The sequence below is a fragment of the Thermopolyspora flexuosa genome (genome assembly GCF_006716785.1).
Taxonomy (GTDB): domain Bacteria; phylum Actinomycetota; class Actinomycetes; order Streptosporangiales; family Streptosporangiaceae; genus Thermopolyspora; species Thermopolyspora flexuosa.
Genome location: NZ_VFPQ01000001.1, coordinates 1,836,401 through 1,894,071 on the forward strand (window position 1 = coordinate 1,836,401; position 57,671 = coordinate 1,894,071).

48 protein-coding genes and 1 pseudogene (2 of these 49 running past the window's edge) are annotated in these 57,671 nt (G+C 72.0%); 26 read left to right on the plus strand and 23 right to left on the minus strand.

Annotated elements, in window-relative coordinates; all coding sequences use genetic code 11:
* The 5 genes from FHX40_RS07860 to FHX40_RS07880 all read right to left on the minus strand — a co-directional run.
* Nucleotides 1–879, minus strand: the 5' portion of a protein-coding gene (locus tag FHX40_RS07860; RefSeq protein WP_142258999.1) for a helix-turn-helix domain-containing protein. The gene continues 414 nt to the left of window position 1, outside the view; the window shows 879 of its 1,293 coding nt (coding positions 1–879); it begins with the start codon at nucleotides 877–879; its stop codon lies beyond the left edge, outside the window.
* Nucleotides 880–981: 102 nt separating this feature from the next.
* The gene (locus FHX40_RS07865) at nucleotides 982–2,274 is read right to left on the minus strand and encodes a helix-turn-helix domain-containing protein (protein WP_142259000.1); all 1,293 of its coding nucleotides are present in this window, start codon (nucleotides 2,272–2,274) and stop codon (nucleotides 982–984) included.
* Nucleotides 2,275–2,903: 629 nt separating this feature from the next.
* Nucleotides 2,904–3,734, minus strand: coding sequence for an ATP-binding protein (locus FHX40_RS07870; protein WP_142259001.1), 831 nt, complete (start codon nucleotides 3,732–3,734; stop codon nucleotides 2,904–2,906).
* A gap of 501 nt (nucleotides 3,735–4,235) precedes the next feature.
* The gene (locus tag FHX40_RS07875) at nucleotides 4,236–4,898 is read right to left on the minus strand and encodes a potassium channel family protein (RefSeq protein WP_189136211.1); all 663 of its coding nucleotides are present in this window, start codon (nucleotides 4,896–4,898) and stop codon (nucleotides 4,236–4,238) included.
* On the minus strand, nucleotides 4,891–6,246 hold the full coding sequence (locus tag FHX40_RS07880; RefSeq protein WP_142259002.1) for a TrkH family potassium uptake protein: 1,356 nt from the start codon (nucleotides 6,244–6,246) through the stop codon (nucleotides 4,891–4,893). Before FHX40_RS07880 ends, FHX40_RS07875 begins: the two co-directional genes overlap by 8 nt.
* A gap of 514 nt (nucleotides 6,247–6,760) precedes the next feature.
* On the opposite strand from FHX40_RS07880, the gene FHX40_RS07885 reads away from it, so the two are divergent.
* A complete protein-coding gene (locus FHX40_RS07885) occupies nucleotides 6,761–7,657 on the plus strand; it encodes a helix-turn-helix domain-containing protein (protein WP_229788706.1) in 897 nt (298 codons plus the stop codon).
* 47 nt (nucleotides 7,658–7,704) lie between these two features.
* Here FHX40_RS07885 and fahA read toward each other — a convergent pair whose 3' ends face one another.
* Nucleotides 7,705–8,892 carry a fumarylacetoacetase gene (gene fahA / locus FHX40_RS07890; RefSeq protein ID WP_306465701.1) on the minus strand — a complete coding sequence of 396 codons (1,188 nt, stop codon included), beginning with the start codon at nucleotides 8,890–8,892 and terminating at the stop codon, nucleotides 7,705–7,707.
* 134 nt (nucleotides 8,893–9,026) lie between these two features.
* A complete protein-coding gene (locus tag FHX40_RS07895) occupies nucleotides 9,027–10,229 on the minus strand; it encodes a homogentisate 1,2-dioxygenase (RefSeq protein WP_142259003.1) in 1,203 nt (400 codons plus the stop codon).
* Between the two features lie 704 nt (nucleotides 10,230–10,933).
* On the opposite strand from FHX40_RS07895, the gene FHX40_RS07900 reads away from it, so the two are divergent.
* Nucleotides 10,934–12,097 (plus strand): glycosyltransferase, encoded by a 1,164-nt coding sequence (locus FHX40_RS07900; protein WP_170198756.1) that lies wholly within the window; start codon nucleotides 10,934–10,936, stop codon nucleotides 12,095–12,097.
* A 293-nt stretch (nucleotides 12,098–12,390) separates the two neighbouring features.
* Here FHX40_RS07900 and FHX40_RS07905 read toward each other — a convergent pair whose 3' ends face one another.
* Nucleotides 12,391–13,287 (minus strand): hypothetical protein, encoded by an 897-nt coding sequence (locus FHX40_RS07905; protein ID WP_170198757.1) that lies wholly within the window; start codon nucleotides 13,285–13,287, stop codon nucleotides 12,391–12,393.
* Between the two features lie 468 nt (nucleotides 13,288–13,755).
* On the opposite strand from FHX40_RS07905, the gene FHX40_RS07910 reads away from it, so the two are divergent.
* The 5 genes from FHX40_RS07910 to FHX40_RS07930 all read left to right on the plus strand — a co-directional run bounded on the left by FHX40_RS07910 (nucleotide 13,756) and on the right by FHX40_RS07930 (nucleotide 19,742).
* Nucleotides 13,756–14,973 carry a glycosyltransferase family 4 protein gene (locus FHX40_RS07910; protein ID WP_142259006.1) on the plus strand — a complete coding sequence of 406 codons (1,218 nt, stop codon included), beginning with the start codon at nucleotides 13,756–13,758 and terminating at the stop codon, nucleotides 14,971–14,973.
* Nucleotides 14,970–15,911, plus strand: coding sequence for an NAD-dependent epimerase/dehydratase family protein (locus tag FHX40_RS07915; protein ID WP_142259007.1), 942 nt, complete (start codon nucleotides 14,970–14,972; stop codon nucleotides 15,909–15,911). The genes FHX40_RS07910 and FHX40_RS07915 overlap by 4 nt, the downstream gene beginning before the upstream one ends.
* Nucleotides 15,912–16,738: 827 nt before the next feature.
* Nucleotides 16,739–17,608, plus strand: coding sequence for an alpha/beta fold hydrolase (locus tag FHX40_RS07920; RefSeq protein WP_142259008.1), 870 nt, complete (start codon nucleotides 16,739–16,741; stop codon nucleotides 17,606–17,608).
* Between the two features lie 31 nt (nucleotides 17,609–17,639).
* Nucleotides 17,640–18,806: an acyl-CoA dehydrogenase family protein gene (locus FHX40_RS07925; RefSeq protein WP_142259009.1), complete on the plus strand. Its 1,167-nt coding sequence runs from the start codon at nucleotides 17,640–17,642 to the stop codon at nucleotides 18,804–18,806.
* A gap of 33 nt (nucleotides 18,807–18,839) precedes the next feature.
* On the plus strand, nucleotides 18,840–19,742 hold the full coding sequence (locus tag FHX40_RS07930) for a VOC family protein (RefSeq protein WP_142259010.1): 903 nt from the start codon (nucleotides 18,840–18,842) through the stop codon (nucleotides 19,740–19,742).
* Nucleotides 19,743–19,845: 103 nt separating this feature from the next.
* Here the strand turns inward: FHX40_RS07930 and FHX40_RS07935 are convergent, their stop codons facing one another.
* Nucleotides 19,846–21,072 carry a flavin reductase gene (locus FHX40_RS07935; protein WP_170198758.1) on the minus strand — a complete coding sequence of 409 codons (1,227 nt, stop codon included), beginning with the start codon at nucleotides 21,070–21,072 and terminating at the stop codon, nucleotides 19,846–19,848.
* 303 nt (nucleotides 21,073–21,375) lie between these two features.
* Here FHX40_RS07935 and FHX40_RS07940 point away from each other — a divergent pair, with 303 nt between their 5' ends.
* The 3 genes from FHX40_RS07940 to FHX40_RS07950 all read left to right on the plus strand — a co-directional run bounded on the left by FHX40_RS07940 (nucleotide 21,376) and on the right by FHX40_RS07950 (nucleotide 24,146).
* Nucleotides 21,376–22,017, plus strand: a complete 642-nt coding sequence (locus FHX40_RS07940; protein ID WP_142259012.1) for a TetR/AcrR family transcriptional regulator — start codon at nucleotides 21,376–21,378, stop codon at nucleotides 22,015–22,017.
* 28 nt (nucleotides 22,018–22,045) lie between these two features.
* Nucleotides 22,046–22,687, plus strand: coding sequence for a TetR/AcrR family transcriptional regulator (locus FHX40_RS07945; protein ID WP_142259013.1), 642 nt, complete (start codon nucleotides 22,046–22,048; stop codon nucleotides 22,685–22,687).
* 208 nt (nucleotides 22,688–22,895) lie between these two features.
* Nucleotides 22,896–24,146 (plus strand): MFS transporter, encoded by a 1,251-nt coding sequence (locus tag FHX40_RS07950; RefSeq protein ID WP_170198759.1) that lies wholly within the window; start codon nucleotides 22,896–22,898, stop codon nucleotides 24,144–24,146.
* Here the strand turns inward: FHX40_RS07950 and FHX40_RS07955 are convergent.
* Nucleotides 24,100–25,602 (minus strand): MFS transporter, encoded by a 1,503-nt coding sequence (locus FHX40_RS07955; RefSeq protein WP_142259015.1) that lies wholly within the window; start codon nucleotides 25,600–25,602, stop codon nucleotides 24,100–24,102. The genes FHX40_RS07950 and FHX40_RS07955 overlap by 47 nt on opposite strands.
* Before the next feature lie 104 nt (nucleotides 25,603–25,706).
* On the opposite strand from FHX40_RS07955, the gene FHX40_RS07960 reads away from it, so the two are divergent.
* Nucleotides 25,707–26,618 carry a LysR family transcriptional regulator gene (locus FHX40_RS07960; protein WP_170198760.1) on the plus strand — a complete coding sequence of 304 codons (912 nt, stop codon included), beginning with the start codon at nucleotides 25,707–25,709 and terminating at the stop codon, nucleotides 26,616–26,618.
* A 202-nt stretch (nucleotides 26,619–26,820) separates the two neighbouring features.
* On the opposite strand, the gene FHX40_RS07965 is transcribed toward FHX40_RS07960, so the two are convergent.
* Both FHX40_RS07965 and FHX40_RS07970 read right to left on the minus strand, forming a co-directional pair.
* Entirely contained in the window at nucleotides 26,821–29,328 is a 2,508-nt protein-coding gene (locus FHX40_RS07965; RefSeq protein WP_170198761.1) for a GmrSD restriction endonuclease domain-containing protein, read from the minus strand.
* 125 nt (nucleotides 29,329–29,453) lie between these two features.
* Nucleotides 29,454–30,008 (minus strand): ATP-binding protein, encoded by a 555-nt coding sequence (locus FHX40_RS07970; RefSeq protein ID WP_142259017.1) that lies wholly within the window; start codon nucleotides 30,006–30,008, stop codon nucleotides 29,454–29,456.
* Nucleotides 30,009–30,154: 146 nt separating this feature from the next.
* On the opposite strand from FHX40_RS07970, the pseudogene FHX40_RS26235 reads away from it, so the two are divergent.
* The 10 genes and pseudogenes from FHX40_RS26235 to FHX40_RS08015 form a co-directional block, all read left to right on the plus strand.
* Nucleotides 30,155–30,325 (plus strand): annotated as a pseudogene (locus tag FHX40_RS26235) (helix-turn-helix domain-containing protein); the annotation flags it as partial.
* A gap of 81 nt (nucleotides 30,326–30,406) precedes the next feature.
* Nucleotides 30,407–31,408 carry a hypothetical protein gene (locus FHX40_RS07975; protein WP_229788709.1) on the plus strand — a complete coding sequence of 334 codons (1,002 nt, stop codon included), beginning with the start codon at nucleotides 30,407–30,409 and terminating at the stop codon, nucleotides 31,406–31,408.
* A 411-nt stretch (nucleotides 31,409–31,819) separates the two neighbouring features.
* Complete coding sequence (locus FHX40_RS07980; RefSeq protein ID WP_142259019.1) at nucleotides 31,820–33,139, plus strand: helix-turn-helix domain-containing protein; 1,320 nt, start codon at nucleotides 31,820–31,822, stop codon at nucleotides 33,137–33,139.
* 293 nt (nucleotides 33,140–33,432) lie between these two features.
* Nucleotides 33,433–34,308, plus strand: a complete 876-nt coding sequence (locus tag FHX40_RS07985; protein WP_142259020.1) for an FAD binding domain-containing protein — start codon at nucleotides 33,433–33,435, stop codon at nucleotides 34,306–34,308.
* A 1-nt stretch (nucleotide 34,309) separates the two neighbouring features.
* Nucleotides 34,310–34,825, plus strand: a complete 516-nt coding sequence (locus tag FHX40_RS07990) for a (2Fe-2S)-binding protein (protein WP_142259021.1) — start codon at nucleotides 34,310–34,312, stop codon at nucleotides 34,823–34,825.
* On the plus strand, nucleotides 34,822–37,212 hold the full coding sequence (locus FHX40_RS07995) for an aerobic carbon-monoxide dehydrogenase large subunit (protein WP_142259022.1): 2,391 nt from the start codon (nucleotides 34,822–34,824) through the stop codon (nucleotides 37,210–37,212). The genes FHX40_RS07990 and FHX40_RS07995 overlap by 4 nt, the downstream gene beginning before the upstream one ends.
* A gap of 18 nt (nucleotides 37,213–37,230) precedes the next feature.
* Nucleotides 37,231–38,292, plus strand: a complete 1,062-nt coding sequence (locus FHX40_RS08000; RefSeq protein ID WP_229788712.1) for an XdhC family protein — start codon at nucleotides 37,231–37,233, stop codon at nucleotides 38,290–38,292.
* Nucleotides 38,293–38,361: 69 nt separating this feature from the next.
* Nucleotides 38,362–39,249, plus strand: a complete 888-nt coding sequence (locus FHX40_RS08005) for an AAA family ATPase (RefSeq protein WP_229788714.1) — start codon at nucleotides 38,362–38,364, stop codon at nucleotides 39,247–39,249.
* Nucleotides 39,250–39,406: 157 nt separating this feature from the next.
* Nucleotides 39,407–40,225 carry an SRPBCC family protein gene (locus FHX40_RS08010; RefSeq protein WP_142259024.1) on the plus strand — a complete coding sequence of 273 codons (819 nt, stop codon included), beginning with the start codon at nucleotides 39,407–39,409 and terminating at the stop codon, nucleotides 40,223–40,225.
* Nucleotides 40,226–40,286: 61 nt separating this feature from the next.
* Nucleotides 40,287–41,468, plus strand: coding sequence for a vWA domain-containing protein (locus FHX40_RS08015; RefSeq protein ID WP_211350200.1), 1,182 nt, complete (start codon nucleotides 40,287–40,289; stop codon nucleotides 41,466–41,468).
* 7 nt (nucleotides 41,469–41,475) lie between these two features.
* Here the strand turns inward: FHX40_RS08015 and FHX40_RS08020 are convergent, their stop codons facing one another.
* The 8 genes from FHX40_RS08020 to FHX40_RS08055 form a co-directional block, all read right to left on the minus strand.
* Nucleotides 41,476–42,441, minus strand: coding sequence for a LysR family transcriptional regulator (locus tag FHX40_RS08020; protein ID WP_142259025.1), 966 nt, complete (start codon nucleotides 42,439–42,441; stop codon nucleotides 41,476–41,478).
* Nucleotides 42,442–42,655: 214 nt separating this feature from the next.
* On the minus strand, nucleotides 42,656–44,062 hold the full coding sequence (gene ligM / locus FHX40_RS08025) for a vanillate/3-O-methylgallate O-demethylase (protein ID WP_142259026.1): 1,407 nt from the start codon (nucleotides 44,060–44,062) through the stop codon (nucleotides 42,656–42,658).
* 272 nt (nucleotides 44,063–44,334) lie between these two features.
* Nucleotides 44,335–45,207: a class III extradiol dioxygenase subunit beta gene (locus FHX40_RS08030; RefSeq protein WP_142259027.1), complete on the minus strand. Its 873-nt coding sequence runs from the start codon at nucleotides 45,205–45,207 to the stop codon at nucleotides 44,335–44,337.
* Nucleotides 45,200–45,544 (minus strand): protocatechuate 3,4-dioxygenase, encoded by a 345-nt coding sequence (locus FHX40_RS08035; protein WP_142259028.1) that lies wholly within the window; start codon nucleotides 45,542–45,544, stop codon nucleotides 45,200–45,202. The genes FHX40_RS08030 and FHX40_RS08035 overlap by 8 nt, the downstream gene beginning before the upstream one ends.
* A gap of 12 nt (nucleotides 45,545–45,556) precedes the next feature.
* Nucleotides 45,557–46,432 (minus strand): bifunctional 5,10-methylenetetrahydrofolate dehydrogenase/5,10-methenyltetrahydrofolate cyclohydrolase, encoded by an 876-nt coding sequence (locus FHX40_RS08040; RefSeq protein ID WP_142259029.1) that lies wholly within the window; start codon nucleotides 46,430–46,432, stop codon nucleotides 45,557–45,559.
* Nucleotides 46,433–46,445: 13 nt separating this feature from the next.
* Entirely contained in the window at nucleotides 46,446–47,315 is an 870-nt protein-coding gene (gene purU, locus FHX40_RS08045; RefSeq protein ID WP_142259030.1) for a formyltetrahydrofolate deformylase, read from the minus strand.
* A complete protein-coding gene (locus FHX40_RS08050) occupies nucleotides 47,315–48,196 on the minus strand; it encodes a methylenetetrahydrofolate reductase (protein WP_142259031.1) in 882 nt (293 codons plus the stop codon). Before FHX40_RS08050 ends, purU begins: the two co-directional genes overlap by 1 nt.
* Nucleotides 48,197–49,294: 1,098 nt before the next feature.
* Complete coding sequence (locus tag FHX40_RS08055) at nucleotides 49,295–49,480, minus strand: PspC domain-containing protein (RefSeq protein WP_142259032.1); 186 nt, start codon at nucleotides 49,478–49,480, stop codon at nucleotides 49,295–49,297.
* 331 nt (nucleotides 49,481–49,811) lie between these two features.
* Between FHX40_RS08055 and FHX40_RS08060 the strand changes: the two genes are divergently transcribed.
* From FHX40_RS08060 to FHX40_RS08070, 3 genes are read left to right on the plus strand one after another with little or no spacing between them, the layout of a single operon-like run.
* Complete coding sequence (locus FHX40_RS08060) at nucleotides 49,812–50,639, plus strand: carotenoid biosynthesis protein (RefSeq protein WP_229788715.1); 828 nt, start codon at nucleotides 49,812–49,814, stop codon at nucleotides 50,637–50,639.
* Nucleotides 50,627–52,093 (plus strand): phytoene desaturase family protein, encoded by a 1,467-nt coding sequence (locus tag FHX40_RS08065; RefSeq protein ID WP_170198762.1) that lies wholly within the window; start codon nucleotides 50,627–50,629, stop codon nucleotides 52,091–52,093. The genes FHX40_RS08060 and FHX40_RS08065 overlap by 13 nt, the downstream gene beginning before the upstream one ends.
* A complete protein-coding gene (locus tag FHX40_RS08070) occupies nucleotides 52,090–53,250 on the plus strand; it encodes a glycosyltransferase family 2 protein (protein WP_142259034.1) in 1,161 nt (386 codons plus the stop codon). Before FHX40_RS08065 ends, FHX40_RS08070 begins: the two co-directional genes overlap by 4 nt.
* Here FHX40_RS08070 and FHX40_RS08075 read toward each other — a convergent pair.
* Nucleotides 53,168–53,788 (minus strand): glycerol-3-phosphate acyltransferase, encoded by a 621-nt coding sequence (locus FHX40_RS08075; RefSeq protein ID WP_142259035.1) that lies wholly within the window; start codon nucleotides 53,786–53,788, stop codon nucleotides 53,168–53,170. The two genes, FHX40_RS08070 and FHX40_RS08075, sit on opposite strands and share 83 nt — an antisense overlap.
* Here FHX40_RS08075 and FHX40_RS08080 point away from each other — a divergent pair.
* Nucleotides 53,763–54,479 (plus strand): spheroidene monooxygenase, encoded by a 717-nt coding sequence (locus tag FHX40_RS08080; protein ID WP_229788716.1) that lies wholly within the window; start codon nucleotides 53,763–53,765, stop codon nucleotides 54,477–54,479. The two genes, FHX40_RS08075 and FHX40_RS08080, sit on opposite strands and share 26 nt — an antisense overlap.
* 17 nt (nucleotides 54,480–54,496) lie before the next feature.
* Here the strand turns inward: FHX40_RS08080 and FHX40_RS08085 are convergent, their stop codons facing one another.
* Together FHX40_RS08085 and FHX40_RS08090 are read right to left on the minus strand one after the other, a co-directional pair.
* Complete coding sequence (locus FHX40_RS08085; protein WP_229788719.1) at nucleotides 54,497–55,435, minus strand: phosphate acyltransferase; 939 nt, start codon at nucleotides 55,433–55,435, stop codon at nucleotides 54,497–54,499.
* Nucleotides 55,432–56,331: a phytoene/squalene synthase family protein gene (locus tag FHX40_RS08090; RefSeq protein WP_211350201.1), complete on the minus strand. Its 900-nt coding sequence runs from the start codon at nucleotides 56,329–56,331 to the stop codon at nucleotides 55,432–55,434. Before FHX40_RS08090 ends, FHX40_RS08085 begins: the two co-directional genes overlap by 4 nt.
* A 664-nt stretch (nucleotides 56,332–56,995) precedes the next feature.
* Here FHX40_RS08090 and FHX40_RS08095 point away from each other — a divergent pair.
* Nucleotides 56,996–57,671: the start of an alpha/beta hydrolase gene (locus tag FHX40_RS08095; protein ID WP_211350202.1), read on the plus strand. It continues 1,424 nt past the right edge of the window; 676 of the gene's 2,100 nt are visible here — the first part of the coding sequence; its start codon is at nucleotides 56,996–56,998; its stop codon lies beyond the right edge, outside the window.

Genomic DNA, 57,671 nt, shown 5'->3' on the forward strand with positions numbered 1-57,671 from the left:
CTCTTCGGGACGGAGGCGGAGCCGTATGTGTAAATATTCGGAGTGAAGTCGAGCGCGGTTGCGGGCATCACCGCTTACCGACTGGATTGTCCAGGCGCGTTCGATGCGCTTCAGCGCTTCCTCGCGCTTTCCCATCATGTCGGCAACGACCGCGGCGTTCCAATTGACGGCGACGATGGCACGGGGCGTCCCGAGCTCCTCTGCCGCGGCGAGCAGTTGGGCTGCGTATTGTTCGGCCCTTAACAGGTCACCCCGCTCGTAGAAGACGGACATCAAAGTCGCGCCCAACTCGATGAGATGATCGGTCCAGCCCTTCCCGATCATCGCGGCGATCTCGTCCTCCGCGGTCTGAGCGGCGAGCTCGAAGTCGCCGCGGTCGCGGTAGCAGCGAGTCAGCGCCAATGCGGTTCCGATACGGAGCTCATCGCTCAGCGAATTACGATGATTCGCGCGGAGATCGGAAAGAATGCGAACCGCCTCTTTGAGGTTGCCGCAGGCCTCAAGGGTCAGCGCCAATCCATATTTTGCAGGAAACAGGAGCTCCGGCAGACGGGAGATGTTGGGCTCGGAGGTTAGTCGCTGATAAAGAAACAGGGCCTCGTCCTTGTTTCCGGATTCCAGTTCCGTGCGCGCTGACTGTAGATCGTCTTTTAGTCTCCTGATCTCTCCGGCTTCGATGCCATGAACAAGATAGTCAACCGAACTATTGAGCTTCCGCGCGATGGTCTCCAGGACCGTTGGAGAAGGTGTTCGGTTTCCGCTCTCGATCAGTGAGATGTAACTTTCGGAGAATTCGGGGCGTGCGAGCTGTGCCTGTGTAAGTCCCAGCCGCAGGCGGAGCTCCTTGATCCGCCTGTTCACCTCGCTCTGGCCGGACACTTAACCCTCGAAAAACCGCTTTTGCCTGACAGTAGACGACATCTGTGACTACAGACCGTCGGATCAGGGCGGGTTCTGGTTCGCCATGGGCGAGACCCGCGACTAGAGCCCGCCGCACTCCATGGCCCGTTGATAGGCAAGAATACTTCTTTCCGGCTCGGCCAGCTCCTCCAGCAGGGCGGCTGCGGCCATCCAGTTCTCTGCCGTTATCCGCGACGACGGCAGGCGGTTGAGCAGTTTCTCGGCCTCATTGATCTCTGTCAGGGCCTCGGTCCTCCTCTGAAGAAGCAGATAGGCATGTCCGCGCATGAGATGGACGTCAGCGCGGAGGTCGGGAGTGGTGTCGTCGAGAAGACTGAGTGCTCGCGTCGCGTAATCAACGGCCTCCTCGGCGCGGCCGAGTGTTATCTCAGCATGGGCCAAGTGGAGGAGGCAGTCCGCCAGGTCCACCGTGCTGGCGGCAGACTCCCCGAGTTCGCGTTCGGCGCGTAGGAGGATCTCGCGACAGACGGCTGCCTCATGAGGACGGGTGCGGAGGCGGATGAACGCATAGTCGACGCGCAGGCGAGCGAGATTCCGTGGTTCGCCCGTCTCGGACTGAACCGCCAGTGCCCTTTCGGCGAGCGGTACCGCTTCTTCACCTCTTCCAGACAGATCGGCGGCGGTTGCGGCGTTCCAGCTGGCCGCGACGATTGCGCGTGGGCTGCCGAGCTTCTCGGCGGCTTCCATCAATTGACTGGAAAAGTGATGGGCTCGCAACAGGTCCCCGCGCTCGAGGTATGCGCTGAGCAATGTTGCGCCGAGTTCGACGAGATCATCGGTCCATCCCTGCTCGCTCATAGCGCTCATCGTCTCTTCGGCGACGTCCACCGCCATGGTGAGATCGCCGCGCTGGCGATAGCAGCGACACAAGGCGATGGCGATTGCAATGCGGCGCTCTCGGGTCAGGCTGTCGCCGGCCGTGTCCTGGATGCGCCTGAGAATGGCTATGGCCTCATCGAGATCGCCACAAGCCTCCGTGGCGAGAGCCATACCATACTCGGCCTCTTGCCGATGAGTGGGAAGTTGAGAGATGTTCGGGTTGTCGAGCAGCTCGGCGTATCGCCGTCTGGCTTCCATGACCTCGCCGTTGTCCAGAGCCAGGCGAGCATAGCGGAGATTGAGCTCCAGATCCTCCAGCTCTTCCGCTGTTACACCGTGGAGGAGATAGCTCACTGAGCAACCGAGTTTGCTGGCCAGGAGTTCCAGTACGGCGGGAGTGGGCTTCCTGCTGCCGCTCTCGATCAGCGAGATGTAACTGTCCGACAGTTCTGGATGCGCGAGCTGAGCCTGAGAGAGGCCCCGCTGCAGGCGCATTTCCTTGATCCTTTTGCTAATCGGGTCCTGACTACTCACGTGCACCCCTAAAATGCTTGGCTAAGAAACGACTGTTACAGGAGTAAACCGATGCGCCGAATCTTGACGCTGGCTCTCATAGCCGTCCTGCTCCCACTCGCGGTGGTGGCGGTCGTGAATCTTACGAGCGACAACGGGGAGCCGGAGGCTGCTTTGACGCGCTATCGCTACTGCTGCTAGGCCTCGTTCAAGCCGTCGACCGATCGCACAATGCAACAACCGGCCCGGCTCGTCGACCACGCCGCCGTAGACAATGCACAGGGGTCCTGCGGGTTTGAGAGATAGGGTCGAGCCATATCCCCTGGTCATCGGACAGGCCAACCCAGAGGACGTGTGACGATCTTCGTCGTCACACGTCCTCTTTGTAGCCGTCAGTCGCACGTGGGCCGCCACGATCGCTTCTATCGGCTCGCTCCTCTACCACGGGTATGGCCGAGTGTGGACAGTAGCGCGGCAATCAGCCACCTTATACCGGCGCTCCAAAGGTGTTAAGGGTGTCGGCAGACAGAAATCGTTGAAGGTATCCGGCGTCGAGTCCGCACCGCAAGCAATGTGGCCAAGTGATGTTATAAAGCCATTCACGTTCTGCGGTGCAATGCCTCTCCGGGCACAGGCGTTCAGAATGCGGTTCAGTAGTTGCCCGGAAGGTGTGGCGAGGACGCCGGGATGGCGACGCTGAGAGATTCCTCGTGGAGGCGGACGAGCTGCTCGGCTGCTTCGGTGAGGTCGGCGAAGGCGTAGTGGGTGGGCGTGCCGTTCGTCGTCCAGGTGAAGGTGTTGTCGTGGCAGCGGACGGTGAGGGTGGAGGCGATGGAGAGGGTGGAGTGGTCCCAGGCGGGGCGGAGGGTGGTGGGGATGCCGCGGGCGGCGAGTCTGGAGCGGAGGGCGCGGGCCGCCTGGAGTGGGGTGTAGGTGGGCGGTGGGTGGGGCGTGGGGTGGGGGAGCGGCATGGCGAACCAGACGGCTTTGCCGGGGACGGACCAGCGGCCGCCGAAGCGGGAGCGGGTGAGGTGGCAGCCCCAGGCGGCGGTGAGGGATTCGACGATGGTGAGGCCGCGGCCGTGTTCCGGGAGGTCGTGGAGCGGGTTCGTCCGGGCGGGAACGCGTACGGGGGGTTCGCGTACCGGGTCGAAGATCTTGCAGACGAACTGGCTGTGTTCGTTCTGGCCGCGTCGGTAGAGCCATAGTTCGGGGGAGGCGGGCCGGGGAGCGGGTACGGCGGAGGGGCGAGGGCGGTTGAGGACGTGCCGATAGACGTTCGCGGCGAGTTCGTTGACGGCCACGGTCGCGTCGTAGATCTGCTCGTCGGGCAGGCCCATGCGTTCCAGGGCCTGCCGTAGGAGTCTTCGCGCGACGCCGGCACAGGTGTGGTCCTGGGGGAGCGCCCATAACGCGCACTCCCGGGCTAAGTCGACTCCCGCGTCCGCCATCGGCTTCGCCTCCGCCAGGTTGCTTCTCATCACTCCGCCGCCTCGTGATGTCCTCGTACACCTGTGCAGACAGGTGTGGCTGGTGGCAACCCCTATCTCCACGTGAACCGGCACGGCATGGACGTGCGGCCGCACCGTTTCCGGTTCAGCGCGTCACCTGGACGAAGACCTCGCCCACTCCCTCACCTGCGGGCGTTCCTTCCCCACCATCACCCCGCGGCGCACCGGCCCCGGAGCGAACACCCGCCGTCGTGATTCTCAGCCTTCGCTTTATGCAACTGTGGAACGCAGATTATTGAATCGAGGGTGGGCTGACAACAGGTTGCGCAAAGGATCCAGAATGTCCCGTTTCACGAGGTAGAGCGGCCAAGCCCTGCTTCTGCCGGCCGCACGGGATTCGGTCCACCCGTCGGCGTCGATTGCGCCGCGCGAAAAACGCCGCCGCCCGGCGCCGACCGCGGCTGCGGCGCAACGGTACGGCACGCTCGACCGCGCCCAACGCACTTTCGGGGGCAGGCCGCCAGGCGACGGTCAGGGGAGGTCGGCGAAGCGTTCGACGTCCTCGGGCTTGCCCGCGACGATGATCACATCGTCGTAGGTGAGCTCGGTGTCCGCGGTGGCGTAGGTGAACTCCTCCTCCGGGCTCTTGACCGCCACGACCGTCACGCCGTACTTGCGGCGCAGGTTCGTCTCGCCGAGCGGCCTGCCGACGAAGTCCTTGGGCGGGCGGGTCTTGACCAGCGCGAAGTTCTCGTCGACCTCCATGTAGTCGAGCAGCCGCCCGCTCACCAGGTGGGCGACGCGCTCGCCCATGTCGTGCTCGGGGGTGACGACGTGGTGGACGCCGATACGGCTCAGGATGCGGCCGTGCTGGCGGCTCACCGCCTTCGCCCAGATGTCCTCGATCCCCAGCTCGACGAGGATCGACGCGGTGAGGATGCTCGACTCCAGGTCGTTGCCGATGCCGACCACCGCCCGGTAGAAGTCGGGCACGCCGAGCTGGCGCAGCGCCTCGGCGTCGGTGGCGTCGGCGGTGGCGATGTGGGTGATCTGGCCGGCCAGGGCCTGGACCACCTTGGGCCGCCGGTCGATGGCGAGCACCTCGGTGCCCCGCCGGGTCAGCTCCAGGGCGAGGGAGGAGCCGAAGCGGCCGAGCCCGATCACCACCACCGGGTCCCTTCTCTTCTCAGCCAACGATCACTCGCTCCTCGGGTAGTTCGTACAGCCGGGCGCGCTCGCGCAGCGCGAGCGCGGAGCCGAGGGTGAGCGGCCCGGTGCGGCCCACGAACATCAGCAGCGCGAGCAGCACCTGCCCGGCCGCGGGGATGTCCGCGGTGATGCCGGTGGACAGCCCCACGGTGGCGGCGGCCGAGACGACCTCGAACAGCACCTGATCCAGACTATGCGGGGTCAGCACGAGCAGAAGGTACGTCGAGACCGCGATCAGCGTCGCGAGCGTCATCACGAGCGCGACCGCCTGGCGCTGCGCCGGCTCCGGCAGCCGCCGGTTGCCGATGTTCACCCGGGGCTCGCCGCGCATCTCGGCCCAGATGATGAACACGAGCATGCCCAGCGTGGTGACCTTGATCCCGCCGGCCGTGCTCGCGCTGCCGCCGCCGATGAACATCAGCGCGTCGATCGCCAGCCAGCTCGACGGGTTCATCTCCGCCACGTCGATCGCGGCGAACCCGGCCGAGCGCGGCATCACCGCCATGAAGAAACCCGCGAGGATCTTCCCCGGATCGTCGAGCGCCCCCAGCGTCCGCGGGTTCGCCCACTCGGTCACCGTGAGCACGAACATGCCCAGCGCCAGCAGCACCGCCGACACCCACAGCGTGAGCCGGGTGACCAGCGACCAGCGCCGCGGGTGCCGCCAGGATCGCAGCAGCTCGAACACGACCGGGAAGCCGAGCCCGCCGACGATCGAGGCGAACGCGATCGGCAGGCACACCCACGCGTCGGTGACGAACCGCGCCAGATTGTCCGGCCACAGCACGAACCCGGCGTTGTTGAACGCGGACACGCCGTGGAAGGCGCCGTGGTAGACGGCCCGGAGGAACGGCTCGCCGTACCCGGTCATGAACCGCACGGTGAGCACGGCCCCCACCGCCGCCTCGACGACGAGGCTGAACAGGGCGACGTTGCGCACCACGCGGCGCACGTCGCCGGCGCTGAGCGCCTTGGTCTCGGCGGCGGCGAACAACCGCGCGCGCAGCCCGATCCGGCCGGACACGAGCACGGTGAACAGCGTGGCGAGCGTCATGATGCCGAGGCCGCCGATCTGCATCAGCATCATGATCACCAGCTCGCCGAACAGCGACCAGTGCCGCTCGGTGTCGACGACGGTGAGCCCGGTCAGGCTCACCGCCGAGGTCGCGGTGAACAGGGCGGTGAGCCAGTAGGCCGGCTCACCCGACGTGGTCGCGATCGGCAGCGCGAGCAGCACGGTGCCGAGCAGCGCGGCCGCGCCGAAGCCGGTGGCGATGACCTGGGTGGGGTTCTGGAACCGGTCCAGCAGGCCGGCCCACCGGGCCTGCCGCATCACTCAGCCGCCCGGGACGCGGCGACCTGCCATGGTCGTCCGGGCGTCACGGGTACGGCGGGCGCACCGACGGCGATGTCGAGCATGAGACCAGAGAATAGCCCGCCGCCCCTGGCAGGTCGCGGCCTGCCGGGCCGGGGCCGTACGCGCCCGCCGGGCCGCCGTGCGCCGGGCCCGCGGTCACGGAAGCGGGGCCACGCGGCCGGTCGCGGACCGCGCCGGATCGGCCGCCGGGTGACGCGTGCCTGCTCCGGCCGCCCGGCCCGAGACGGGTGTTCGTCGTCCGCGCTGCGGGGAAGAGCACACTCTGTGCACAATGCGGTGGCATGCGCGTTCGGTTGTTCAACGTCAGGATTTGACAGTTTGTCGCGGTGTCCTTCGACATTTTCTGATCGAATCCACCTTCTGCTGAGGCGGCCCCTGTGCGACACTGTGCCGGCGGCGAACCGGCCGCTGCTCCGCTGGAGCCCGCATGCCCTCCGCCGACTCCGAAGACGACCTACGGGATGGTTCCGTGGACGAACGATCAGCGGGTCCCATGATGGCGCGCCGGATACTCGGCGCGCGGCTGCGTGCACTGAGGGAACAGGCCGGCCTCGACCGGGCGGCGGCGGGCCGGGCGATCCGGGCCTCCGAGGCGAAGATCCGCAGGCTGGAGAAGGGCGCGTCGGCGTTCAAGCGCCGTGACGTCGAGGACCTGCTCACCCTGTACGACGTGACCGACCCGGCCGACCGGGCCGTGCTGCTCGACCTGGTCGACCAGGCGAACGCGCCGGGCTGGTGGCGCGAGTACGCCGACCTGGTGCCGCCGTGGCTGGAGACGTACCTCGGGCTGGAGCAGAGCGCGAGCGTCATCCGCACCTGGGAGGTGCAGTTCGTGCCCGGCCTGCTGCAGACCCCCGACTACGCCCGGGCCGTGATCACCCATGGCGACTCGATCTTGCGCAGCGACGAGATCGACCGCTGGGTCGCGCTGCGCATGCGCCGCCAGCGCATCCTCTTCCCGCCCAACGAGGTCCGGCTGTGGGCGATCGTCGACGAGGGGGCGCTGCTGCGCCGGATCGGCGGCCCGGCGGTGATGCGCGGGCAGCTCACCCACCTGCTCGACATGGCCGAGCTGCCGAACGTCACGATCCAGGTGCTGCGGCTCGACGGCCCGCAGAACCCGCGCGCCCTCCGCCCGGTGACGATGCTGCGCGCCGCGGCCGACATCCTGCCCGACGTCGCCTACTGCGAGAACCTCTGCGGCGCCCGGTTCTTCGACAATCCCGCCGACACCGTCCGCTTCCTCGACCTGCTCAACTGGCTGAGCGTGCACGCGGCCTCGCCCCGGGAGACCCCCGGGATCCTGCGCGCCATCATCGCGCGCCTCGACGCCGAGCAGCCCGCCGCGTCCCAGCGCCGCGGCTGACACGGCGGCCGTACCTCCCGGCCGCGGTCGCGGCGGCCGGGCCGCCCTCAGCGCTCCGGCCGGGAAACCGCGGGCAGCACCGTGCCGGTGAGCTCGCCGAAGCCGATCCGGCCGCCGGAGGCCGACGGGGCGCTCGCGCGGATGGTGACCACGTCCCCGTCCTCCAGGAAGGCGCGGGACGACCCGTCGCGGAGCCGCAGCGGCCGGGTGCCGCCCCAGGTGAGCTCGATCAGCGAGCCGGCCTCGCCGGGGTTCGGGCCGCTCACCGTGCCCGAGGCGTACAGGTCGCCGGTGCGCAGCGTGGCGCCGTTCGCGGTGAGGTGCGCGAGCAGCTGCGCGGGCGACCAGTACATCTGCGCGAACGGCGGGCGGGACACGACCTCCCCGTTCAGCTCGAGCTCGAAGGTGATGTCGAGCGACCAGTGCGGCTCCTCACGCAGGTAGCCGATCGGCTCGGGCGACTGCGGCGGGCCGGGCACGCGGGCGGCGCCGAGCGCGGCCATCGGCACCACCCACGGCGAGATCGAGGTGGCGAACGACTTGCCGAGGAACGGGCCGAGCGGCACGTACTCCCACGCCTGCAGGTCGCGGGCGGACCAGTCGTTGAGCAGCACCACGCCGAACACGTGCCGGTCGAACCGGCGGGTCGGCACGCTCTCCCCGGGCGCGGTGGGCACCCCCACCACGAAGCCGAGCTCCACCTCGACGTCGAGCCGCCGGGACGGCCCGTCGACCGGCCCGGGCGCGCCGTGCTCCATGCGCTGCCCGCACGGGCGGATCACCGGGGTGCCGGACACCACCACCGTGCCCGCCCGGCCGTGGTACCCGAGCGGCAGGTGCCGCCAGTTCGGCGGCAGCGGGTCCTGGCCGGGGCGCAGCATGCGGCCCAGGTTCGCCGCGTGGTGCTCGCTGGCGTAGAAGTCGACGTAGTCGGCGACCTCGAACGGCAGGTGCAGGGTGACCCGGTCGAGCGGGACCAGGTACGGCTCGACCAGGGGGCGGCGGCGCTCGTCGGTGAGCAGCTCGACGAGGCGCGCCCGCACCTGCGCCCACCGCTCCGGCCCGCGGGACAGGTGGGCGTTGAGCGAGGGGGTGCGGAAGTCCGGGTCGTCGAGGACCGCGCCGAGGTCGAGCACCCAGCGGCCGATCGCCACGCCCACGCGCCGCCCCGTACCGGGGGTGGAGAACACCCCGTAGGGGAGGTTGTCGATCGGGAAGTCCGAGTCCTCGCTCACCGGGATCCAGCTCTCCGCCGCGCCCGCCCGCGGCCCCGCCCCGGGGCGTGCCGCCGGGGCCGGGCGCGGCCCGCCGGCGTCCGGCGTGCCCGCCCGCGCCGGACGCGGTCCCGGTGGGGTCGTCCGTGGCCCGCTCACCGGGTCCGGCGCCCCGACCAGGTCCAGGCGTAGCCGGGATCCTCGCAGGCGAGCGCGCCCTCGCCGAGCTCGAGCGGGCGGAAGGTGTCGACCATGACGGCGAGCTCGTCGAAGAACTCCCGGCCGATGCCGCCCTCGTACGCGCCGGGCTGCGGGCCGTGCGCGATGCCGCCCGGGTGCAGCGAGATCGAGCCCTGCCCGATGCCGGAGCCCCTGCGCGCCTCGTAGTCGCCGCCGCAGTAGAACATCACCTCGTCGGAGTCGACGTTCGAGTGGTAGTAGGGCACCGGGATCGCGAGCGGGTGGTAGTCCACCTTGCGCGGGACGAAGTTGCAGATGACGAAGTTGTCGCCCTCGAACACCTGGTGGACCGGCGGCGGCTGGTGCACCCGGCCGGTGATCGGCTCGAAGTCGGCGATGTTGAAGGTGCACGGGTAGAGGCAGCCGTCCCAGCCGACCACGTCGAACGGGTGCCGGGCGTACCGGTAGCGGGTGCCCGCCACCCCGCCGGGGCCGTCGCCGCGGTGCTTCACCAGCACCTCCACGTCCTCGCCCTCGGCGAGCAGCGGCTCGGCCGGGGCGTGCAGGTCGCGCTCGCAGTACGGCGCGTGCTCGAGGAACTGGCCGTACCGGGACAGGTAGCGCCGGGGCGGGCGGATGTGGCCGTTCGCCTCGATGATGTAGGTGCGCAGCGGGAGCTCGCCGGTCGGGATCCAGCGGTGCGTGGTGGCCCGCGGGATGATCACGTAGTCGCCCTGCCGGGCGTTCAGCGCCCCGAACACGGTCTCCACCACGGCCGTGCCGGCCTCCACGTAGACGCACTCGTCGCCGATCGCGTTGCGGTACAGCGGCGAGGTGGCGCCCGAGACCGCGTACGCGATGCGCACGTCGGCGTTGCCGAGCAGCACCCGGCGGCCGGTCACCGGGTCGGCGTCCGCCCACTGCTTGCCGGGGAACAGCTCGTGCGTCCGCAGGTGGCGGGGGAGCAGGGGACGGTTCGGGGTGAGCGTGGCGTCCGGCGGCTCCCACGGGGCGGCGTCGACGATCGCCGAGGGGATGTGGCGGTGGTAGAGCAGCGAGGAGTCCGACGAGAACCCCTCCTCGCCCATGAGCTCCTCGTAGTACAGCCCGCCCTCGGGCGTCCGGAACTGGGTGTGGCGCTTGGGCGGAACCTCCCCGACCCGCCGGTAGTACGGCATCTCGCCTCCTTGCGCCGCCGGGGCGTCGGCCGTTGCCTCCCGGCGGGCGGGTCACGCCCTGCCGCGGGCCTCGCCGCCCCGTTGCGGCCTTAGTCCGTCCCGCACTCTTTCTCGGTCCTTCCCGCCGTCGTCTCCTCCGGAACCCGGGTCGTCGGGGTCCGGGAACGCGGCAGGCGGCCGTATCGTACGGCGATTTGCCTGATTTGCGAATACTTGCGTTGCGCGGCCCGCGTGCCGGCCGCCCGGAAACGCCGCCCGGCCGGTGCGCGGCGCCGTACCGGGGCGGCGGCATGGGTGCGGCCATCGCCCGCTTTTTGCGGGAGAGGCGGCCGGAGGGACGAGTCCGCAAACCGGCCCGTTCCGCACCGTCAACGCAGCGAAGATCGATTCGCGCGTGGTGTGCCGGCGGGTAAATACCTCGCCGTGATTGGCCGGATTTGCGGGGCAGGCCGCGGCCGTGCGCCGTACGCCCGTGGTGCGATACGGCGTGACCACCCGTGCCGGACGGCCGCCGACCGGCCCGGCTCCGGCGCGGGACGCACAGGCAGATGGACCGACCGCCGGACGGCGCCCCGGTTCCGCGCCCGCGGCAAGTGTCGCCTCGGGCGCGCCGCGGCCGGGCACCGGCGCCGGAGCCGCGCGCCGGGGCACGCCCGGGCCGAGCACTCCCCCCGGTGAGTCGCCGCGATCCCGGAGGAACCACTGTGACGACAACCCAGGGGCCCATCGACGTCGTCCTCGTCGGCTCGAGCCCGTGGTCCGCGGAGCTCTCCGACGACGACCTCAACCTGCGTACGGCACACGCGCTCGCCGAGCGGCTCGGCGGGCGGTTCGACGTGATCGTGCCCGCCGGGCCGGCAATGCCCGGCCGCATCGACCGCGACCCGGTGCGCGTGCACCGGGTGGAGGCGCGCAGCCGCCCCGGCTTCCTGCTCGCCGCCCAGCGTGCGCTGCGGGAGCTGCGCGAGCCGTGGGAGACCCCGCGGCGTCCGCCGGCGCTGGTGTCCGCCGACCCGCTCGCCGCGCTCGCCGTGGAGACGTCCCGGATCCGCCGCGGCCATCCGCACGTCGTGCAGATTCAGGGCGAGGTGCTCGAACCCGGCCCCGGGTACGGCGGGCCGGTGAGGCGCCGCATGCTCGCCACGGCGACCCGGTTCGCGGTGCGCCGCGCCGACGCGGTGCGGGCGGGGAGCCGGAGCCTGCAGCACGCGGCCGCCCGGCTCACCCACCGGCCGGTGGAGTTCATCGGGAACCGGGTGGACACCCGCGTGTTCCGCCCGGCCGATGGCCCGGTGGCGGGCCCGGACGCCTCCGACGCGATCATGATCGGCGGCCTGCACACGGCGAGGAACCACCGCACGGTCGTGCACGCGTGGGCGAGGGTGGTGCGCAGCCACCCGGACGCGGTGCTCACGATCATCGGGGACGGGCCGCGCCGCCCCGCGCTGGAGGCGCTCGTCAGCTGCCTCGGGCTCACCGCCAACGTGCGCCTGCTCGGGCGGATGCCGCAGGCGGGCGTGCTCCCGCTGCTGCGCGCGTCGCGCTGCCTGGTGCACGCCTCGGTGGCCGACGGGCAGCCGCGGGCCGTGCTGGAGGGCATGGCGTGCGGCCTGCCCGTGGTGTGCAGCGACCTCCCCGGGCATCGGGAGATCGTCGCGCCCGGGGCCGGGCTGCTCGTCCCGGCCGAGGACATCGCCGCCTGGACCGGGGCGCTCACCACGGTGCTCGGCGACCCGCAGCGGGCCGCCGCGATGGGCCGCGCCGGCCGGGCGTACGTGGTCGAGCACCACGACTTCGAGACGAACGCCGACCGCATGGCCGAGCTGATCCGGCGCGTCGCGGCCGTCGTGCCGCAGCCGGTGTCCTGAAGCCGGCCCCGCCTGGGTTCGGCGGCGCGGCGTCGCATCCGGAGCGGCCGGGCCCCGGGCGGGCCCGCGCCTCGGGTACGGCGCACCGTGGCGGCGGCCCCGCGCCCGCCCGTGCGACCGCCAACGGCCGGATCGGCCATGGACTGCGGTGCCGTGCCGTACGCGGAACCGCACGTGGAAACGAAACGGCCGCGCGGCCGCGACCGGTCCGCCTCATCGTGCGTCCCGGTCGCCCGCGCGGCCGTCGCCTCGCGTGCCCGCGCCCGCCGGCAACGGGCACGCAAGGCAGGTGATCAGGCGGGGCAGCGTGCCACGCTGCCCGCGGGCGCGCAGTCGTCGGTCCTGTTGGCGGTGACGGTGGTGCCCGCCAGCCGGACCGCGCCGTTGACGAAGTCGTTGTAGACGCCGCCGCCGCTGTCGCCGGCCTTGTTGCGGCTGACCGTCGTGCTCAGCATGCGCGAGTACCCGCCGGGCGCGTTGTAGAGGCCGCCGCCGCGGGCCTTGGCGACGTTGCCGCTGATGGTGGTGTTGCGGAAGGTCGCCCTCCCGCCCTGCTCGTTGTAGACGCCGCCGCCGACGCCGGCCTGGTTGCCGCCGATGTGGCTGCGCAGCGCGTGCAGCTCGCCGCGGTTGAGGATGCCGCCGCCGGCCCCGGCGGCGGGCGCCGCCGCGCGGCGGGCGCCGAAGCTGGAGCCGCGGGTCACGCCACTCGTGCGCACCTCGGTGATCGTGGTGGAGGCGCCGCGGGCCCGGTTGCCGGACACGTTGGTGTCGACCAGGGTGACGCTGCCGCCGAGGTTGGCGACCGCGCCGCCGGTGGCGGAGGCGTTGTCCTCGACGGTGCTCGTGCGCAGGGCGAGCCGGCCCTGGACGAGGATGCCGCCGCCGGGGTAGCGGCCGGAGTCCCCGCCGGCGACCGTCACGCTGGTGAGCTTGAGGCTCCCCGACTCGCCCACCTCGATGAGGCGGAACCGGGGGGCGTCCTCGGCCCGGCGGATCGTGGTGCCCGAGCCGAGGATGGTGACGTCGCCGATGATGATCGGCAGCCCGTTCGGCCCGTACTCGCCGGTCGAGGAGGGCCGGGTCAGGACGTACTCACACAGTGGCGTCAGCCTCAGGATGCCCCGGCCGATGGCGTTCACCGTGGCGATCGCATCGAGCAGTGCGGGGACATCGCACGGAATGGTCACCTCCCTGGCCTGCGCGTGGACGGGGGCTGTCGGCCAGAGGATCTGCGCGGTCATGGCCGCGCACGCGATCCGCCCGGCTTTTCGAAGAAATGCGTTCATCGGAGATCCTCGTCGAGTTTCGAAGTATTCGCGACGCGTCGTCCGGATGCGGGATACCTGGTGCCGAGCATGCGGACGGCGGCCACACGTGCCGGTCATACGCGGCCTGATTATTGCTGGTCGGCGATGGTGTGCTTCGCTCTGTTCCGGCGTCTTGATGACGGCTTTTCAGCAATTTCTTCCTTGCTTTGTTCAGACGATAAACACGGCTATCCGGACGCCGCACCGACATTTGTCGGGACATTTCGCTGCATAGTCCTCGGATGTCCCGGAAATCCGCCGCACATGGCCTCTTGCGCGGAGAGTCAGAGATCGCTACGGTCCGTATCCATGGGGGAGCGGTGGAGGGCAGGGCGCGCATCGGCACCGATGCGCGCGGCGGGAGAGTACGGCCCGCGGCTGCGGGTGATGCGCATCCTCACCGGCGCGGACGGCGAGGGCCCGGCCCGGCAGGCCGCCGAGATCACCAGAGGGCTGCCGCCCGAGCTGTTCGACCAGCGCGTCTACGGCCCGCGCCTCGCGCTTCCGGACCTCGCGGCCCGTCGCCTGCCCGGGCTCGGCCGTACGGCAGGACCCGGCGGCGCCGCCTGCGCCCTCGCCGCGCTCGTCGCCGAGATGCTCCGCTTCCGCCCGCACATCGTGCACACCCACACCGCCCGGGCCGGGATCCTCGGCCGGATCGCCGCGGCCCTCACCGGGGTGCCCGCGCGGGTGCACTCCTTCCCCGACCACCTGCCGCTCCATCACCTGCGGCCCGGCGGCGCCCGCGCCGCGCTGCTCGCCGAGCGCGCGCTGGCGCGGGTGAGCGACCGGCTCGTCACCTCCGCCGCCCGGATCCGCGACGACCTGCTCGCCGCCGGGATCGGCCGGCCCGGCCAGTACGCGGTGGTGCCGCCGGGCGTCCGGCCGCGCCCGCTGCCCGCCCGCGACCGGGCCCGCCACCTGCTCGGCCTGCCGGAGCGGCCGCCCGTGGTCGCGTACGTGGGCGGGCTCACCGGCGCCGAACGCCCCGACCGGCTCGTCGAGGTGATCCGCGGGATCCACCGCGCGCTGCCCGAGGTGCACTTCGCCGTGTGCGGCGAGGGTGAGCTGCTCGGCGAGGTGCTCGCCGCCGTGCCCGGGCTCGGCGGCACGCTGCACCCGCTGGGCCGGCGCGACGACGTCGAGACCGTGTACGCCGCCGCCGACCTGGTGCTGCTCACCTCCGACGCCGCGGGCGTGCCGATCGCGCTCGTCGAGGCCGGCCTGGCCGGGCTGCCCGTGGTCGCGCCGCGGGTCGGCGGCGTGCCCGAGGTGGTGCGGCACGAGGAGACCGGGCTGCTCGCCCGGCCGTGGGCGCGCGAGCTCGCCGCGCACGCGATCCGCCTGCTGCGCGACGAGCCCGCCCGGCTCCGCATGGGCCGCGCCGCCCGGGCCTGGACCGGCGAGCGCTTCGCCGCGGACCGGCTCGCCGCCGACGTCCGCCGCCTGTACACCGCGATCGCCGTGGAACGCGGCTGGTGGCCGCCGTCGGCGCTCGCCGCCGAGGCCGCCGCCAAGGACGGCACCGTGATCGCCGGCCCGGTGGGCGGGGGTGACCGCGGGTGAGGGTGGTCGTCACCGGCGGGGCCGGGTTCATCGGCGCCCACCTGTGCCGGGAGCTCGCCGCCCGGCCCGGCATCCGCGAGGTCGTCGCCTTCGACGACCTCAGCACCGGCTCGGCCGCCAACCTCGCCGGGGCCGGCGGCGCGGTACGGCTGGTGCTCGGCAGCGTGCTCGACCGCGAGCACCTGGAGGAGGTGGTCGCGGGCGCGGACGCGGTCGTCCACCTCGCCGCCCGCCCGTCGGTGTCGCGCGCGCTGCAGGACCCGGTGGCGAGCCACCAGGTCAACGTCACCGGCACCGTGTTCGTGCTCGAGGCGTGCCGGCGCAGGCGGCTGCACCTGATCGTGGCGTCGTCCTCCCAGGTGTACGGCACGGCCGGACGCGGGCGCCGGCCGCCCCGGCCGCTCAACCCGTACGGCGCGGGCAAGCTCGCCGCCGAGGCGTACGCGCTCGCCTACGGCACCGCGTTCGGACTGCCCACGCTGGCGCTGCGGCTGTTCAACGTGTACGGCCCGCTGCAGCAGGCCGGGCACGCCCACGCCGCGGTCATCCCGGCGTTCGTCGCCGCCGCGCTGCGCGGCGAGCCGGTGCGGGTGCACGGCGACGGCCGCCAGCGGCGCGACTTCACCTACGTCGGCAGCGTGGTGCGCGTGCTCGCCGACGCGGTCGCCCGCCGGGTCACCTGCCCCGCCCCGGTCGACGTCGCCTTCGGCACCCCGGTGTCCCTCCTCGAGCTCGCCCGGCTCGTCTCCGAGGTCACCGGCACCCCGCTCGAGCTGCGCCACGAGCCGCCGCGGCCCGGGGACTCCCGCGCGCCCCGGATCGGCGGGGTGCCGCTGCGGCTGCTGTTCCCCGACGTCACCCCGGTGCCGCTGCGCATCGGCCTGGAGCGCACCGTCGCCTGGTTCCGCGACCTGCTCGCCCGCGAGCCCGCGGCCTGACCGGCCGGCGGTGTGGCGGCCGCGGCGCACACCGGCGCACCGATCCGCGCGGCGGTTTCCGTGGCACCGCCCCCGGACATGCGCGGCCGGGCGCCGCCCGGGCGGGCGTGGTACCCGCGTGCCGAAGAGCGGGACGTGCCCCTTGTCGGGTGCCGCCGGACGTGCGAGGGTCCACCTCACGAGACCGCGGCGGCCACGGTCGGCGCGACCGTGGCGGCGGGGTGGAGGTGCGCCATGACGTACGTGCGGAGAACGCCCGACACGCCTCCCGGCACGCGCACGACGCGCCCGCCCCGTGCCTCCGGACTCGCCGGACCGGTCCTTCCGCCCCGGAGGCGGTGGCCGGTCCCGGGCCCGCCGCGTCCCGCCGCCGATCCGGCGGAAAACGGCGGCCCACATTATTCGTGACCGCGGCGTCGCCGCGTTTCCAGTCGTGTTTTCGCATGCCCTAAGACATGGGATAACCATGCTCGAATTCCTGTGGTTACTGTAGTGATCGCTACAGTAGTCATACATGGTGCGACGCCTCTTTCCCGGTCGTTCCGACCACGGTTGCGCGCGGCTTGCCGGCCTTTGTCGCGGGCCTGCCTCCGGTGTTCCCGCCGCCCCCGGAAACCCCGTCTGACCTGCGTTTCCTTCCCTGCCTGCGCCGGTACGGCCAGGCCTGGGCGCCTGCGCCCTCGCCGGGAACCGTATCGCCGGGTCACGAAAAACAGGCGGAACGGTTCGTGGCCTCACTCTTGTGGCCAGGTCGATTTATATGCCATTCTCCCTGTAGCGAGCACTACAGAGTTCGTGAGTGCGTTTCTGTCTGACACGGTGGTCTCATGACGAATCCTCAGAATCCGATCACGGCCGAGGGCACGAGCCGGTTCGTGCGCACCAAGGAGTGGAATCTCCACTACAACGAGGTGGGCGCCGACTCCGGCGGGCCGGCGGTGATCATGCTGCACGGCAGCGGTCCGGGCGCGACCGGGTGGAGCAACTTCAAGTCGAACCTGCCGGCGCTCGGCGAGCGCTTCCATGTGTTCGCGGTCGACATGCCGGGGTGGGGCCGGTCCGACCCGGCCCCGCTCGGCCGCCGCGACCACGTCGACGCGGCGATCCAGTTCATGGACGCCCTGGGCATCGAGAAGGCCGCCTTCATCGGCAACTCGATGGGCGGCATCACCACCCTGAGCGTCGCGATCGAGCACCCCGACCGGGTGAGCCACGTCATCACCATGGGCCCCGGCTCCGGCCCGCAGCCGCGGCTGTTCAGCCCGGGCGGCGGCCTGTCCGAGGGCATGAAGGTGCTCGTCGAGGCGTACCGCAACCCCTCGGCGGAGACGATGAAGCGGCTCGTCGAGGTGATGACCTACGACTCGGCCCGGTTCGGCACCGACGAGCTCGCCCAGGAGCGCGCCGACGCGGCGCTGGCGAACCCGGAGCACATCCGCAACTACCTCGAGTCGTTCGCCGCCGGCCGGATCATCGAGAGGTGGTTCAGGCTGGAGGACCTCACCAGGATCCGGCAGCCCACGCTCCTCATCCACGGCCGCGACGACCGCGTCGTGCACTACGAGCACTCGCTCGTCCTGCTCGCCCACATCCCGAACTCGCGGCTGGTCCTGCTCAACCGGTGCGGCCACTGGGCCCAGCTCGAGCACGCCGAGGAGTTCAACCGGCTCGTCACCGAGTTCATCACCAACAACTGATCGCCCCCCGACGCGCAAAGGACGAACCGACATGATCGAGGTGCGGGACAGGATCCAGGCGGCGCTGCCGGTGATCCGGGAAGAGGCCGTGCCGAGCGACAGGATCGGCAAGCTCACCGACCGGTGCGCCGAGGCCCTGCGCGGCACCGGGGTGGTCCGGCTGCTCCAGCCGAAGGAGTACGACGGCTACGAGGCCCACCCCTGCGAGTTCCTCGACGCGGTGATGACGATCGGCGCCGCCTCCCCGTCCGCCGGCTGGGTCGCCGGGGTCGTCGGCGTGCACCCGTGGGAGATCGCCATGATGGACCCGCGGGTCCAGGAGGAGATCTGGGGCGAGGACCCGGACACCTGGACCGCCTCGCCGTACGCGCCGTTCGGCCGGGCCAAGCGGGTGGACGGCGGCTACCTGTTCACCGGCCGCTGGCCGTACTCGACCGGCACCCACCACTCCGACTGGGTGATCCTCGGCGGCATGGTCGTCGACGACGACGGCAACCCCGGCGATCCGCCGGAGATCCGCCACTTCGTCATCCCCCGCAAGGACTACGAGATCGTCGAGGACAGCTGGTACGTGCTCGGCCTCAAGGGCACCGGGTCCAAGGACGTCCAGATGACCGACGTCTTCATCCCCGAGTACCGGACCGTGGAGCAGGCGAGGATGCACGCGGGCGGGTACGAGGACCGCCAGCCCGGCAAGCCGCTCTACCGGCTGAAGTTCCCGGTGTTCTTCTCCTCCGCGATCAACGCCGCCACGATCGGCATCGCGATCGGCGCGCTCCAGGTCTACCGCGAGTACATGGACAAGCGTGTCTCGGCGAGCGGCACCGTGGCCAAGCTCGACCCGATCCAGCTCGCCGTGTACGGCGAGGCGGCGGCGGACGTCGCCGCGGCGCGGGCCACGCTGCTCAACGAGATCAAGGAGCTCTACGAGTACGTCGAGGGCGGCGGCGAGGTCACCATGACCCACCGGCTCACCGCGCGCCGCAACTGCGTCCGCGCGGTACGGCGGGCGGTCGACGCCGTCGACAGGCTCTACAAGATCGCCGGAAGCCAGGGCATCCACGAGAACCTGCCCAACGAGCGGTACTGGCGCGACCTGCAGGCCGGGTTCAGCCACATCTGCAACACCGCCGAGCCCATCTACGTCGGCTGGGCCACCAACGACTTCGGCGGCGAGCCGCCGCAGCTCTTCGTCTGACACCCCCCACCCGAGAACGAGGAGAACGACGACGTGATCACCTCACTGGCCTACCTCGGCATCCGATCCCCCAAGGTGGACGAGTGGCCCGACCTGGTGACCAAGGTCTGGGGCGCGCAGCTCGCCGAGCCGGGCCCGGACGGCGCGGTCCGCGTCAAGTTCGACGACGCCCTGTGGCGGCTGCAGATCCACCCGGGTGAGAAGGACGAGACCGCCTACATCGGCTGGTCGGTCGACCGCGAGGAGGACCTGCAGGCCGTCCTCAAGACCCTCGCCGACCTCGGCGTCACCGGCGAGGTCGGCTCCGCCGAGCTCGCCGCCGAGCGCGCGGTCAACCGCATCGTCGTGTTCACCGACCCGTGGGGCTTCCGCCACGAGGTCACCTGGGGCCAGAGCAGCGTCCCGTGCAGCTTCCGGCCGAGCCGGCCGCTGTCCGGCTTCGTCACCGGGCCGCAGGGCCTCGGCCACGTGCTGCTGCTCCTCCCCGACATCGAGCAGGGGCACGAGTTCTTCAGCAGGCTCGGCTTCCGGCTCTCCGACAAGATCATCATCCCCGGGCGGCTCAACGCCCGCTTCTACCACTGCAACGCCCGCCACCACACCCTCGCCCTGGGCCAGTGCGAGCCGGGCGTGGCCGGGCTCAACCACCTGATGATCCAGGTGGGGTCGATCGACGACGTCGGCCTTGCGTACGAACTCGCCGAGGAGCACGGCGTGCCGATCACCCTCACCCTGGGCCGGCACACCAACGACAGGCAGTTCAGCTTCTACCACTCCACGCCGAGCTCGTTCCACGTCGAGTACGGCTACGGCGGGCTCGAGGTCGACGAGGAGACCTGGGTGCCGCGCGTCTACGACCGCACCCAGATCTGGGGCCACCGGCCGCACCCGAGCGGCAAGGGGCGGCCGTTCGGCATCATGCACCCCGTGCCCTGACGGGTTCCCGGTGGCATCCCTGATCGCCGTGAGCAGGGCGCCCCGCCACGGTCGGCGGGGCGCCCTCGCACATCCGCGGGCCGCGGCGGGCCGGCCGTACCGGTCACAGCGGGAACTCGGAGCGGCACCAGCTCAGGTACTCCTCCAGGCCGTCGCGGTGCTGGTCGCGCAGCGCGCGCTCGGTCTTCGCCGCGGCGTCCTGGAGCGCCGCGACCCAGCCGCGCACCCGCTCGGCGGACGCCCCGGCGGGCAGCTGCAGCAGCCGCAGCAGCATGGACACGCCGCCCTCCGGGTTGCGCACCGGCACCACCAGGCTGCCGACGTCGTAGGTCTCGGCGTCGTCGAGGTCGACGACCTCGTAGAGGTGGGCCGCCTCGGCGATGGTCGCGCGCACCGCGCGCTCCCGCGCCGGGGTGAGCGGGCCGGTGGCGTACTCCTGCAGCGCGGCGGTGAACTCCGCGTACCCGACCTCGCCCGAGCTGTTGCGGCGGGTCATCGACCAGCCCTGCCTGCGCACCGCGTCGAGCCGGGCACGGTAGCGGGCGAGGACCCGCTCGTCCCGGGTGGCCGCCCGGGACAGCCAGCGCTCGGCCGCCTCCTCGCCGTTGAAGGCGACGTACGCCTCGCCGACCGGCGGCATGAGCGGGATGCGCTCGCCGATGCGCTCGCTGACCTCCACGTCCCCGCCGTACGCCGCGGACACCGTCATCAGCTCGTCGTCGCCGACGTGCACCAGCACCCCGGCCTCGCAGCCCAGCTCCCGGGCGAGGCGCTCGATGTACGGCCGCGCCACCTCGCCGAGCTGCACCGCCGCGACCAGGTCGCCGCCGGTCATCGCGGTCATCGACCGGGTGGTGAAGCCGCCGTACCCGCCCTGGAAGAACAGCAGCGGGGTGACCGGGCGGTTCACCTCCATCGCGGTGACCTCGCACAGCTCGATGTAGTGGTCGCCCGCCTCGATCGTCCGGTACGGCCGGCAGTGCACGTACGCGACCACGTCGTCGAGCATGGGCGCGCCGTACCGCGACATCGACCAGCCGACCCCGGCGAGCTTGTCCTCGCGCGAGGTCGCCAGGGCGCGGCACAGCTCGATCTGGTCGTGGGCGAGCACGTTGATGCAGTAGCTCTTCGCGGTGCGCAGCCGGGCGAACGTGCCCGAGCCGATCATCGGCATGAAGGAGACGAGCGGGGGATCGAGGGAGACGGCCGAGAACGTGCCGACGACCATGGCCACCGGCCGGCCGTCGTCGGCGACGCCGGTCACGGCGGTGACCCCGGTCGGGTAGTGGGCCATCACCTCGCGGTAGGTGGCGGGCTCGATCGCCGTCATGTGCGACTCCTGGTGTTTCGCGGGCGAACGGATCGAGTACCTCGCCGACCGTGCGCGCAAACGGGCGCGGGGTCCGGCGGTGGCCCGCATCCGCGCCCGCGACCACAGGTCTGTAGTGATCGTTACAAAAGAGGGTAATCCCCAGTGCGTTCGCCCTTCAAGATCCGGTCCGTGGCCTCGCAGCGCGGCGGCGGTCCGGCGTCCGGCCGCCCGGGGCCGCGGGGCGTTTCTGTAGCGGGTCGTACAGGCGGGAGGGAGATCGCGGTGACGTGGGAGGCGGGCTCCTATGGTAGAACAGGTTCCGTGGAACGGAAGTCCGAACGGCCGAACCGGCAGGGAGACGCCTCCCGGGAGGCCATCCTCGAGGCGGCGCTGGAGATCGCCGCGGAGCGCGGCTACGACGGCACGACTGTAGCGGCCGTCACGGAGCGTTCCGGACTTCCGGCCAGCTCCATCTACTGGCACTTCGGGAGCAAGGACGCGTTGCTCACCGCCGCCATGGAGTACAGCTACCGGGAGTGGCGGCGCAACGCGCCCATGTGGCGGCCGCGGCGGCAGGAGCCCGACGACCCCACCGAGCGTATCGAGACCTGGTTCCAGCGCGCGGTCAAGCACCTGACCCGCAACCCCCACTTCTGGCGCATGGGCCTCATCCTCACGCTCGAGCGGCGGGTGAAGGAGCCGGAGGCCCGCAGGCTCTTCTTCCGGCTGCGGCAGGAGAGCGAGGACGCGATGGTCGAGTGGTGGCGCGACGTGCTCGCGGGCACCGGCCTCGACCGGTCGGAGGAGGAGCTCCGCCGGATCGCGCGCTTCCACTTCATGCTGATGGACGGGATGTACATCCAGTACCGGGCCAACGCGGCGCGCATCCCGACCCGGCAGGTCTCGCTGATCGCACGGGCCCTCGCGGCCCGGGTCCTGAAACAGGCGTCGCCCTGTGGCTGACCGGACCACGCGTACCTCCGGAGGGGCGATGACGGAGAACGGGGAGAACGGGCGCAGGGAACGCCCGCGGCGGTCGAGCGACCGCATCCTGGCCGCGGCGGCGGAGCTCGCGCGGGAACGCGGCATCCACGGCACCACGATCGCCGCGGTGTCGAAGCGCTCCGGCCTGCCGGCGAGCTCGATCTACTGGCACTTCGCCGACAAGGACGAGCTGTTCGCCGAGGTGATCCGCACCGACTTCGCGCGCTGGCTCACCACCGTGCCGCAGTGGAACACCCCCGAGGGCACCTCGCTGCGGGACGGCCTCGCCGCGATCCTGCACACCGCGATGCCGAAGACGCTGCGCGAGGTGCCGGACTTCATCCGCATCGGCATGCAGGTGGTGCTCGACCAGCGGGAGAACTACACCGCGGCCCGCAACGCGTTCCTCGCCGCCCGCGCGCAGACCTTCGAGATGATCCGGGCCTGGCTCGACCGCAACCTGCCCCCGGAGACCGACCCGGACGACATCGAGTCGATGGCCCGCTTCATCCTCTCCTTCAGCGACGGCGCGCTCGTCGCCTACCAGGCGGACCCCGACCTCGACATCGGCGCGTACGTCGAGCTCTTCCTCGACGTCTTCATGGAGGCCACCGAGCTCGACCGGCACGAGGCGGCGGTCGAGCGGTAGACCCGGCGGTCTCGCTCCCCGGTACGGCGAAGCCGGAGGCGCGGGCGGCGCGCGGCCCAGGGACGGGCGGTACCGCCGGGCGGAAATGCCGGTGACCGGCCCGCGTGCCTTCCGTTAGACTCGGGCGGGTTTTCGCGCTCCAGGTCAGTCCGTTTCGCCTGCCCGGCACGGCCGCCCGGCGGTCCGTGCCGACCGAGGGGAGTTGCACGTGTCGTCGCCTGGGCGTGAACAGGCCGCGCCGCCGCGCCACCGGTGGGCGCCGGTCGCCGTCTCCTACCTCACCTTCATCCTCATCGGCGTGAGCACCGGCGTGACCGGGGTGCTGCTGCCCGCGCAGATGCGCGACTACGGCGTGGCCGAGGCCACGATCGGCATCACCTTCTTCACCTTCTCCGCCGGGTTCCTGCTGGCCGGGGCCACCGCGGGCGCGCTGATCCACCGCCTCGACATCCGGGCCTCCCTCGCCATCGGCGGCGGCGCGTTCGTGCTCGCCGGCCTGCTCACCGCGCTGCGGCCGCCGTTCGCCGCGCTGCTCGCCGTACAGGTGGCCGCCGGGTACGGCACCGGCGTCCTGGAGGCGGTGCTCAACGTCCTGCTCGCCCGGCGGCCCAACGCCACGACCCTGCTCAACCGCCTGCACGCGTTCTTCGGCGTCGGCGCGCTGATCGCGCCCCCGCTCGCCACCTGGATGCTCGGCTTCGCCGCCTGGCCGTTCGTCTGGCTGGTCCTCGCCGTCACCGCGATCCCGCTCGTCGTCGCGTTCTGGCTCACCCTGCCCGCCCGGGTTCCCGGTGGCGAGACCCCGGCGCCGGCGGAGGGCGGCGGACCGCGGCCGGGGGAGAAGGGCGGCGGCAGCCTGCTCGCGGCCGTCGTCCGGGAGCCCGCCGTACTGTTCGGGGCGGTCTTCCTCGCGGTGTACGTGGGGGTCGAGCTGAGCGTCGGCAACTGGGCCTTCACCTTCCTGACCCGGGAACGCGAGATCCCCGCCCTGCTCGCGGGCTCGATCGTGTCCGGGTACTGGCTCGGCCTCACCGCGGGCCGGTTCGTGATCAGCCCGATCGCCACCAGGCTCGGCCTCACCGCGATCGGCATGAGCTTCGCCTGCATGTTCGGCGTCACCGCCGCGGCCCTGCTCACCTGGCTCGTCCCCGGCACCGTCGCCGCCGTCGCCGGCCTCGTCCTGTTCGGCTTCTTCCTCGGCCCGCTGTTCCCGACCACGATGGCCGTCGCCCCGCGCCTCGCGCCCCCGGCGCTCGCCCCCACGACGATCGGCCTGCTCAACGGCGTCTCCGTGATCGGCGGCGCCCTCTTCCCCTGGCTCGCGGGCGCCCTCACCGAGGGCATCGGCACCTGGACCCTCCCGCCCTACGCCCTCGCGCTGGCCGTACTCCAGCTCGTTGTCTGGCGGCTGGTCACCGTGCGGATGGCCCCGGAACCTCTCCCGTCCGCCGCGTCGTGACGGCCGGTCTGCGCAGCAGCATCGGCAGCAGGCACAGCGTCGCCAGGGCCAGGGCGAGGTTGCCGAGCAGTGCCGCGGTGAACGCGCCGGGGTAGGCGGCCGGGGTGGCGTGGTGGCCGCCGAGCGCAGCGGCGAAGACCAGGCCGAGGACGGTGACGCCGAGCGACATGCCGAGCTGGACCGTGGTCTCCAGGAAGCCGCCCGCCGCCCCGGCGTCCCTGGCGGGCACCCCGGCGAGCGCGGTGCCGATCAGCGGGCTCACGCCCAGGCCCTCGCCGAAGCCGATCACGGCCAGGGCGGGCACCAGCAGCGGCCCGGTCGCCGCGGGACCGGCGAGCCAGGCGGTCACCAGCAGCCCTGCCGTACCCGCGGCGTTGATCGCGTACCCCAGGGTGAGGACGTGGTGACCGAGCCGGTCCTGCAGCCGGGGCGCGAGCAGCGAGGCCAGCGCGAACGTCGCCGCGAGCGGGGCGAAGGCGAGCCCGGCGGCGAGCGGGGAGAGGCCCATCCCGTTCTGCAGCTGCAGCGTGAGCACGAAGAACAGGCCCGCGTTGCCCGCGAAGAACGCCAGCGCGATGCCGTTCCCGACCGCGAACGTGCGCACCCGGAACAGCGCCGGGTCGACCAGCGGGCTCCCGCCGCGTGCGGCGAGCCGGCGCTCCCAGGCCACGAAGGCGGCCGCGGCGGGCACGGCGCCCGCCAGGGACGCCCAGGCCCACGCCGGCCAACCGGCCTGCCCGCCCAGGGTGAGCGGCACCGTGACCAGGAGCAGCGCGGCGCTGAGCATCCCGACGCCGGCCAGATCGAGACCGGTACGGTGCCCGTCGGCTCGCCCGGCGCGCAGGGCGTGGGCCGCTCCGAGCAGGGTGAGCAGGCCGAGGGGCGCGTTCACCAGGAACACGTTGCGCCAGCCGAGCCCGAACAGGTCGAGGTGGATCAGCAGCCCGCCGACCACCTGCCCGGCGATCGAGGCGAGCCCGATCGTGGCGCCGAAGACGGCGAACGCCGTGGCGCGCGCCCGGCCGGTGAACCCCGTCTGCAGCACGGCGAGGACCTGCGGGTAGAAGAACGCCGCCCCGGCCGCCTGAACCACCCGGAACACGATCAGGCTCACCGGGTCCCAGGCGAGCCCGGCGCACACCGACGCCACCGTGAAGATCGCCGTACCGGTCAGAAACAGCCGCCGCGTGCCGAACAGGTCACCCAGCCTCCCGCCGGTGACGAGCAGCAGGCCGTACACGAGCACGTAGCCGCTGACCGCGAGCTCGACCTCGGCGAACGTGGCGTTCAGCTCGGCCCGGATGGACGGCACGGCCACGTTCACGATGAACGAGTCCATGATCGCCAGGAACGTCCCGGCCATGGTCACCAGCAGCATCCACAGGCCGCGCCCCGTGATCCGCCCAGGCTTGCTCCCGGCGCCCGTCCCCGCCGGGGCCGTGATCGCCCCGCTCATGCGTTCCCCCTCTCTTCGCCGTTCCGGACGGCTCAGAACCCTCGGGTGCGCGCCGACCCGGAACAATGGCGAAGCGGGTCACGACGAATAAGTGAGACTTATCGATGCTGGAGCGACACGAGATCGAGTGCTTCCTCACGCTCGCCGAGGAGCTGCACTTCGGCCGTACGGCGGAGCGGCTGCGCCTGTCCCAGGCCCGGGTCAGTCAGACGATCAAGAAGCTGGAGCGCAGGATCGGCGCCCCGCTGTTCGAGCGCACCAGCCGCCGGGTCGGCCTCACCCCGCTCGGCGCACGGCTCCACGCCGAGCTGGAACCGATCGTCCGGCGGCTCGAGGCGGCCGTGCAGCGGGCCGTCGAGGCGGCCCGCGGCGTCGACGGCGTGCTCCGGGTGGGCTTCCTCGGCATCGGGGCCGGTCAGCTCACCCAGCCCATCCTCGGCACCTTCCGCGCCCGGCACCCCGGCTGCGAGATCCGCATGCAGGAGACCCACTTCGCCGACCCGCTCGGCCCGCTCCGCGACGGCGAGGTCGACGTACTGATCACCCGCCTGCCGGTCGAGGAGCCCGACCTCACCGTGGGCCCCGTCGTGCTCTCCGAGCCCCGGGTGCTCGCCGTACCCGCCGGCCATCCGTTCGCCCGCCGCCGCAGCGTCTCCCTCGAGGACCTCGCCCGCGTCACGGTCTTCGGCGTGACCGGCCCCGCCCCGCAGTACTGGTGGGACTTCCACGTGCCCCGCCGTACCCCCAGCGGCAGGCCCATCCCCCGAGGCCAGTCCGTGGCCACCTTCCAGGAACTGCTCGCCCTCATCGCCACCGGCCAAGGCGCCTCCCCGGTCGCCGCCTCCGTCCAGCGCTACTACGCCCGCCCCGACATCGCCTTCATCCCGATCACCGACGCCCCCCACACCCAGGTCGCCCTCGTCTGGCGCACCGCCGCCGCCACCGCCCGCATCCACGCCTTCGCCCAGGCCGCCCACGATGCGGTCGAAGCCAACGGCGGCCCCGCCCGCTACTGACGCCGGGCGGCGGCCACCGCCGGCCGGCCAGGTCGCCGACCGTCGTGACGGTGAGCGCCGCCAGAGCCGCAGATGCAGCGGGCGGATGTCACGGCATGAGCGAGCGGGGTTCCCCGGATCGCGGAGGGGGTGCGGCTGCCCCGCTTGGGGCCGCCGCACCCCGCCTCGCGTACGTCCGTCTTCGGCGGCAGCTACATACGGCTCACTCCTCCTCGGTACGGCGTGCCTGGACGGCGCACCACTCGATGGCCGCCACCACGACGTCCCACACCGCCTCGTTGGCCATGAGGCTGATCGGGAAGGAGGGGAACAGCTCCAGCTTCGCCACGGGGATGTCCACCCCGGGCGCCTCGTTGAGGCGTCGGCGCAGCTCGTCCCGCAGCTCGGGATCGGTGAAGGGGACCCGCCGCTTCAGCGTGCCGAACGGCACCTCGACGGTCTTGGCGTAGAAGCGGATGGGGTAGAGCACCCCCTTCGCGCCCTTGACCGCCGGCGCGCACGACGAACCCGCCGAGCGCCCGAACTGCACCTCGCCACCGCGTTCCCGCCACCACTCCAGCAGCTTCGACACCGCGCCCGAGACCTGCGGGCCGCTCGTGTCACCGAGCTGCTGGAAGAAACGCCGCTCCCATTCGTCGATGACGGCCGGATCCGCGGAGACCGGGTCGGTGTCGCTCAGGTCCTCGGCGCCGGGGAGGCCGAGCAGCTCGGCGAGTTCCCGGGCGCTGAGCCGCTGCGCCGGATCGGCACGTCCGCTCTCGTCGAACTTGATGCCGTCGGCCACGAGGACGTCGATGACGTTCCGGTTGTCCTCGGGGTCGGGCCACCGGAAGTTCTCCGACACCTCGCCGGTGCCCTTGAGCACCCGGTGGGCGTTGAGCACCCGGCTGCCCGCGAGGTGGACGCCGACCGGCACCGGGTGCGAGCCGATCAGCTCCGCCACGTCGCCGTAGGTCGTCCAGGTGCCCGGAGGCAGCGCGGCGAGCGCCGCGTGGAGCAGGCTCCAGTCGCGGGACGGGCCCGCGGGGGCGGTCTCGACCGGGGCGGGCCAGATCTTGATCGCCCGGTCCGCGAGCTCCTCGGCGCGTGCCAGGATCTCCGCCTTCCCCCACCGCTGCTGCTTCGCGACACGCTGGTTCATCACCAGCCCGCTGTGCGCGAGGAACTCCTTCTTCTTCTCAAAGGGCATGTTGCTCAGCTCGGAGTTGTAGCCGGTGAGCGTGAGGTTGCCCAGCGTGTGCACCAGTTCCTTGTGCAGCGCCTCCGGGTCCCCTTCAGAGCTCAGCTCCTCCAGCCACTCGGGGCCGGGGTTCTGCGGGAGGATGTGCTCGATGCTGATCTTCTTGTCGGACAGGTCGACGAGCTCCTTGGAGCCGTACGACTCCTCGAGCCGCCGCAGCACCAGCTTCTGCTGAGCCGTACGGCCGTGCCAGTAGAAGGCCTTCTCGCGGATGTCCCGGCGGAACTGCTCGTCGGAGGACCAGTAGAGCCGGGGTGCGGACAGGGCCTTCCGCAACGCCTCGGCCACCGGCTCGTCGCCGGTGATCTGCGGCGTGATCCGCATGAAGACCTTGTTGAGGCCCGTCGCGCCCACACCGCCGACGAGGCGGCGTACCAGGAAGCTCTCGATGTAGCCGAGCGCCTCGAGGACCTCCTCGTCGGTGGCGTCACCCTGGTCGTTCAGCTCAAGGAGCTTCATGACCACGGGATAGACCGTGGTGGCCTTCCACTCGTTGAAGAAACGCAGCCGCTCGTCGATCGGCGAGCCGCCGGTCGGTTCGAGCATGCGGTGCAGGTAACGTGCCCGGCGGGCGAGATCCTTGACGTACTGCTCGATGCGCTCCTCGTCGCCGCCGGTGGCCCGCAGCAGGTCCTGGTGGCCGCGGTACGCGTCCTTGTACTGGGCCTCGTCGCCGTACTCGAGGACCAGGACAAGGTACATGAGCTGGTCGAGTCCCTTGGGCCCGAGCAGCTTCTGGGTCGGCAGCCAGTACGTCTCGTAGACGTGACGGCCCCGGGTCGGCAGGCACATGAAGATGTAGTTGCGGATCAGGTCGACCTGGCTGAGCCGCATCCCGGTGTTGTTGATCGACTCGAAGATGCGGAAGGCGTTGTCGTCCTTGTCGACCTGGATGTGCACGAGGGTGAGCCGGTCGAGCACCACGCTCTCGATCCGCCGGATGTCCTGGTCGTCCGCAGGATCGTCGGCCTCGACCAGCTTGCGGCGGAAGAACTGGTAGGCGTTCCCCACGCGGCTCTCGGGATCGGAGTGCGGGTAGCCCTCGACACAGGCCTTGAACGCCTCCCGATCCACTTGCGTCGGCAGCAGCCGGTAGCGCTCCTCGCCGTCCCGGTACTTGTTGATCAGGTGGAGGTCGTTGATGCGCTCCACACACCGCGGGTCCTCCGCGGCCTGGTGGTCGCGGATCGCGCAGAGCGCGAGCAGCAGCGAGGTGAGCCGTTGCTGGCCGTCCACCACGACCCACTGGTTGAAGCTCGGGCTGAGGTCCGGGCCCGGTGCGAGCACCACCGAGCCGAGGAAGTGGCCGGCGGACTGCTTCCGGGCCAGCGCCTCCGCCTGCACCTCGATATCGGCCCACAGCCGTGCCAGCTGTTCGTTCTCCCACGCGTACGGACGCTGGTACAGCGGCACCATTAACTGAATCTCGCCCTGGATGAGGTTACGAAGAGTGGTCTCGTTCGCTTTCACCGCGGACTCCTGGACCGGTTCACCGATGGGGCCGATCATGGCATGGCGCGGTGACACTTTTCAGGCGCTCGCGGAGATGTAGGCAGACGCCCGGAATGCCGACCGAGCGCCGGTTCTTCCCAGCCTCAGCGCGACAAAGGAACAGGTGACGCACCTTCCAGGGAAAGGTGTAGTTCAAACCATGTTGTCCGATTGATTCCTGTTTCGTGCCAGCCCCACGTGGCGGCGATGCTCTCCACGAGGAGGAGTCCGCGGCCTCGTTCGTCGTCAAGATTGCCGTCGTGGCGTGGGCGGGGCTCGCTGTTCGATGATCCGGCGTCGGTGACGGCCACGCGCAGGATTCCGTGGACGGGCTCGCGGAGGGTCAGCGTGATGGTCCCGTCCGGGTGGCGGGCCGAGTCGGAGTACCGGACCGAGTTGGTGACCAGCTCGCTCACGAGCAGTTCGGCGTCGTCGCGGATTCGCTGGTCATACGAGGCAAGGGTCTCGTGGACGAAACGGCGGGCCTGCGCCACCGAGCGTTCCTGAGCGCGCAGCCTGACGCGGCCGAGGAGTCTCGACGTCGCTCCGCGGCCATCGCTGAGGTGTGACCGCCGGTTCGCGTCCCCCGGCTCGGGGGTGCACGTGCTCTCCGGGCCGGGTGCGTTCACCGCAGGCGGTGTCATGTCCGGCTGCGTCATGAAGCGGATCCCCTCCTCTCACCGCGCGGCTAAAGCGATTGCAAAGCGCGTTCAACTGATTACGATCAGCAGCATTCGTGGTCGGTCTGGGGCCGACCGGGGGATCGCCTCGGCGGGCAACCCGGCAACCTGGGGAGGCAACGATGATGTTCGGCCGGCGTCTGCGGTGGTGGCGGCAGCGGCGGGGAATGTCGCTGGCCGCGCTGGCGGAACGGTGTTACGTCTCCAAGGGTTACCTCAGCCGGGTCGAACGGGATTTGCGGCGTCCTGGGCGAAGAGTCGTCGAGCTTTTCGATGCTGTGCTGGGAGCGGACGGGGAACTTATTTCAACGTGGGCACGGGAAACAGCCGGGCCTACGCCGGAAACGACCGGGGGAGGTGACACCACGAAACGGCGGTTGTTCATCAAAGGTGCCGCGGTCGCCGCAGGGCTGGGGCTCAGCCGTGACCAGGCGCGGGTCAGCACACCTGACGATCACGTGGCCCGGCTGCGGGACGCGCTGATTCCCGATGCGATTCCCCGGGCATGGGCGAAGGCGGAGGCCGCCAGGTCGTTGAGCGCGAGTGCTCGGGCGATCGCCCTCGCCCGTCGTGACTTCGCCGCCGCACGATACGGGCCTGTTGCGGAAAGACTGGTTCCGTTGATCACCGCCGCTCGGGAGGCGTCGGGGCCGGTGAACCTCACGCTCGCCGCGCAGGTCTACCACCTGGCCGCACGGACACTGATCAAACTGGGGGCGGTGCCGTACGCGTGGACCGCGGCGCACTTGGGCGAGAGGGCCGCCGACGCCTCCGGTGACGCGGCTGCGATACTCCAGGCGCGCAGGGATCTGGCGAGCCTGTTGCACCGGGCCGGTGACCACGGCAAGGCCCGTGATCTGGCGACGGCGACCGCGGCCGCCATGCGCCCGCACCTGGCTTCGGCGCGTCCCGGCGCGTGGGCCGCGTACGCGTCTCTGCTGTCGACGGGAGCGATCGCGGCGGCGCGGGTGAACGACAGGGACGGCGCCGACGCCATGCTGGCCGAAGCCGGGGAGGCGGCACGTCGTGCGCCCGCCATGCTCTGCGGGCCGGGGCACGTTGCCACTTACCGGATCGGAGTGTCGATCCTGCTCGGCGACGCCGGGACCGCGATCCGCCATGCCGACGCCATCGCTCCCGCCCGGATCCCCACGCTCGAACGCCGTGCCGGTTTCTACCTCGGCGTGGCGGAGGCGTACACGATGTGGGGCAAGACGGACGAGGCCGTACGCGCCCTGCTCATCGCCGAGCAGATCGCGCCGGCGGAACTTCGCAGGCCCGGACCTCGACGAACCATCACCGACCTGCTGGCGCGCGACCCGCACAGCCGCCTCTCCGGCCTCCGCGCCCTCGCTCGGCGCGCCGCGGTCCCTGTCTGACCCGCCGATATCCGCGGGGCCGCGTGGAGACGACGTCAGGAGGTGGTTGCCATGCCGGGGAGCAAATCTTCGCCAGGGCTGAAGAGGTGAATTCCAGGTTCGTCAGGGATCGGGGTGCCTGCTCCGATGGACCGGCGGCACGGCAGCTTCGGGCTTCCACCCGGGGCTTCCTGCGTCCTGCAGGCGAATGAATCATGTGTGGATCGCCTGGCGGGCGTGGCGACTTGTCCGTTCCCGAGGCCGACGGCGTCGCGGCGTGGCCGTATCGCCGAACGCGTCAGGCGAATGACGTGTCGTATTCCCGCCCGGTCCCGGCGGGCATTTTAACGACGACATTGGCTGCATCGGCTGCTGTTCGGGGATGTCACGAAGGCCGCCTCGAACAGAGGGCAGGGGGACCGGGAGGACAGGGTGACGTTCGGTCGGCGGCTGCGGTGGTGGCGGCAGCGGCGAGGGATGTCCCTGGCGATTCTGGCGAAGCGGTGTTATGTCGCCAAGGGTTATCTCAGCCGGGTCGAGCGGGATTTGCGTCGTCCGCAGCGAAGGGTCGCCGAGCTCCTCGACGCCGCGTTGGGCGCAGACGGAGAACTGATTGCCGCATGGGTCGGTGAGGACACAACGGGCGCGGCTCCGGCGGACGCAAGTGATGGCGCCCCGAAAAGGCGTTTGTCCGGTGATGCGGCTGTCTTCGGGTCCGTTCGAGGGCCGTGGTTCGACCACGGCGACGACACCGGGCCGGTGGGCGTCGTTTCCCTCGACGACGAGGAGCGTCTGTCGTACGTGCTCCGGGCACCTCACACCCTGGACCTCACGGTCGTCGACCTGCTCGCGACCGTGCTGGCGGCCCAACGCCGGATCGAGGATCGGGTCGGTGCGGCGCCGCTGATCGAGTCGGTCCGAGCGCAGCTTTCGGTCATCGAAAGGCTCGTCATCGCCGCGAGAGGACCGGTGCGCGAACGCATGCTCGACGTGGGCGGGCAGTGGGCACAGTTCGCGGGATGGCTGCACGCCAGCGCAGGCCGTCCGCAGGAGGCCGGCCGCTACTACGAACGGGCGCTCCAGTGGGGTGGTGAGGCGGACAATCGCCACCTCATCGCCACCGCGCTCAGCATGAAGGGCCATCTCGCATGGCTGTCCCGCATGCCGGGCCCGCTGATCGGGCTGTCCCGGGCGGCACAGCGGGATCCGGCGGTGAGTCCCGGGGTGCGTGCGCTGGCCGCACAGCAGGAGGCGCGGGGTCTCGCCCTCACCGGCGAGGCGGACCTGATGAGGCGCAAGCTGGACGAGGCCGCGGAACTCGCCGCGCTGGCCGCAGGGCATCCCGACGAGGAACCGCCCTGGGTGTACTTCTTCACCCCCGGATATCTGACCCTGCAGCGAGGACTCGCCTACCGCTGTCTCGGCCGTCACCGGGAGGCGATCGAGTTGCTCCGCGGCGGCCTGGACGCGCTCGACCCGGACACGCGACACACCGAATGGACAGCGGGCTATGTGCTGCAGCTCGCGGTGGCCCACCACGCGCTCGGCGAGACCGACCACGCGTGCTCGTCGGCACTGCAGGCCGTGCGGATCGCGGAGCGGACCGCGTCCGTACGGCTTCGCGCGCAGCTCCTTGACCTGCATGCCCGCCTCGAGCGCGATCAGCCGCGTCATCCGGCGGTCAGGGAGCTGGGTGATCGGCTGCGTTCCCTTGCACACGCGGGTCAGGGGCGGCAGACGACCTTTTCGTGAGCACGAATACGGCGGTACACCGGGTTTTTCGCCGTGTCGTGGGCTGGCGGGGCCCGGTCATCCTGAAGCTCTCCCGCCCTGTCATATCGAACGTGGCAACGGACTCAGGAGAGGAATTCGGCGCAGGCCCGCCTCCTCCGGCCACGCCGTACACGTTGCGTGTGGAATTTCAGGGGAATCGTGGCGGGAGTGTCGTGTGGTGCCGCTCGATTAAGGGATTGCTTAGGTCGGCGTTGACAGTCATCGGAATCGGAACTGCACTTAGCCCCTACACGTCGTGAAGGGGTGTGTTCATGCAGGTACCGGCGCCGGTGGAATATGAGCGGGCCACGAGCGTCGAGCACGCCATCGAGCTGCTGGAACGGCTTGGCGGGTCCGCGCGTATCCTCGCGGGCGGGCACAGCCTGCTGCCGATGATGAAGCTCCGGCTGGCCAGCCCCGAGTACCTCATCGACATCAACGAATTGCACGGCGAGCTCGGCTATATCCGGGTGGAGCCGGAGCTCGTGCGGATCGGGGCGATGACCCGGCACCGCGAGCTGCTCGAGTCGGACGAGCTCGCCGCGGTGTTCCCCATCTTCCGGGACGCCGAGAAGGTGATCGCCGATCCCATTGTGCGGAACCGCGGCACGATCGGCGGGTCGCTGTGCCAGGCCGACCCGTCGGAGGACCTGTCGGCGGTGTGCACGACCGTGGGCGCGGAGTGCGTGATCCGCGGCGGTGCGGGGGAGCGGGTCGTGCCGATGGAGGAGTTCCACCGCGGGCCGTACGAGACCGCGGTCGGCGAGGCCGAGATGCTCGTCGAGGTCCGCATCCCGGTACGGCCCGGCGGATCCAGTGCCTACGAGAAGGTGGAGCGCCGCGCCGGGGACTGGGCGATCGCGTCGGCGGGCGCGGCGGTGTGGCTGGAGGACGGCGTGATCGCGGACGCCCGGGTGGGGCTCGCCGCGGTCGGGCCGAACACGACCGGCATCCCGGCGGTGACCGAGGCGCTGCGCGGCCGGGTGCCGTCGGAGGAGCTGTACGCGCGGGCCGGCGAGATCGCGGCGGAGAACTGCAGCCCGGTCACCGACCAGCGCGGCAGCGCCGAGTACAAGCGCCACCTCGTCGCCGAGCTCACCAAGCGGGCCCTGCGCCGCGCCGTCGCCCGCGTCACCGGAGGGAACTGACATGCAGGTTTCCATGATCGTCAACGGCGAGCAGGTGTCCGGCGAGATCGAGCCGCGGCTGCTGCTCGTGCACTTCCTGCGCGACCACCTCGGCCTGACCGGCACCCACTGGGGCTGCGACACGAGCAACTGCGGCGCCTGCGTGGTGTGGCTCGACGGCGAGCCGGTCAAGTCGTGCACGGTGCTCGCGGCCACCGCGAGCGGCCACGAGGTCCGCACCGTGGAGGGCCTGGAGCGGGAGGACGGCGAGCTCGACCCGGTGCAGCGCGGGTTCACCGAGTGCCACGGCCTGCAGTGCGGGTTCTGCACGCCCGGCATGCTGATGACCGCCCGCTGGCTGCTCGACCGCAACCCGGACCCCACCGACGCGGAGATCCGCGAGGCGATCTCCGGCCAGATCTGCCGGTGCACCGGCTACGCCACGATCGTCCGCTCGATCAAGTGGGCCGCCGCCTACGAGGCGGCGCGGCGCGAGGCCGCCACGGCCGACGCGAGCAGCAACGGGAGCGCCTCATGACCGCCGTCGACTTCCGTCCCCCCGGGTTCGAGAACAACGACCAGAAGCCCATCGGCTACGGCCGCATGCTCCGCAAGGAGGACGCCCGGTTCATCCGCGGCAAGGGCCGGTACGTCGACGACGTACGGCTGCCCGGCATGCTGCACCTGGCGATCCTCCGCTCCCCGCTGGCCCACGCCCGCATCGTGCGCATCGACACGAGCGCGGCCGAGGCCCACCCGAAGGTGAAGGCAGTGGTCACCGGCGCGATGCTCGCCGAGCGCGGCCTGGCCTGGATGCCGACGCTCGCCGGCGACGTGCAGGCCGTACTCGCCACCGACAAGGTGCGGTTCCAGGGCCAGGAGGTCGCGTTCGTGGTCGCCGAGGACCGGTACGCGGCCCGGGACGCGCTCGAGCTCATCGACGTCGAATACGAGCCGCTCGACCCGGTGATCGACGTGCGCAGGGCCCTCGCCCCGGACGCCCCGGTGATCCGCACCGACCTGGAGGGCAAGACCGACAACCACATCTTCGACTGGGAGACCGGCGACGCCGAGGAGACCGAGCGGGCCTTCGCCTCCGCCGACGTCGTGGTGAGCCAGGACATCGTCTACCCACGGGTGCACCCGGCCCCGCTGGAGACCTGCGGCGCGGTCGCCGACTACGACCGGGTCAGCGGCAAGCTCACCCTCTGGTCGACCACGCAGGCCCCGCACGCGCACCGCACCCTGTACGCGCTCGTCGCTGGCCTGCCCGAGCACAAGATCCGGGTGATCGCCCCGGACATCGGCGGCGGGTTCGGCGGCAAGGTGCCGATCTACCCCGGGTACGTGTGCGCGATCGTCGGCTCGATGCTCACCGGCAGGCCGGTCAAGTGGGTGGAGGACCGCTCCGAGAACCTGATCAGCACCGGCTTTGCCCGCGACTACATCATGCGCGGCGAGATCGCCGCCACGAGGGACGGGAAGATCCTCGCCATCCGCACCCACGTGCTCGCCGACCACGGCGCGTTCAACGCCCAGGCGGCCCCGTCGAAGTACCCGGCCGGGTTCTTCGGCGTGTTCACCGGCAGCTACGACCTGCAGGCCGCGTACGCCAAGGTGACCGCCGTCTACACGAACAAGGCCCCCGGCGGCGTGGCGTACGCCTGCTCGTTCCGCATCACCGAGGCCGTCTACCTGGTCGAGCGCATCGTCGACCGCCTCGCCGACGAGCTCGGCATGGACCCGGTCGAGCTGCGGCTGAAGAACCTGCTCAAGCCCGAGCAGTTTCCCTACAAGACGAAGACCGGCTGGGTGTACGACTCGGGGAACTACGAGCCGACGCTGCGCAAGGCGATGGAGATCGCCGGCTACCACGAGCTGCGCAAGGAGCAGGCCGAACGGCGGGCCCGCGGCGAGCTCATGGGCATCGGCGTGTCGTTCTTCACCGAGGCGGTCGGCGCCGGGCCGCGCAAGCACATGGACATCCTCGGCCTCGGCATGAACGACGGCTGCGAGCTGCGCGTGCACCCCACCGGCAAGGCCGTGCTCAGGCTCTCGGTGCAGACCCAGGGCCAGGGCCACGAGACCACGTTCGCGCAGATCGTCGCCGAGGAGCTCGGCATCCCGCCGGACGACATCGAGGTGGTGCACGGCGACACCGACCAGACGCCGTTCGGGCTCGGCACGTACGGCAGCCGCTCCACGCCGGTGTCCGGCGCGGCGGCCGCGCTCGTGGCGCGCAGGATCCGGGACAAGGCGAAGATCATCGCCTCGGGCATGCTCGAGGTGTCGGTCGCCGACCTGGAGTGGCGCAAGGGCGCCTTCCACGTCAAGGGCGACCCGACCCGCGCGGTCACCATCCAGGACATCGCGATGCGGGCGCACGGCGCGGGCGACCTGCCCGAGGGCCTGGAGGGCGGCCTCGACGCGCAGATCTGCTACAACCCGGAGAACCTCACCTATCCCCACGGGGCGTACATCTGCGTCGTCGACATCGACCCCGGCACCGCGAAGGTGAAGGTGCGGCGGTTCGTCGCGGTGGACGACTGCGGCACCCGGATCAACCCGATGATCATCGAGGGCCAGGTGCACGGCGGCCTCGCCGACGGCGTGGGCATGGCGCTCATGGAGATGATCGCGTTCGACGAGGACGGCAACTGCCTCGGCGCCTCGTTCATGGACTACCTGCTGCCCACCGCGCTCGAGGTGCCGGACTGGGAGACCGGCTACACGGTCACCCCGTCGCCGCACCACCCGATCGGCGCCAAGGGCATCGGCGAGTCGGCGACCGTGGGCTCCCCGCCGGCGATCGTCAACGCCGTGGTGGACGCGCTCAAGCCGTTCGGGATCCGGCACGTCGACATGCCGCTCACCCCCTCGCGGGTGTGGGAGGCGATGCAGGGCCGGCCGCAGCCGCCGATCTGAGGACGGGGGAGTGCGACGGTGGGATCGAGGACATCCCTTGCCGAGCGGATGCGGGAGCTGGCCGAGCACCGCGTGCCGTTCGTGCACGCGGTGGTGGTCCGCGCCCAGGTGCCCACGTCCGTGCAGGCCGGGGACGACGCGATCGTGCTGCCCGACGGCTCGATCGAGGGCTTCGTCGGCGGCCGGTGCGCCGAGCAGTCGGTCCGTACGGCGGCGCTCGGCACGCTGCGGGACGGGCGCAGCCTGCTGCTGCGGGTGCTGCCGGAGGGGGAGCCGGAGTTCCCCGAGTCCCCGGGCGCCCGGGTCGTGGTGAACCCGTGCCTGTCCGGCGGCGCGCTGGAGATCTTCCTCCGGCCGCTGCTGCCGCCGCCGGTGGTGTGGGTGGTCGGCGACGGCCCGATCGCGAAGGCGCTCGCCGAGCTCGCCGGGCCGCTCGACTTCGCGGTCCGGGCCGCCGCCGACCCCAAGGGCCCGGCCGGCGCGACCGCGGTCGTGGTGGCGAGCCACGGCCGGGACGAGCCGCGGGCGATCCGCGCCGCGCTCGACGCCGGGGTCGGCTACATCGGGCTGGTGGCGAGCCGCCGCCGCGGCGCCGCCGTACTCGAGGAGATGGGGCTCATCGAGGAGGAACGCCGCCGGATCCGCACCCCGGCCGGCCTCGACATCGGCGCGCGGACCGCCCCGGAGATCGCGCTGTCCATCCTCGCCGAGATCGTCGCCGAGATCCGCACCAAGGGCCTCGCCCCCGCCCCGGACCCCGAGGCCGAGACGCCGTCCGCGCCGGTGGCCGGGGCGGCGGAGCGGGAGGCGGTGGACCCGGCCTGCGGGATGACGGTGACGGCACGGCCCGGCACGCCGCACCTGAAGGTCGGCGGCGAGGACGTGTGGTTCTGCTGTGCGGGCTGCCGGGACCGCTACGCCGCCGGGCACGCGGAACCGCCGACGCAGGCGGTTGATCCGATTTGTGGTATGACGGTGAGCATCATGCCTGATACGCCGCATCTGGTGGTGGATGGTAAGGATGTGTGGTTCTGCGGTCCGGGTTGCCGCGACCGGTACGCGGAGCGGGCCGGGCGGTAGCGGCGTGGCCGCCACCGGACGCCGACGCGGCGCGGGTGCGGCATGGTGAGCCACCGGGAGGAAGCCGCGGTGGCGCCGGTGTTCGCGGACCCCGACGAGGTACGGCGGCGGCTCGACGAGGTCGGCTACCTGGTCGACGAGGGCATGGCCGCCGCCCTGTTCTTCGCGCTCGCCCTCGGACAGCCGCTGCTGCTCGAGGGCGAGCCCGGGGTCGGCAAGACCACGGCGGCCAAGGCGCTCGCCCGCGCCCTCGACACCCCGCTGATCCGGCTCCAGTGCTACGAGGGCCTCACCGCGAGCGAGGCCCTGTACGAGTGGAACCACCAGCGGCAGCTGCTCGCCATCCGGCTCGCCGAGGCCCGGCACGACCACCTCTCCGACGCCGACCTGTTCACCGCCGAGTTCCTGCTGGAGCGGCCGATCCTGCGCGCCGTACGGCACCGCGGGCCGCGGCCGCCCGTGCTGCTCATCGACGAGATCGACCGGGCCGACGACGAGTTCGAGGCCCTGTTGTTCGAGTTCCTCGGCGAGGCGTCGGTCACCATCCCCGAACTCGGCACCTTCACCGCCGAACGCCCCCCGATCGTGGTGCTCACCTCCAACCGGAGCCGGGACCTCCACGACGCCCTGCGGCGGCGGTGTCTCTACCATTGGATCGACTTTCCCTCGCCCGAGCGGGCCGCGGAGATCCTGCGCCGCTCGGTACCCGCGGCGAACGAGCCGCTGATCAGATCGGCCACCGAGTTCATCGGCCGGATACGGCGGTTCGACCTCGACAAGGCCCCCGGCATGGCCGAGACCATCGACTGGGTCGCGGCGCTGTCCGCGGTCGGGGCGACCGAGCTGGTCCGCGAGGACGTCGTCCGCACGCTGAGCGCGATCGCCAAGACGCCCGACGACCGCGAAACGATCCTCGCCGCGCTCGACGAGCCGACGACCTCACGAGGGAACCCATGACCCGGGCTGAGCCGCCTGCGGGGTGCCCGCCGCGGCGCCTGCGCACGACGAGAGGGACGGACCGGGTCCCCCACACCGCCCTGTGCCCGCCGCGCCACCGCGCGGCGGCCCGCACCCCCGGGGCGGTGTCCCGAGCACAAACCCCTGGAGAAGCACCATGAAGATTGACCACGAGTTCACCGTGAGCGTCCCCGTCGACCGCGCCTGGGCGGTGCTCACCGACCTGGAGGCGATCGCACCCTGCATGCCCGGCGCGCAGCTCACCGGGGTGGACGGCGACGTCTACTCCGGCAAGGTGAAGATCAAGGTCGGCCCGGTCGTGTCGCAGTACGCCGGAAACGTCAAGTTCCTGGAGAAGGACGACGCCAACCACCGCGCCGTCATCGACGCCCGGGGCCGCGACTCGCGGGGCGGCGGCAACGCCTCGGCCGTCGTGACCGCACAGCTCCACCCGGACGGCGACCGCACCCGGGTCACCGTGGAGACCGACCTCAAGATCACCGGCCGCATCGCCCAGTTCGGCAGCGGCATGATCAAGGAGGTGTCGAACAAGCTCCTCGGCCAGTTCGTGTCCAACCTGGAGAGCCGCCTCCTCGCCGACGGCGGCGCCGCGGCCGACGCGAAGGAGACCGAGGCCACGGAGGCGGCCACCGCCACGGAGACGGCGAAGGAGGCCGCCGAGGAGACCCCGAAGGAGGCCGCGTCCGCCGAGGCGAAGGAGAAGGCGGCGGAACCGGCGGCCGCGCAGGCCGGGGCCACGGCCTCCGCCGCGGAGGGCGCCGCGGCGAAGCCGGCCGGTGCGGCGGCCGCCTCGGCCACCGGGACCGCCACCGCCCGCTCCGTCGCCCCCGCCGAGGAGGCCGAGCCGCTCGACGTGCTCAGCCTCGCCGGGAACTCCATCTACAAGCGGCTCATCCCGCTCGCCATCGCGCTCGTCGTCATCATCGCGATCATCGTCGTCCTCGTTGTCACCTGACCGGAACCACACCACTGGCGGACCGCCCGCCGGCGACGTGGCGGGCGGGTCCGTCCCGCCGGTGGCGGCGCCCGTGGACCGGGCCGCGCTCGCCGTCGCGTTCGCCGACCGGCTGCGGCGGCACGGCGTGACCGTGGGCCTCAGCGCGATCGAGGCGTTCACCCGCGCGCTCGCCGCCTGCCCGTACCTCACCCGGTCGCGCCTGTACTGGGCGGCCCGGCTCACCCTGGTACGGCACCGCGGCGAGATCGAGATCTTCGACGCGGTGTTCAACGCCGTGTTCGGCGACGCGACGATCGGCGCCGACCCGCACGCCCGCCGCCGGCAGCGCCCGCTGCCGCCGCCCGCCGCCGGGACCTACGTCTCCGTCCCCGGCCCGGCGGGCGCCCGGCAGGACGGCGGCGGCCTGCCCTGGGCCACCCTGCCCCGGGTGGCCGAGGCCGCCGAGCCGGCCGACGTGCCGCTCGCCGTACCCGAGCCGCTGCCCAGCGCGATCGCCGCGCTCGCCGACACCCCGTTCGAGGAGCTCGACGAGCGCCGCCTCGACCGGCTCGGCGACTGGCTGCGCGAGGCGATCGCCGACTGGCCCACCCGCCGCGGCCGCCGCCACGCCACCGGCCCCCACGGCCGCCGCATCGCCCTGCGCGCCACGGTCGAGCGGGCCCGCCGTACCGGATGGGAGCCGGTACGGCTCGTGCACGAGCGGCCGGTGCGCCGCCCGCGGCGGCTGGTGATGCTCTGCGACGTGAGCGAGTCGATGCGCGCCCAGGTCACCGCCTACCTGCACCTGATGCGCGCCCTGGCGATGACCGCCGAGGCCGAGGCGTTCGCGTTCGCCACCACCCTCACCCGGCTCACCCCGGTGCTGCGGCACCGTTCCCCGCGCATCGCGATCGACCGCGCCACCGAGAAGGTCGCCGACCGCTTCGGCGGCACCCGCATCGCCACCAACATCGCCGCCCTCCTCGCCTCCCACCACGGCAACCTGCTCCGCGGCGCCGTGGTCCTCATCGGCTCCGACGGCTGGGACACCGACCCACCGGAGGCGATGACCGCCGCCATGTCCCGCCTCCGCCGCCGCGCCCACCGCGTCATCTGGATGAACCCCCGCGCCGCCGCCCCCGGCTACCGGCCCCTGGTCGGCGGCATGGCCGCGGCCCTGCCGTACTGCGACGCCCTGCTCCCCGCCCACACCTTCCGCGCCCTGCGCGAGGTGATCGAGACGGTGGCGAGCGTGCGCTAGCGCGCGGTCAGAACGACGAGCTCCACAGGGTCACGTGTACGGCGGGGCGGAAGCGGCCGGGGCCGACGCCGGGGCCGCGGAGCATCGCCTGGGTGGCGCGCGGGGTGGTGACGAAGCGGACAAGTTCCTCGGCGGCGGGCGGAGGGCACTGGGTGGCGAGGGTGAGGGTGGACCAGACGCCTTCGCAGCGGAGCTGGGGGACGGAGAGGCGGACGAGGCTGCCGGTGGCGAGGTCCTTTGCCACGGCGAAGGTGACGGCCGGGGCGATGCCGTTGCCGCGTTTGACCTCTTCGAGGGCGGCGGCGTGGCTCTGGAAGATCTGCTGTCGGCTCTCGGGGACGCCGATGCGCTGGAGGAGGGCGGGGATCACGCCGACGGTGGTGGCCGCCGAGGGGCCGAGCAGCCAGGTCTGCTCGCGTAACCGGCTCGGGCTCGCCTCCACGCGGGCGAGCGGATGGTCCGGCCCGGCGACGATGGCGACCTGGTAGTTGAGGAACGGCCTGCGGACGAGCGAGTCGTCGAGGCCGGGCATCCGCGGGCCGATCGCCACGTCGAGCGTGCGGGAGCGCAGCAGGTCGGCGAAGCGGCGGGGGTCGTGCACGCTCAGCTCCACCTCGAGGTCGGCGGCGCGGCTCGCGAACAGCTCGATCAGGCCGGGGGCGGCGTACTCGGCGAACACGCTGGAGGCGCCGACGCGCAGCAGGCGGCGGCCCTTCGCCGCCTGGCTCACCTCGATCTTCGTGCGCTCCTGCAGGGAGAGCATCTCGTCGGCGCGGCCGGCGAGCCGCAGCCCGCCGGGGGTGAACGCGAGCCCGGAGGCGGTCCGGGTGAACAGCGGATCGCCGAGCTGCCTGCGCAGCTGCGCGATGTGGAGGGAGACCGCGGCCTCCGACACCCCGAGCTCCGCCGCGGCCCGCTTCACCGAGCCGAGCCGTACCACGGCGGCGTAGGCGCGAAGCTGGGTGGGGGTCATGCTCTGGAACCTACTCCAGCCGCCCCCGCCTGGATAGTGATCTTGACCGCCCAATTCCCGCGGCCGGCGAGCGCACGAGGCGGCACGGCCGCACGGCCGTACGCGCGCACACGGGCCCGGACACGGGCAAGGCCCGAGGCGGGCGGCGAGGTGCCGCCGCGCCCCGGGCCGTCGCCGTCTCAGGGGAGCGATGCGATGGGCTGTGCAGCCGGGATCAGAAGCCGGTGCTGCGCCAGCCGGGCTGGTACTGCTCGCGCACGACCTTGGCGTACGGGGCCGGGCTGACGATGGCGCGGACCTCGATCTGCTCGTGCGGCTGGACGGTGAGCTTCTTGGTGCCGCCGTCCGGCTCGCCCCAGACGACCTTGACCTCGGCGCCGATCGGCACGTCGGGGTCGACGGTGGCCAGCGACAGACCGCAGCGCTCGTTCGCGCTGTAGCCGGTGAACAGGGAGAGGCCGACGACCTTGCCGTTGGCGTCGATCACCTTGTCGTAGTTCGACGAGCCGTAGTTGGCGTTCGGCACGTCGAAGAACTGGTAGCCCGGGCCCTCGGGGTCGGCGAGGGAGGCGAGGATCTTGCCCAGGTCCTCGGCGTTCCAGGCGAGGGTGACCTTACGCCGGAACCGGTCCTTGTTCTCCGCCATCTCGCGGAGCGCGTCGGCGCCGACGAAGTCGTGGTCGAACTTGATGAAGTTGCCGTAGCCGAGCTCCCACGGGTTGAGGTAGTAGTCCTCGATGTTGTCGGAGACGAAGCTACCGGCGAGGGCGTTGGTGGCCTCGTAGCCGTCGACCGGCAGCCACTCGCGGTACTCGCGCAGGCCCGGCGAGGTGTAGACGGCCGGGAGCGGCGACGGGATCCAGCCGGACTCGAGGGTGTTGCTGGAGTAGGCGCGAGAACCACACGGCTCCAGGCCGAACTCGCGGCCGGCCTCGAGGATGGCCTCGCGGACCTTCTCGTAGGTCTCGTACGGGCCCCAGATCTCCAGACCGGGCATACCGGCCATGCCGTGCCGCAGGGTGCGGACCCGCTCGCCGGCGATGTTCATCCAGCTCATGCGGAAGAACTTGAGCTGCTCGAGCTTGCCGCCGTGCAGCTTCTCCAGGATCGCCCAGGCGTTCGGGCCCTGGATCTGGAAGCGCCACAGCTCACGCTTGACGGCCTTGCCGTACGGGCGCATCGGGGAACGCTGGTCGAGCCGGATGTCGACGTTGTAGCCCTTGCTGCCCTTCCACAGCAGGTAGTTGGCGACGGGGGCGCGGCCGACGAAGGTGAACTCCTCCTCCGCCTCCCGGAACAGGATTCCGTCTCCGATGACGTATCCCTCGGGGGACACCGGGACGAACTGCTTGGCCATGTTGACCTCGAAGTTCGCCACGCTGTTGATACCGGTGTCGGAGATGAGCTTGAGCGCGTCCGGGCCGGAGATGAAGAGGTTGACCATGTGGTGGGACTGGTCGAACAGCACGGCCGTCTCGCGCCAGGCGATCACCTCACGGCGCCAGTTCGAGAACTCCGCGGGGACGACCGGGTAGATGTAGGCGCCCAGCTGGGAGTTGCGGAGCAGCTCTACGATGTTCCCGGTCTTGTCCAGCAGTTCCTGCAGATTCTTGGCAGTCATCTCTTAACCCGTTCTTGTGTGGACGCCGTCGGCACTTCCGTCGGCTTTAAGCTATTCCTTCACGCTGTGCCGGGCACATGGCGAAGGGTTGGAGTGGTGTGGCCATGACCGGCAATGGCCGGTGCGTCATTTGACGTAACCGCCTGGGCGGTTGTGAGGCGTGACGGGGCACACCTCGGTCGCCGGTCGGGTCGAGGGTGCGCCCCGGGACGGGCGCGCGGCACCGCGCGGGCGGCGATGCGGCGCCGCGCGCCCGTCCCAGGGCGCGGGCGTCAGGCCGCGGCCCGCGCGGTACGGCTCGCGCCGGTGACCTCGAACAGCGCCAGCGCGGCCGCGGTGTTGGACGCGGGCACGTGGTAGGTGTCGTGGATCCGGACGATGTCGTCGCCCAGGGCGCCGCGCATCACCAGCCACATGATGAGCTCGAGCCCCTCGGTGCCGGCCTGCTCCATGTACTCCTCACGGGAGAGGGCGGCGAGCGCCTGCGGGTCGTGCTCGATCTTCTCCAGGAACATGCGGTCGAACCGCTGGTTGATCAGGCCGGCCCGGGCCCCGGCGAGCTGGTGGGACATGCCGCCGGTGCCGAAGACCGCGACCTTGATGTCCTTCGGGTACGACCGGATCGCCCGGCCGAGCGCCTCACCGAGGGCGAGGCACCTGGCCGCGGTGGGCTGCGGGTACTGCAGGACGTTGACGAGCAAGGGCACGACCTTGCACGGCCAGGCGTCGCCCGGCTCGGGGCAGTACACCGAGAGCGGGACGGTGAGGCCGTGGTCGACCTTGAGCCGGTTGAAGGTGGCGATGTCGAAGCCGCCGTCGACGAGCTCGCGAACCAGGTGCTCGCTGAGCTCCGGGTCGCCGATCACCGGCGGCACCGGGCGCGGCCCCCAGCCCTCGTCGGCGATCTCGTACGACTCCGCGGTGCCGATCCCGAAGGTCGGGATCAGGTCGAGGTCGACGGCGTTCGCGTGGTCGTTGTAGACGATCACCGCCACGTCCGGCCGGTGCTCGGCCATCCAGGCCCGGGCGGGCGCGTACCCGTCGAACAGCGGCTTCCAGTACGCGTCCTCGGTCTTGCCGTTGTCCATCGCCGCGCCGATCGCGGGCACGTGCGAGGTGGCCAGTCCCCAGATGACCTCAGCCATAGATACGTCCCCCCGATCGCATGGCCGCGATGAACTCCTCGGTCGACATGCCGGTGAAGACGCCACCGAGGTCCTGCAGCGACTTGCGGTCCACCATGGCGAGCTTCACCGTGTAGAAGATGGACGCGCCGAGCTCCATCATCGCCGTCCAGTCCCGCTCGAGGATCGCGCGCTTCTGCTCGGGCGAGAGCCCGTACTCGTCGCAGTAGGCGGCCTCGTCCGCGAGGAACCGGCGCCGGTTCTCGGGGTCCGTCAACGATCCGCACAGCCGGTTCAGCGCGTAGCCTCGCCGGACCGCGCTCACGTCGAGCACGTAGTTGTCGCGAGCCTTGCTCATCTGTCCTTGTCTTTACTGGTTGCGAGCCGGGATCGCCGAGTTCTGGCGCGCGGTCTCGTGGGCGCGCGCCGCCCTGATCGTTTGTGCGAGCAGGGTGGCGATCGTCATGGGGCCGACCCCACCGGGCACCGGCGTGATGTAGGAGGCGCGCTCGGCGGCGGCCTCGAACTCCACGTCCCCCCTGTTGTCGGCGTAGCCGGCGTCGACGACCACGGCACCGGGCTTGATCCACTCACCGCGGATGAGCTCGGGCCGTCCCGCGGCCGCGACCACCACGTCCGCCCGGGCGACCTGCTCGGCCAGGTCGGCGGTGCGGGAGTGGCAGTACGTGACGGTGGCGTCGCGCGCCAGCAGGAGCATGCCGACCGGCTTGCCGAGGATCGGGCTGCGCCCGACCACCACGGCGTGCTTGCCGGCCAGCGGGATGTCGTACGCGTCGAGCAGCGCCATGATGCCGCCGGGCGTGGCGGAGGCGAATCCGCCCTCGTCGAACGCCATCATCGCGAACGAGGTGCGGGTGACGCCGTCGACGTCCTTCGACGGCGCGATCGCCTCGAAGGCGGCGCGCTCGTCGATGTGGTCGGGCACCGGGTGCTGCAGGAGGATGCCGTCCACCTCCGGGTCCTCCGACAGCTCCCGGATCTGGTTGACCAGGGTCTCGGTGGTGATCGACGCGTCGAGCTCGATGCGGCGCGAGTTCATGCCGACGTCCCGGCACCGGTTCGCCTTCATCCGCACGTAGGTGTGCGAGGCGGGGTCGTCGCCGACCAGGACCGTCGCCAGCACCGGCACGCGGCCGTACTCCTTGATGAACTCGCCGACGTCGTGCTTGACGTCGTCGAGGATGCCGGCCGCGACGGCACGGCCGTCGAGAATCTGTGCTGTCACTGACTCTCCTGCCTCAGAACACGACGGTGGTGTTGCCGTCCCGGATCACCCGGTCGTCGCAGTGCCAGGTCACGGCGCGGGCGAGCACCAGCCGCTCCACGTCCGCGCCCTTGCGCTGCAGGTCCTCGACGGTGTCCCGGTGGGAGACGCGGATGACGTCCTGCTCGATGATCGGGCCCTCGTCGAGGTCCTCGGTCACGTAGTGGGCGGTGGCGCCGACGAGCTTCACGCCGCGCTCCTTCGCCCGCTGGTACGGCCCGGCGCCCATGAAGGCGGGCAGGAACGAGTGGTGGATGTTGATCACCGGGACGCCGACCTCGTCGAGGAACTCGCCGGACAGGATCTGCATGTACCGGGCGAGGATCACCAGGTCGACGTTGCCCTTGAGCAGGTTGAGCTGCTCCTTCTCGGCCTCGGTCTTGTTGTTCTTGTTGACCGGGATGTAGAAGTACGGGATGCCGAACTGCCGGGCGGCGTCCCCGAGGTCGGGGTGGTTCGACACCACCATCGGCACGGTCATCGCGATCTCGTCGCGCTGTACTCGCCACAGCAGGTCGAGCAGGCAGTGGTCGGCCTTCGACACGAAGATCGCGGCGCGCTTGCGGCGCTTCGCCTCGACCAGCCGGAACTCCAGGCCGAGCTCATGGGTGAGCTTCTGGTCGAGCGCGGCCTTGAGCTGGTCGAACCGGGCGCTGAGGCCCTCCAGGTGGAAGACCGTGCGCTGGAAGAAGCGGCCGCCGGAGGGGTCGGTGGAGTACTGGTCGAGCGAGACGATGTTCGCGCCCTGCTCGGTGAGCACTCCCGACACGCTGCTCACGATCCCCGGACGGTCGGCGCCCTGCACGATCAGACGGCCGTAGTCGGTGTTGTGGTGCTCCCTCATTACCGATCGTCCCTCCCGGCGACCGAGGCCAGCAGCTTCTGGCGCCATTTCTCGGTGCCCTCCAATTCGTTGAAGGTGAAGATGTGCAGCCCGCGGATGTTTCCACCGATCTTCGCGGATGCGGAGGCGAGCCGCTTCAACAGCTTGGTGGGGTTGTAGACGCCCGGCAGCAGGAACCTCCACAGCAGATTGCTCTGCTTCTGCAGGAACCGCGCCGACTGGCCGAGCCCGATGCCGGCCGAGATGCGGATCAGCTTCTGCCGGTTCACCGGTCCGGGCATGCCGACGTAGATCGGCAGGTTGACGCCCTCGGAGGCGATGCGCTTGGCCCAGGTGGCGGTGGTGTTGGCGTCGAAGCAGATCTGGGTGAGGATGCGGTCCGCCATCGGCGCCTTCTTCCGCAGCGCCTCGTCGATCGCGTTCTGCGGGATGAGCGCGTGGCCCTCCGGGTATCCGCCGATGCCGATGTTCTCGAACGGGTGGTTCAGCTCCTGCAGCACCCTGAGGAGCTGGTACGACTCGGTGAACTCACCCGCCGGGGTGGGGGCGTCACCGCCGATGCAGAACACCCGCCGGATTCCCGCCTCCTTCAGGCGCGCCACCACGTCCTCGACGTGCTTGGCGTCGACGAACTGCCGGGCGGGCAGGTGCGGGGCGACGGTGTATCCGTGATTGTGGAGACGTTCGGCGAGGTCGAGGGTGGTGTCGATTCCCTTGGCAACGGTGACGGTGACCGTCAGCGGGACGTCCTTCGGCACGTGGGTGAGCACGTCCTGCTCGGTCTTCTTGAACGGCATCACCTCGTAGCCGATGTTGCGCACCAGATCGGCGAGAGTGGAGCCTCGGCGCCCGGAGCCGGAAACCTCCTGCTGTATCGCCATGGGCGTTCGTTCCCCTTCCAGGTAGCGGGCGTCGGCGGACGGCGGCATCGGCGGAACCGCCTGCGCTCAGTGAATCCGAACGCGCGCTCCGTTTCGTCCGGCATCGGAGGTGAGTTGGGCGCGACAAATGACCGAGATGTCCATGTGACTTTGCCGTAGGTGCGTTCCGGCCCTCGGCCGACGTTTGGGGGATTCGACGAGGGAACGCGGGGCCTCCAAGGGTACGGCGGGCACGCGATCGCGCAGGTGACCGGCCATGTCGGGGCCTGCCTGGCCTCGGCTTGACCCAACCGTGGCAGTGGCTCGCCTATTCCCCGCGGGGTCGGGGCGGCCGGGACGGGGGAGTGGCACCGGCGGCGGGGAGGGCCGGAGCGTCGCGTGGGCGTGGTCCTGTGCCGGGCCGTGCGTCGGAAGCCTGGTGGGAGGGCGTGAAGGCACGGGTCGCCCGCCATGGTGCGGGGATGGCGAGGCGTGGACATGGGCTTTGCGGCACCGTGGCACTCTGCCGCGGAGCCGCCGGGCCGATCCGGCGGGCCTGCGGGCGCCTTGGTCGCATCGGATCGTGGCGCCGGGCGATGCTTGCGGAATTGCGCGACGGTGTGTGGGGCCGGGTGGGGTGTGCCGCGCGGAAAAAGGAGTCCGGGGGATGGAGAGGGGTGGGTGCGCGGGTGGGGGGGTGACGTTATGGATGGGGTGGGTGAATTCCGGCGAGATGGATGCGCTCTGCCGAATGCGTGGTGGCGGTTCGCCGTCGAAAACCGTCACGAATCACGCGATTTGCGACCACGCCGTTTCCCCGTCGCCGAGACGGCGGAGTCGTGCCGTGGCGAATCGGACGGGCGATTTGGACTCGCGGGCTCGCCGTGTCGCCACCGATGACGGTGGTATGGGAGCGACGACGCGGATCACCGGCCCGCGACCTGATGCCCATCCGGAGGGTCGCCGCCCATCGGCGAGGGCGTTGAGCTGCTGCTTCCTCTTGTGCCGCCGGCTCGTCGGGCACCTCCGTGCGGTGCCGGTCGCGGCGGTGCCGTCGGGTGGCCGGGCACGGCCGCCCGCTCGCGGCCGCGCATCCGTGATTCCTCCGGTCCGGCCGGATCAGTAGTGCTTCGCCGGGGCCTTGGGAATGAGAATCCACATGATCAGGTAAATGATGATCTGCGGGCCCGGGAGAAGGCAGGAGAGTATGAAGAGCAGCCGGATGAGCGTCACCGGAATCCCGGTCCGCTCCGCGAGGCCGCCGCACACGCCTGCGATGATCTTCTTGTCCCTTGACCGGTACACCGCTTCGCTCCTTTGCCGTCTCGTGCCGTTCGTTTTCACCCTGTCCAACTCCTGGGCGACGCAGGAGGTTCCACCGCGGTCCCGGATACTGCCCTGACCTGCCGAACCGATAAATCAGGGTGAATTCCGGGACGCGGCAGGTTTACCGGCCGGCCACTCGAGCCGCGCACGCCACCGCAGCCCTCCGGCCCCACGCCGTCGCGTGCCCTGCCGGAGCCGCATGGCATGAGGCGGGCGATGCGGGGCAGCTAGGGATCAACCTCGATCCGGGCACCGGCGCGGCAGGCCCGGCAACGGACGCGACCGCAAGGAGGTTCGCCGGGTGCGGGCTGTGGACCACACGCGCGGTACGGCACGGCGGCGGCCGGCCGGCCCCGCCGCCACGGCCGGCGTCGCCGCCCTCGCCGTGATGGTCGTCCTCCAGGTGGCCTCCGGGGTGAGCGCGGACCCGGCACGGTTCGTCACCCCGATCGTCACGGTGCTGGCGGTGAGCGCGGTCTGCTTCGCCGCGGCCGCGCAGGGCCTCCCGCGCGCCCTCGCCGCGTTCGCCGCGGCGGCCCTCACCGGGTACGCGGCCGAGGCGGTCGGCGAGGCGACCGGCGTCCCGTTCGGCGAGTACCGCTACACCGACGCGCTCTGGCCGAAGATCGGCGCGGTTCCGGTCGCGGTGTGCGTCGCCTGGGGCGGCATGGGGATCGCCGCGTACGTCGTCGGCCGCGCGATCGCCCCGTGCTGGGCGGTGCCGCTCGGCGCCGCGGCGCTCACCGCCTGGGACCTCTTCCTCGACCCGCAGATGCTCCGGCTCGGGCTGTGGACCTGGGCCGAGGCCGGGCCGTACCGGGGCGTGCCGCTCACCAACTTCGCGGGCTGGCTGCTCGTGTCGCTGCTCGTCATGGCCGTCATCCGCAGGACCCTCGGCACCCCGGACCGCCTCGCCGGGCCCGTCGCCCTGTACACGGTGATGGCCGCGATGGAGACCATCGCGTTCGCCGCGGTGTTCGAGCCGCGCGACCCCCTCGTGGCGGCCGCCGGCGGGGCGGCGATGGGCGCCTTCGCCGCCGCGGCGTGGTGGCGCATGCGCAGGGTGGAGACGGTACGGCCGGGCCCGGCCACCGGCCGTGCGCGGGCATGGCAGGGGAGGCGGCCGTGGCACGGGTGATCGTGGTCGGCGGGGGAGTGGGCGGCATGGCCGCGGCGCTGCTGCTCGCCCGCGCCGGGCACCGGGTGCGGCTGCTGGAGCGGCTGCCCCGGCTCGGCGGCAAGCTCGCCGAACACCGCCGCGACGGCTTCACCTTCTCGCTCGGCCCGTCGCTGCTCACCATGCCGAGCCTGTTCCGCGGTCTCGGCCTCGAACCGGAGCTCGTCGAGCCTGCCGAGCTGTGCCGCTACCGCTTCGCCGGCGGCGGCACGCTCACCGCCCGCCGTGACCCCGGCCGCATGGCCGCCGAGGTGGACCGGCTCGCCCCCGGCGAGGGCGCGGCCTGGCGGGCGTTCCACGCCTGGGCCGTACGCTGCCTCGACGCCGCCCGCCGCACCCACTTCGCCGGGCCGCCCGGCCGCGCGCCCGACGGCGTCCGCCCCCGCCCCGGCGACCTCGCCGCGATCGCCCCGGGACGCACCCTGCACGGCCTCGCCCGCCGCTTCTTCCGCGACCCCCGGCTCGTGCAGTACGCCGACCGCTACGCCACCTACGCCGGCTCGGACCCCTACCGCGCCCCGGCCGCGCTCGGCTGTATCCCCGCGCTCGAGCACGGCGAGGGCGGCTGGTACGTGCGCGGCGGCCTGCCCCGGCTCGCCGACGGCCTCGCCGCCCTGCTGCACCGGGAGGGCGTCGAGGTCGCCCTCGAGGCCCACGTCGCCGGGATCACCGACGACGGCGGCCGGGTGACCGGGGTACGGCTCGCCTCCGGGGAGCGCCTGCCCGCCGACGTCGTGGTGGCGAACGTCGACGCCGCCCAGCTCTACGGCCGGCTGCTGCCGGACCGGCGGCGGCTGCGCCGCATCGCCCGGCTCGGCCCGTCCTCGTCGGTGCTGCTCCTGCTCGCCGGGGTGACCGGCCGCACCCCCGGTCTCGCCCACCACAACGTGTTCTTCTCCGCCGACTACCGGCGGGAGTTCCGCGACATCTTCGCCGCGGGCCGCCCGCCGCGCGACCCCACCGTGTACATCGGCTGCTCCGCCGTGGACGACCCCACCCAGGCGCCGCCGGGCGCCGAGAACCAGGTGCTGCTCGTCAACGTGCCCGCCCGCGACCCGGTCCGCTGGCCGCAGCGGCCCGAGGCGTACCGGGACATGGTGCTGGAACGGCTCGCCGAACGCGGCCACGACCTGTCCGGGCGGCTGCGCTTCGTCGACCTGTTCACCCCCGCCGACCTGCGCGACCTTTACGGCGCGTGGGGCGGCGCGATCTACGGCCCGGCGGCCAACGGCTTGCTCGCCCCGCTGCTGCGGCCCGGCAACCGCGGGCCGCGACGCGGCCTCTATCTCGTCGGCGGCTCGGCCCACCCCGGCGGCGGCCTGCCGCTCGTGGTGCTCGGCGCCCACATCGTCGCCCGCCTCGTCGCCGAGGACTTCCCCGTCCCGGCGCCGCGCGTGGTGGAGGGCCGCCGATGAGGATCCGGCCGTTCGACCTCGCCCAGGCCGCCGCCGCGGCCGTGGTCGCCGCCCGGCTCGCCCGCGGGCGCCGCCGCCTGCCCCCGCTCGCCGTACCGGACGGGCCCGCCGGAGGGGTCTCGGTGGTGATCCCGGCCCGCGACGAGGAACACCGCATCGGCCCCTGCCTGCGGGCGGTGCTCGCCGACCCCGACGTGGCCGAGGTGGTCGTCGTGGACGACGGCTCCCGGGACGGCACGGCCCGCCTCGCCGCCGCGATGGGCGCGCATGTTGTCCGCGGCGCGCCGCTGCCGGACGGCTGGGTCGGCAAGCAGTGGGCGCTGCGGCAGGGCGTCGCCGCCGCGCGCGGCGGGATCGTCGTCACGCTCGACGCCGACACCCGGCCGCGGCCCGGGCTGTTCGCCGCGCTCGCCGCCGCCCTCGGCGACGGGCGGGACCTGGTCAGCGCCGGGCCGCGGTTCGTCTGCGACGGGCCGGTCGAGCAGGCGCTGCACGGCGCGTTCCTCGCCACGCTCGTCTACCGCTTCGGCCCGATCGGCCCGGCCGTACCGCCGCCTCCGCACCGCACCGTGGTGAACGGCCAGTGCCTCGCGTTCCGGCGCGACCGCATGCTCGCCGACGACGGCTTCGCCCGGGTGCGGGACCGGCTCACCGACGACGTGGCGCTCGCCCGGTGCCTCGCCGCGCGCGGCTGGCGGGTGGCGTTCCTCGACGCGGGCGGGCTGCTCGAGGTGGACATGCACGACTCGGCGGCCGAGCTGTGGCGTGAGTGGGGCCGGTCGCTGCCGCTGCGTGACGTGACCCCGCCGGTACGGCAGGCGGCGGACCTGGCCGTGCTGTGGCTCGCCGCGGCGCTGCCGGTGCTGCGGCTCGCCGTGGGCCGCCCCACCCGGCTCGACGCGGCGCTGCTCGCGGCCCGCTGCCTGCTGAGCGCGGCGCTGCGCGGCAGCTACGCCCGCCCAGGGGCCGGGCTGTGGCTGTCGGCGCTGCTCGACCCGGCCGCCGCGGTCCGGCTCACCACGGCCACGCTCCGCCCGGTGCGCACCTGGCGTGGCCGCGGCTACCCGCCCGCGCTCACCCGGCCCGCTCGCGGCCGGGCCGCCGTCGCCGCGCGGCGAGCGCGGCCTGCGCGAACCGGAGCCCGATCAGGCACATGAGCGCCCCCGTCGCCGCCACCTGCGCCACCGGCGTGAACGGCGCCTGCAGCACCGGAAGGGCGAACACCCCGACCCGGGCGCCGGTGGCGAACGAGCGCGTCACCGCCGTCACCACGGCGAGCGCGAGCAGCGCGAGCAGGAACGCGGGCGGGCAGATCACCGCCATCCCGCCCGCGAAGGCGAGCACCGACCGGCCGCCGCGGAAGCCCGCGAAGGCCGGCCAGGCGTGGCCCACCATCGCCCCGGCCACCGCCGCGTACACCGCGGGCACGCTCGCCCCGGCCGGCACGCCGAGCCCGGCCACGTGCCAGCCGCTCACCGCCAGCCCGGCCAGCCCGGCCACGGTGCCCTTGGCCAGGTCACCGGCGAACACCGGCACCGCCCGCCGCGGGCCGAGCAGCTCCTTCACGTTCCAGAAGCCGGGGTTGCGGTCGCCGGCCTCGCGCGGGTCCACCCCGTGCGCCCGCGCGACCAGCAGCGCCACCGGCACCGAGCCGACCAGGTAGCCACCGATGCCGGACACCAGCACGTCGATCATCGCGTCGTTCCACCTCGTTCGCTACGCGGACCTGCGCGGCATGCGGCAGGCCGCCTTCGACCGCCCGGTCCTGCGGGCCGTCGACGGGCTGCGGTTCTGGCGGCTGCTCGGCACCGGCCGCGGCGCATCGATGACCCTCGGCGCCGACCTGCGCCGCTGGGCCTTGTTCGCGGTGTGGCGGCACCCTGACGACCTGGACGCGTTCCTGCGCCGCTCGCCGATCGCCGCCCGCTGGCGGGACGAGGCCGTCGAGCTGTGGCAGGTACGGCTGGCGCCGCTGTCCTCGCGCGGCCGGTGGGGCGGGGTGGACCCGTTCGCCGGTGCCGTACCGCCCGCCGTGCCGGAGGGCGAGGAGCCCGAGGGGCCGGTCGCCGTGCTCACCCGGGCGACGATCCGGCTCACCCGGCTGGCCGCGTTCTACCGCGCCGTGCCCGAGGTCGACCGGACGCTGCACGCGCAGGAGGGGCGGCTCGCCTCGGTCGGCATCGGCGAGTGGCCGGTCGCCCGGCAGGCCACCTTCTCGCTGTGGCGGGACGGCGCGGCCGCCACCGCGTTCGCCTACCGCACCGCGGCCCACGCCGACGTCATCCGCCGCGTCCGGGCCCGCGACTGGTACGCCGAGGAGCTGTTCGCCCGATTTGTCCCGTTCGGCAGTGAGGGCACCTGGGACGGCCGGGACCCGCTGCGCTGACCCGGCCCGCCGTACGGTCACGGCCGCTGCGGGGCCGCGACGCCCGCGAGGTCGTGCGCCACCACGCAGGCCCGGGCGATCGCCTCGGCGGTGGAGGAGCCGTGCGCGACCACCACGGTGCCGCGCAGCCCGAGCAGCGCGGCCCCGCCGTGGGTGCGCGGATCGTAGCGGGCCCGCACCGGCGCGAGCGCGGACGGCGCGGCGATGCCCGCCGCGGCGACCATGCCGAGCGTGGTGCGCACGCACCCCTCCACGGTCTTGAGCACCACGTTGCCGGTGAACCCGTCGGTGACGATCACGTCCACCGTCCCGGCCGTCACGTCGTACCCCTCGACCAGCCCGGCGAAGCGCAGCGGCGCCGCGGCGAGCAGCGGCGCGGCGTGCCGGACGAGGTGGTCGCCCTTGCCCGGCTCCGACCCGATCGACAGCAGCCCGGCGACCGGCGCGTCGATGCCGAGCACGCGGCGCGCGTAGTCCACGCCGAGCAGCGCGAACCGCCGGAGCATCGCGGGCGTGGGATCGGCGGTCGCCCCGGCGTCGACGAGCACGCTCACCTTGTCCCCGGCCTGGGGGAGGGCGACGGCGAGCGCGGGCCGCTCGACGCCCTCGGCGCAGCCGATGTCGCGGATCGCCAGCGTCACCACCGCGCCGGTGGAGCCCGCCGACACCAGCGCGGCCGCCTCGCCCCGCCGTACCAGGTCGCAGCCGACCGCGATGCTCGAGGCCGGGCTCGCGTGCGGCCCGCGTTCGGTCATCGGCACCACGTCCGGCGCGTGCACCACGGGGATCTCGCCGGCCGCGTCGTGGCCGCGCAGCAGCGGCAGCAGCACCTCCCCGCGCCCGGCGAGCAGCACGGGCACCCCGTGCGCCCGGTGCGCCAGCACGGCCCCCGCGACGGCCTCGGCCGGACCGTGGTCGCCGCCCATGCCGTCGAGGACGACCGGCCGCGTGCTCACCGCACGTCCACCACCGCGCGCAGCTCGGCCCGGCCCGCCTCGGCCGACCGCAGCAGGTGCCGGGCGAACGTGGCGAGCCTGCGCCGCCGCGGCACCCGGGCCCGCCGTTCCAGCACCGCGAACCCGCTGCGCTCGATCTCGGCGAGGATGCCGCCGTACAGCTCCTTCGCGGCCCGGATGCACGGCCGCGACGACGGGATGAGCAGCTCGATCCCGGGCTCGGCGGCCCGGTAGTGCGCGTGCGCCCGCTCCGCCTCGAAGGCGAGCAGCTCGCGTACGGCCCGCCCGGTGGTCGGTTGCCGCAGGTCGTCCTCGGTCACCCCGAACGCGGCCATGTCCTGCAGCGGCAGGTAGATGCGGCCCCGGGCGAGGTCCTCGGCCACGTCCCGCAGGAAGTTGGTGAGCTGGAAGGCGAGCCCGAGCTGCCGGGCCGGTTCGCGGGCCGCCTCCTCCGCGCCCGGCACCGTCTCCAGGATCGGCAGCATCATCGTGCCGATCGCCGCAGCCGAGCCCGCCATGTAGCCGAGCAGGTCCTCGTAGGTGGGGTAGCGGGTGACCGTGAGGTCGGCCCGCATCGCGCCGAGGAACGCGGCGATGTCCCCGTGGTCGATGCCGAACGACCGCACCGTGTGCAGGAACGCGGGCAGCACCGGATCCCGCACCGGCTCCCCGGCGAGCCCGGCCGTCACCTCGGCGGTGAGCGCGTCCAGGGCCCGCGCCCGGTCGGCGAGCTCCCGGTGCCCGTCGACGATCTCGTCGGCGTACCGCGCGAAGCCGTACAGCGCGTGCACGTGGCGGCGTTTCCACGCGGGCAGCAGCCGGGTGGCGAGGTAGTAGGACCGGCCGTACCGGGCGTGCAGCCTCCGGCAGCGCTCGTAGCTGGCCGTCAGCGTCACCGCGGCCCCCGCACCACGGCCATCGCCCCCTCCGTCCGGGCCTCCGGCCCGGCGCGCGACCGTACGCTCCCCTGGCGGCATGCTGACCTCCGGCATCCCCCGTCGGACATCGCGCGCCCGGCCCCGGCGTGCGGCGGGCGCGTATCCCGGTACTTCCCGCCGCTCGCCGCGATATGTACGGCTCGCCGTCACCCAGCGGTCGCCTGATGCGCCGCCCACATTTGCGTAACTTGTCGCATCTATCCCTGATCACCGTTATTCGGATCTTGTCAATGTTAGCGTTATCACTTACTTTCGGGACTAACCGATAACCACTGTTTGCTGTGAAGTCGGCGGGCGGCCGGCGCGTCGGCGGCGCCGCCGTACCGGAATCCAGAGGCCGGTCCCGCACGGCCACCGAAACGTGCTCAACGGCGCGACCGAGGCGTCACGCCGGCATGCCGCCAGGTGAGTGACGTGCGCCTGGCGTCCCGGGGAGAGCGACGACGGACGGAGGTGCAGGCGCAGGGGTCACGGCATATCCGCCGCTGAATCGAACCGGCGGTCGAGCGACATCACCGGCCGACCAGCAAGGGAGATTCGAATGCCAGCGTTATCGTGTCACGGCGTCGTGCGCGCCGATAGGCTCCGCCGGTTTCCGGCGGTGATCCTCGCAGGAGTCCTGATGATCGCGGCAGTGGTGTTTCCGCAACGTCCGGTGGCCGCGGACACCCCGTGGCTGACCGTCTCCGAGGACGGCTTCGCCTCGTTCACCGTCCCGGCGGCCTACATCGAGCAGCAGGCCGGACAGGTCTCGCAGGTGGTCGTCGAGGGGAACTTCGGGCCCTCGTTCACGTGGGCGGAGTACGGCCTGACCCGGTGGGGCGACGTCTGGTCGGGCGTCCTCGGCCCGCTGCCGCCGGGGCTGTACCACTACCAGATCACCGCCGACGACACCAAGAGCCTTAAGGATCCGACGAACGACACCCGCGTGGCGTCGAAGCCCCTGTGGAGCGCCTTCTTCGTGCGGGGCGACGCGTCGCGCCTGCTCGAGGACGCGCCCGAGGGCAGCCGCGGCAAGGTCGAGACCCTGACCTACCGCGCCGGGCGCGAGGAGCGGTCGGTGCTGGTGTGGACCCCGCCGGGCCACTCCGCCAAGGGCCCCAAGCCACTGCCCGTGCTCTACCTGCGCACCGGCGCCGGCGGCAGCGCCACCGACTGGGCCGATCTGGCGCGTGCCCCGCAGATCCTCGACAACCTGACCGCGCGCAAGGCGATCGAGCCGATGGTCGTGGTGTTCGACGGCGACGGCCCGGACGACCGCAAGGCGTTCGACGACCTGCGTAAGGCGGTCGCCCACC

Excerpts from the sequence above, each read along its gene's own strand:
- FHX40_RS07870 (WP_142259001.1), bottom strand. The coding sequence starts at position 3,734 with ATGAGAAGCAACCTGGCGGAGGCGAAGCCGATGGCGGACGCGGGAGTC.
- FHX40_RS07880 (WP_142259002.1), bottom strand. The coding sequence starts at position 6,246 with ATGCGGCAGGCCCGGTGGGCCGGCCTGCTGGACCGGTTCCAGAACCCC.
- FHX40_RS07895 (WP_142259003.1), bottom strand. The coding sequence starts at position 10,229 with ATGCCGTACTACCGGCGGGTCGGGGAGGTTCCGCCCAAGCGCCACACC.
- FHX40_RS07910 (WP_142259006.1), top strand. The coding sequence starts at position 13,756 with ATGCGCGCGGCGGGAGAGTACGGCCCGCGGCTGCGGGTGATGCGCATC.
- FHX40_RS07920 (WP_142259008.1), top strand. The coding sequence starts at position 16,739 with ATGACGAATCCTCAGAATCCGATCACGGCCGAGGGCACGAGCCGGTTC.
- FHX40_RS07925 (WP_142259009.1), top strand. The coding sequence starts at position 17,640 with ATGATCGAGGTGCGGGACAGGATCCAGGCGGCGCTGCCGGTGATCCGG.
- FHX40_RS07935 (WP_170198758.1), bottom strand. The coding sequence starts at position 21,072 with ATGACGGCGATCGAGCCCGCCACCTACCGCGAGGTGATGGCCCACTAC.
- FHX40_RS07945 (WP_142259013.1), top strand. The coding sequence starts at position 22,046 with ATGACGGAGAACGGGGAGAACGGGCGCAGGGAACGCCCGCGGCGGTCG.
- FHX40_RS07955 (WP_142259015.1), bottom strand. The coding sequence starts at position 25,602 with ATGAGCGGGGCGATCACGGCCCCGGCGGGGACGGGCGCCGGGAGCAAG.
- FHX40_RS07960 (WP_170198760.1), top strand. The coding sequence starts at position 25,707 with ATGCTGGAGCGACACGAGATCGAGTGCTTCCTCACGCTCGCCGAGGAG.
- FHX40_RS07970 (WP_142259017.1), bottom strand. The coding sequence starts at position 30,008 with ATGACGCAGCCGGACATGACACCGCCTGCGGTGAACGCACCCGGCCCG.
- FHX40_RS07985 (WP_142259020.1), top strand. The coding sequence starts at position 33,433 with ATGCAGGTACCGGCGCCGGTGGAATATGAGCGGGCCACGAGCGTCGAG.
- FHX40_RS07990 (WP_142259021.1), top strand. The coding sequence starts at position 34,310 with ATGCAGGTTTCCATGATCGTCAACGGCGAGCAGGTGTCCGGCGAGATC.
- FHX40_RS07995 (WP_142259022.1), top strand. The coding sequence starts at position 34,822 with ATGACCGCCGTCGACTTCCGTCCCCCCGGGTTCGAGAACAACGACCAG.
- FHX40_RS08010 (WP_142259024.1), top strand. The coding sequence starts at position 39,407 with ATGAAGATTGACCACGAGTTCACCGTGAGCGTCCCCGTCGACCGCGCC.
- FHX40_RS08020 (WP_142259025.1), bottom strand. The coding sequence starts at position 42,441 with ATGACCCCCACCCAGCTTCGCGCCTACGCCGCCGTGGTACGGCTCGGC.
- ligM (WP_142259026.1), bottom strand. The coding sequence starts at position 44,062 with ATGACTGCCAAGAATCTGCAGGAACTGCTGGACAAGACCGGGAACATC.
- FHX40_RS08030 (WP_142259027.1), bottom strand. The coding sequence starts at position 45,207 with ATGGCTGAGGTCATCTGGGGACTGGCCACCTCGCACGTGCCCGCGATC.
- FHX40_RS08035 (WP_142259028.1), bottom strand. The coding sequence starts at position 45,544 with ATGAGCAAGGCTCGCGACAACTACGTGCTCGACGTGAGCGCGGTCCGG.
- purU (WP_142259030.1), bottom strand. The coding sequence starts at position 47,315 with ATGAGGGAGCACCACAACACCGACTACGGCCGTCTGATCGTGCAGGGC.
- FHX40_RS08050 (WP_142259031.1), bottom strand. The coding sequence starts at position 48,196 with ATGGCGATACAGCAGGAGGTTTCCGGCTCCGGGCGCCGAGGCTCCACT.
- FHX40_RS08070 (WP_142259034.1), top strand. The coding sequence starts at position 52,090 with ATGAGGATCCGGCCGTTCGACCTCGCCCAGGCCGCCGCCGCGGCCGTG.
- FHX40_RS08080 (WP_229788716.1), top strand. The coding sequence starts at position 53,763 with ATGCCGGACACCAGCACGTCGATCATCGCGTCGTTCCACCTCGTTCGC.
- FHX40_RS08075 (WP_142259035.1), bottom strand. The coding sequence starts at position 53,788 with ATGATCGACGTGCTGGTGTCCGGCATCGGTGGCTACCTGGTCGGCTCG.